Origin of the sequence: Pseudomonas sp. ABC1 (assembly GCF_013395055.1) — a bacterium.
GTDB lineage: Bacteria > Pseudomonadota > Gammaproteobacteria > Pseudomonadales > Pseudomonadaceae > Stutzerimonas.
This window is the reverse complement of sequence record NZ_CP058349.1, coordinates 229752-287422: the sequence shown is the minus strand read 5'-3', so window position 1 is coordinate 287422 and position 57671 is coordinate 229752. Positions and strand designations below refer to the sequence as shown.

Sequence of the window (57671 nt, the reverse complement as noted above, 5' to 3'; positions counted from 1 at the left end):
AGGCGCTGGTGGTGCCAGGCTCCGGCCTGGTCAAGGCCCAGGCCGAGCAGGAAGGGCTGGACCGTATTTTCATCGAGGCCGGTTTCGAATGGCGTGAGCCAGGCTGTTCCATGTGCCTGGCGATGAACCCGGACAAATTGGGCAATGGCGAGCATTGCGCCTCCACCTCGAACCGCAACTTCGAAGGGCGCCAGGGCGCCGGCGGCCGTACCCACCTGGTCAGCCCGGCGATGGCCGCCGCCGCCGCGGTGACCGGCCACTTCATCGACGTTCGCGAATTGACCCAGGCCTGAGGAGCACAGCATGAAAGCCTTTACCCAACACACCGGCCTGGTCTGCCCGCTGGATCGCGCCAATGTCGACACCGACCAGATCATCCCCAAGCAATTCCTCAAGTCGATCAAGCGCACCGGCTTCGGCCCCAACCTGTTCGATGAGTGGCGCTATCTGGACGTCGGCCAGCCGAACCAGGACAACTCGAAGCGACCGATCAACACCGACTTCGTGCTGAACTTCCCGCGCTACAAGGGCGCCAGCGTATTGCTGGCCCGCGAGAACTTCGGTTGTGGCTCCAGTCGCGAGCATGCGCCCTGGGCGCTGGACGAATACGGCTTCCGCACCGTGATCGCGCCGAGCTTCGCCGATATCTTCTTCAACAACAGCTTCAAGAACGGGCTGTTGCCGATCATCCTCAAGGATGAAGAAGTCGACGAGCTGTTCCAGCAGGCCGAGGCCGAGGCCGAGGAAGGCTACCAGTTGACCGTCGACCTGCAGGCGCAGACGGTCACCCGCCCGGACGGCAAGCAATACGCCTTCGAGGTGGATGAATTCCGCAAGCATTGCCTGCTCAACGGCCTGGACGATATCGGCCTGACCCTGCAGGCCAGCGAGCAGATCAAGGCATTCGAAGAAACCTATCGCAGCAACCAGCCCTGGCTGTTCGGCGCGATCCGCTAACGACAGCGACACGCTTCAAGCGGTAAGCCGCACGTAGCGGCGACACTCCTTGAAGCGTGCAGTTATTTCCGAAGGAAACTCCCATGTCCAAACAGATTCTGATTCTCTCCGGTGACGGTATCGGCCCGGAAATCGTTGCCGAAGCGGTCAAGGTATTGAAACTGGCCAACGACAAGTTCGCGCTGGATTTCGAGCTGAGCTTCGATGACCTCGGTGGTGCCGCCATCGACCGCTACGGCGTGCCGCTGGCCGACGAAACCCTGGACCGCGCCCGTGCCGCCGATGCCGTACTGCTGGGTGCGGTCGGCGGGCCGAAGTGGGACACCATCGACCCGGCCATCCGCCCCGAGCGCGGCCTGCTGAAGATCCGTTCGCAACTGGGCCTGTTCGGCAACCTGCGTCCGGCCATCCTCTACCCGCAACTGGCCAGTGCCTCCAGCCTCAAGCCGGAAGTGGTCGCCGGGCTGGACATCCTCATCGTGCGTGAGCTGACCGGCGGCATCTATTTCGGCCAGCCGCGCGAGAGCAAGCTGCTGGAGAACGGCGAGCGCATGGCTTACGACACGCTACCGTACAGCGAGAGCGAAATCCGCCGCATCGCCAAGGTCGGTTTCGACATGGCGCGCGTGCGCGACAAGAAACTGTGCTCGGTGGACAAGGCCAATGTGCTGGCCTCCAGCCAGTTGTGGCGTGCGGTGGTGGAAGAGGTCGGCAAGGATTACCCGGACGTCGAGCTGTCGCACATGTATGTCGACAACGCGGCCATGCAACTGGTGCGTGCGCCGAAGCAGTTCGACGTGATCGTCACCGACAACATGTTCGGCGACATCCTCTCCGATGAAGCCTCGATGCTCACCGGTTCCATCGGCATGCTGCCGTCCGCCTCGCTGGACAGCGATAACAAGGGCATGTACGAGCCTTGCCATGGTTCGGCTCCGGATATTGCGGGCAAAGGTATTGCCAACCCGCTGGCGACCATCCTCTCGGTGTCCATGATGCTGCGCTACAGCTTCGGCCAGGTTGCCGCGGCTGACGCCATCGAACGCGCCGTCAGCGATGTACTGGACCAGGGCCTGCGCACTGGCGACATCTGGTCCGAAGGCCAGACGCGCGTCGGGACTGCGCAGATGGGCGACGCGGTGGTCGAAGCGCTCGCGAAGTTGTAATCTCTTGGCCCGTCATTTCACTCGGCGGGTCACTTGCATATAGGTGTAGTTGCGATGAAACGTGTAGGTCTGATCGGTTGGCGCGGAATGGTCGGTTCCGTGCTCATGCAGCGGATGCTGGAAGAGCGGGACTTCGACCTGATCGAGCCCGTGTTTTTCACCACCTCCAACGTCGGCGGCCAGGGCCCGGACATTGGCAAGGAAACGGCTGCACTGAAGGATGCCTACAGCATCGAAGAGCTGAAAGGCCTGGACGTGATCCTGACCTGCCAGGGCGGTGACTACACCAACGAAGTCTTCCCCAAGCTGCGCGAGGCTGGCTGGAACGGTTACTGGATCGACGCCGCCTCCAGCCTGCGCATGCAGGACGACGCGGTGATCGTGCTGGATCCGGTGAACCGCAAGGTCATCGACCAGCAACTGGATGCCGGCACCCGCAATTACATCGGCGGCAACTGCACCGTCAGCCTGATGCTGATGGGGCTGGGCGGGCTGTTCGAAGCCGGGCTGGTGGAGTGGATGAGCGCCATGACCTACCAGGCCGCTTCGGGCGCCGGTGCGCAGAACATGCGTGAGCTGATCCGCCAGATGGGCACCATCCACCAGTCGGTCGCCGATGACCTGGCCAACCCGGCCAGCGCCATCCTCGAGATCGACCGCAAGGTCGCCCAGACCCAGCGCGACGAGTCGTTCCCGGTGGACAACTTCGGCGTGCCGCTGGCCGGTAGCCTGATCCCCTACATCGACAAGGAACTGCCCAACGGGCAGAGCCGTGAAGAGTGGAAGGCTCAGGCCGAGACCAACAAGATCCTCGGTCGCTTCAAGAGCCCGATCCCGGTCGACGGTATCTGCGTGCGAGTCGGTGCCATGCGCTGCCACAGCCAGGCGCTGACCATCAAGCTGAACAAGGATGTGCCGATTGCCGATATCGAAGGCCTGATCAGTCAGCACAATCCCTGGGTCAGGCTGGTGCCGAACCACCGCGACGACAGCATGCGCGAGCTGAGTCCGGCTGCCATCACCGGTACGCTCAACGTGCCAGTGGGCCGTCTGCGCAAGCTCAACATGGGCTCGCACTTCCTCGGTGCGTTCACCGTTGGCGACCAGTTGCTGTGGGGGGCCGCCGAGCCGCTGCGGCGCATGCTGCGCATCCTGCTCGAACGCTGACCTGCCGCACCGCAGGCGCTGTACGCGCTTGCGCGTGGCCACACTTTCCAAGCGCCCGCATCGTCGTGGCGCTTTTTCTATTTTTCGTTCCGAGGAAAAAGCATGTCCCAGCCTGTCGATATCGCCATCGTGGGAGCCTCCGGCCTGGTCGGTGAAGCGCTCGTCGAGCAATTGGACGAGTGCGCATTGCCCGTCGGAGAGTTGCACCTGCTTGGCAGTGCCGAAGCGCTTGGGCATTCGTTGACATTCCGTGGACGCAATCTGCGCGTGCGTGAGGTCGAGGATTTCGACTTCGCCAAGGTGGCGCTGGTCTTTTTCGTGCAAGGGAGCGAGGCGATTTTCCAGCGTGTGCAGGCGTCGGAGCGATTGCTGGTCGACCTGTCCGGGCAGCAGTCTCTACCCTTGCTGGTGCCTGGCTGGAGTGCGCCCGAGGCGCTGGCCCGCCAGGTCGCCACACCGGCGTCGAGTGTGGTGACGCTGCTGGGCGCCCTGGCGCCGATACGGCACCTGCTCGACCTGCAACGTATCGTGGCGTCCGTATGCCTGCCGGTATCGGCCCATGGCAATGCCGGTGTCAGGGAACTGGCCCGGCAGACCGCCGAGCTGCTGAACGCACGACCGCTGGAGCCGCGCCTGTTCGGACGCCAGGTTGCGTTCAACGTCTTCGCCAGTGATGAGCATGGATTCGAGCAGCGTATCCACGCCGAGTTGCTGGCGCTGCTGGGCCAGCCTGGGTTGCCGGTATCGGTTGCCTGTATCCAGACGCCAGTGTTCTTCGGCGAAGGCATCAGCCTGTCGCTGATCGGCTCCCGTCCGGTGGACATGGCTGCAATCGAAAACAGCCTTGCCGGGGCGGACGACATCGACTTGATCACCGAGGAAAACACGCCGGGCGTGGTCGAGGACGCCGTCGGGCAGGCGCGTATCAGTGTGGGCCGCTTGCGTGCGGTCGCCCACGACCCTTGTTCGATCGACCTGTGGCTGGTCGCTGATGGCCTGAAGAAAGGTACGGTTTCCAATGCCCTGGAATCGGCTGAGTTATTGATAAAACACTATCTGTAAAAGATACTTGCGGACTATTCGAAGAAGCGTTCCAACTGGTTCCGGCAGCGTCATGCGCGCTGCCGTGGCTCCGGCGGGAAAAACAAGGAGTCAAACGATGGCTAGGGTTCGCAATCTGGTGCTGGCAATTGCCGCGGCGACAGCATTGACCTCGCACACGGCGTTCGCCCTGGAACTGGGCAAGGTCGAGCTGAAGTCGGCCCTCAACCAGCCATTGACCGCCGAGATCGAGTTGCTCGATGTGCAGGGGCTGTCGGCGACGGAAGTCGTATCGAAACTGGCCTCCATCGAAGACTTCCGGAAAGCTGGCGTCGACCGCCAGGCCTTCCTGTCCGAACTGAGCTTCACGCCAGTGCTGCAAGCCGATGGCCGGAGCGTCATCCGGGTCTCGTCGAGCAAGCCCGTTCGCGAGCCTTATGTGAGCTTCCTGGTCGACGTGCAGTGGCCCAATGGGCGTGTGCTGCGTGAGTACACGCTGTTGCTGGACCCGCCGCTCTACAAACCCCAGGCGGCGGCTGCGCTTGCGCCGCAGTTGCCCCTCGCCAGTGCCCCGCTGACGGCCAAGCCGGCCAGCGAGCCAACGGCTGCAAAAGCCCCCGAGCCTGCGCCAGCGCCCAAGGCCAGCACCCAGGGCCAGTACCGCACGGTGGCGCGAGATACCCTCTGGGAAATCGCTGCCCGCAATCGCCGTGGCGGTAGCGTGCAACAGACCATGCTGGCTATCCAGGAACTCAACCCTGGGGCCTTCATCAACGGCAATATCAATCTGCTCAAGACCGGCGCGGTCTTGCGCCTGCCCAGTGCCGAGCAGGTCGCCAGCCTGCCGCAGCGGCAGGCGATTGCCCGTGTCGCCGAACAGAATGCCAGTTGGAAGCAAGGCCGCAGCGGTGCGCGGCAGTTGGATGCCACTGCTCGTAACAAGGCTGGCAATGCCCCGGCCCGCGTCGCCACCGGCGATAACCTGCGCCTGGTCGCATCCGATGCGGGCAAGGCGGGTGGGGCTGGCGAGTCGGGCGACGAGAGCCTTCAGGGCTTGCGCGACCGATTGGCCACGGCCCAGGAGCGGCTCGACTCCACACAACGCGAAAATACCGAGCTGGGCGAGCGCCTGGACGATTTGCAAGGGCAACTGGATAAACTCCAGCGCCTGATGCAACTGAAGGACGATCAACTGGCTGCACTGCAGGCGCAGTTGGAGTCGAGCGAAAGCGCTGGTGCGGCAGGCGAGGGACCGTTCGGGAAGCTTCTGTCCAATATCTGGTGGCTGATCGGTCTGGGTGGCAGTGCGTTGCTGCTTCTGGTGCTGGCCCTGTTGGCCTGGTCCAGGCGTAGCAAGCCCCGGGACGTGATTCGGCTCGAACCGGCCGATGTGGTCGACGTTACGCCCAGCAGGCCGCTGGACGCCGCTGTCGAAGACCCGCTGAAAGGCGCGGTGATGGCCTCCGATACGCTGGCCCAGGCGGATATCTACATCGCCTACGGTCGCTTCAATCAGGCTGCCGACCTGCTGCGCAACGCACTCAAGGACGAGCCACAACGTACGGACCTGCGCCTCAAGTTGATGGAGGTCCACGCCGAGCTGGAAGACCGTGACGGCTTCGCCCGTGAAGAGGCCGCATTGAGCGCCGATGCGGCGGCCAGTGCGGATGTGGAGCGGTTGAAGGCGCGTTATCCCTCCATGCAGTCCTTTGCCGGTGCCACTGCGGCGGCAACGGCCGCCTACGCTGCGGTCGAAGCGGCGGCGGACACCGAGCAGGATGACTTCGGCATCGATTCCCTCGACGATGCCTTCGATCTGAGCATGGATGAGCTGGAGTTCGACGCCGAGCAGCCCGCCGACACCCAGGCAGCGGATGAGGATGAGGATGAGGATGACCTTTCGCTCGACGAGCCGTCGGCCGATACAGGCTTCGATCTGGATGCCGAGTCGCATGACGAGCGCGCGCCGACTGACGTCGCGCCAGAGGCGGACTTCTCCACCGATACGCTGCCGACCGAGCCGGAGGAGCACGCCGAGCCAGACCTGAAGGCGTTTGACCTGAACGACTCGGATGCCGCCGATTTGCCGGAGGCGTTCGACCTGTCGCTGGAAAGCGATGCCGATGAGCCCGTGAACGAACTGGACCCGAGCAGCCTGAGCGCCAGCCTGGGCGAGGTGGACGCCGATCTGCAGGAGCTCATTGCCGATACCGCCAAACCGGCATCCGACGATCTGTCCGAGGAGTTCGACTTCCTGGCCGATACCGATGAAATCACCACCAAACTCGACCTGGCCCGTGCCTATATCGACATGGGCGATGCCGATGGCGCCCGGGATATCCTCGAAGAAGTGATCGGCGAGGGTAACCCGACCCAACAGCAGGAAGCGCGTGACATGCTCGGTGGCCTGTCCTGAACATGACGACAGTGCTTGAAGAGGGACAGGCGGCACCTACACGAATCGCACTGGGCATCGAGTACAAGGGCTCCCGTTACCGGGGCTTCCAGCGTCAGCGCGCTGGCGTGCCCTCGATCCAGGAATGCCTGGAAAAGGCATTGAGCAAGGTCGCCGGCGGGCAGCCGGTGACACTCAGCTGCGCGGGGCGCACCGATGCCCTGGTGCATGCCTGCGGGCAAGTGGTGCATTTCGATACGACGATCGAACGCAGCATGCATTCCTGGGTGATGGGCGCGAACATGAACCTGCCCGGGGATATCAGTGTGGCCTGGGCCAAGGCCATGCCGCGCCAGTTCGATGCGCGTTTCAGCGCCATGGCTCGCCGTTACCGTTATGTGATCTACAACGATCCGATCCGCCCGGCGCACATGGCCGAGGAAGTGACCTGGAACCATCGGCCGCTGGATATCGAACGGATGCGCGAAGCCTCCCGGTATTTCCTTGGGACGCACGATTTCAGCGCTTTCCGTGCCCGTCAGTGCCAGGCCAAATCACCGATCAAGACCGTTCACCACCTGGAAATCATCGAGCATGGCCGGCTGATCGTCCTCGATATCCGCGCCAATGCCTTCCTGCACCATATGGTGCGCAACTTCGCCGGGGTGCTGATGACCATCGGTGCGGGGGAGCGGCCCGTGGAGTGGGCCAGGGAAGTGCTGGAAGCCCGTGTGCGCCGCACCGGAGGGGTGACGGCTCATCCTTATGGGCTGTATCTGGTGGAGGTTGATTACCCCGAGGAATTCGAGCTGCCCCAGCGTTACCTGGGGCCGCATTTCCTTTCCGGGTTGCCGGATTGCCGGCTCTAGTGCATGCCGGTGCGCACGGCGCACCCTACGGTTTGAGCATGTAGGGTGCGCCATGCGCACCTGTACACGACCCCTATTGCATTAAGCGCAGCCAGGCTCGCTGGCTGCGGCTCTGGACGGATCAGGCTTCTGCGTTCTGCACGATATTGGCGCGACGTTGTTTCTTGCGCCAGGTACGCCAGACCGGCAGGGCGATCATGCCCACGATCAGTGTCCACACGCCCCAGGTGATCGGGCTGGCGAACAGGATGCCGAGGTCGCCGTTGGAGATCGACAGCGCACGACGCAGGTTCTGCTCCATCAATCCACCCAGAATGAAACCGAGCAGGATCGCCGACAGCGGGAAGTCCAGTTTGCGCAGGATATAACCGGCGATGCCGATGGCGATCATCAGGAACAGATCGAACGTGGTGGCGTGCACCGCGTAGACGCCGATCGAGGTGATGATGGCGATGGCTGGTACCAGTGCCCAGTAGGGTACGGCGAGGATCTTGGTGAAGATCTTGATCATCGGCACATTCATCACGATCAGCATGATGTTGGCGACGAACAGCGAGGCGATCAGCCCCCAGACGATGTCCGGTTGGTCGCGGAACAGCAGCGGGCCAGGGGTGATGTTGTATAGGGTCAGAGCGCCGAGCATCACCGCAGTGGTACCCGAGCCCGGAACGCCGAGGGTCAGCATCGGCACCATGGAACCGCAGGCCGAGGCGCTGTTGGCGGTTTCCGGAGCCGCTAGGCCGCGCAGGTCACCATTACCGAACTTGTTGTCCTTGTGTGCCAGACGTTTTTCGCTCATGTAGGCCACGGCGCTGGCCAGGGTCGCACCGGCACCCGGCAGAATGCCCAGGCCGAAGCCCAGCGCGCCGCTGCGCAGGTTGGTGGCCAGAACCGACAGACCTTCCTTGAGGCTGAACAACATGCGGCCTTTGGCCTCGATGGCCTTCTGACCATGGTGAGTGCGTTCGAGCAGCACGAGAATCTCGCTGACCGAGAACAGACCGAGTACCAGCACCACGAACTGAATGCCGTCAGCCAGGCCCAGGCTGCCGAAGGTGAAGCGATACACGCCACTGTTCGAGTCGATACCAACGCACGACAGAAATAGACCGATGCAGCAGGCGATGGCGGTCTTCATCGGCTTGTTACCGGCCATGCCGGCCAGGCAGACGATGGCGAATACCATCAACACGAAATATTCGGCGGGCCCGAAGGCCACGGCCCATTTCGCCAGCAGTGGGGCGAAGATGACCACGCCGCAGGTGGCGATCAGGCCACCGATGAAGGAGCTCCAGGCAGAGATCGACAGGGCAATGCCCGCTTTCCCCTGACGTGCCAGCGGGTAGCCGTCGAGGGTGGTCATCACGGCCGAGGCTTCGCCTGGGATGTTCAGCAGAATCGAGGAAATACGGCCACCGTACTCGCAGCCCAGGTACACGGCCGCCAGCAGGATCAGCGCGGTCTCCGGCGGCAGACCGAGGGCGAAGGCAATGGGGATCAGCAGCGCCACGCCGTTGATTGGGCCAAGCCCCGGCAGCAGGCCGACCACGGTGCCGATCAGGGTGCCGCACAGTGCGGTGAGCAGGTTGTAGGGGCTCAGGGCGACACCGAAGCCCTGGCTGAGGTAGCTGAATGTTTCCATGATCAATTCTCCAGCACGGCGAGGATGCCGAGCGGTAGCGGTACGTCGAGGGCTTTGTCGAACAGCAGATAGAGGCCGATGCCCAGCACCACCCCGGCGATGACGCTGATGGTCCAGGTGCCTTCGTACAAGCGCGACATGGCGATGCCGAACAGCACGCTGGCCGGGATGAAACCGAGGGTCTCGAACAGGGCGGCATAGACCGTCATGAACACCACGCAAGTGACCACCTTGCTCAGTACGTGGCGGTCCAGCGGCGGCTCGTCATGGCTGGTCGTGGCGTGGGCCGGTTTGAACATCAGGTAGAGCGCGCCGAGCCCCATCAGTACCAGTAGCAGCAGTGGATAGGCGCGTGGCCCCACCGGTTCGTAGGAGAAGGGCGCGTGGTAGCCCCAGGCGGCGGTGCCCAGGCCCAGGCAGCAGAGCAGCAGCACCAGGCCGAATATGCGTTGATACATGAGGCTGTCCTCGTGATGTCGTGCCTGCCGGGTTTTTCTGGCGCGAACGACGCCAGCCCATGAGCGCGAGGCTCCAGGCGGTGAGTGGTTTATGGGAGGTCGACACCCGCCGTTAACGGCAGGTGTCGTGGTGGTTTACTGGATCAGGCCGAATTCCTGGGCCAGTTGCTTGTACTGGGCGACCTGTTGCTTGACGTAGGCGTCCAGCTCGTCGCCAGTCATGGCGAAGGGGTAGAGCTCGCGCTGTTCGCGCAGCTTGGCGAAATCCTCGGAGGCCAGCAGTTGGTCGAACGCGTTCTTCCACCAGGCATAGGCTTCATCGCTGACCTTGGGCCCGACGAAGAAACCACGGATCACCGGCCAGACGACGTCATAACCTTGTTCACGGGCGGTCGGAATATTCGCCACCGCCGCCCCCGGCAGACGCTCTTCGGAGAACACCGCGAGGATGCGCATGTCGCCACTCTCGATATGCGGGACGGCATCGGAGATATCGCTGCTGGCGACCTGGATATGCCCGCCAAGCAGGGCGGTGGCCAGCTCGCCGCCGCCTTCCATCGCCACATAGCGCAGCTGGCGTGGATCGATGCCGGCAGCGCGGGCAATCAGCGCGGTCTGCATCCAGTCCTGGCTGCCGACGGTGCCGCCGGAACCGATCACCACCTTGCCCGGCTCGGCCTTGATCGCAGCGACCAGATCGTCGAGGGTCTTGTAGGGCGAGTCCTGGCGCACGGCCAGGGCGCCATAGCTGGTGCCGACACCGGCCAGCCACTTCACCGCGCTCTCGTCGAAACGGCCGAACTTGCCCTGGGCCAGGTTGAGCAGCGAGCCGCTGGAGAAGGCCGTGATGGTGCCGGCTTCGGCTGGGCGCTGTGCCACCACGGCATTGTAGGCGACGGCACCGACACCACCGGGCATGTAGGTGACGCGCATAGGGGACTTCAGCAGCTTGCTGTCCACCAGCGCGCTTTGCGCCAGCTTGCAGGTCAGGTCGAAACCGCCGCCGGGGGCGGCCGGCGCGATGCATTCGGGGCGCTTGGGTTCTGCGGCCAGCAACTGGCCGGTCAGGCCCAGGCAGGTGGCCGCGAGTGCGATGCGGGTCAAGGTTGATTTCATGGTGAGTGTCCTCGTCGAGCGTGTCTTGGATTACCAGATGGCCAGGCTGTAGCCAATGATGATGCGGTTTTCGTCCGCATCGCGGGCGAAGTCCGAACGGAAGCTGGCGTTGCGCAGTCGCACGAACAGGTCCTTGAGCGGGCCGCTCTGTACCACGTATTTGAGTTCGATATCGCGCTCCCATTCGCCACCGCGCTCGTCGCTACCGGCGATACGGGCATCGCTGCCACGGATATAGCGGGTCATGAAGCTGAGGCCGGGCAGGCCGAGGGTCTTGAACGAATAGTCGTAGCGCGCCTGCCATGAGCGCTCGTCGGCATTGGCGAAGTCGTTGATCTGTACGAAGTTGATCAGGAACGGGTCACTGCCATCGAGGTAGGCGAAGCCGGTATCGCCGCTCATGTCCTGGAAGCCGAGGCCGAACTTGTGACTGCCGAGACCGTAGGTGAGCATCGCGTTGATGACCCGGTTGTCGACCTTGCCGGCCCTGGCCGAGCCGCTGTCGCGGCTGTCGATCAGGCGCAGATCGCCGCTCAGAGTGCCGGCGCCGAGTTTGTGGCTGGTCAACAATCCAAGGAAGTGCTGGCGGTAGACGTTGTCCAGGTTTGCGAAGTAGTAGCGGCCGGTCAGCCCGGGGCTGAACTTGTAGTCGAGCCCGGCCAGGTCCATGTGATCGGCTTTTATATCGCTGGCATAGCGTCGGTTCTTGCTGTTGAGGGCGAGTTTTTCCGAGTGGCTCGAGGCGCGGTCGATAACCTTGTCCAGCCGTCCGCCGGTGAAGGTCAGGCCGTCCAGTTCGGACGAGGTCAGCAGGGCGCCTTCGAACACTTGCGGCAACAGGCGGCTTTCACTGGCCTTGACCACCGGCAGCACGGGGATGTGCGTGCCATAGCGCAGTTCGGTGGCGGAAACACGCACCTTGGCGGTCAGCCCCAGGCGGCTGTATTCGTCGGGCGTGCCGCCATCGTCCTGCACCGGCAACAGGTCAGTGCCACTGCGGCCCTTGCCCGAGTCCAGCTTGAGACCAAGCATGCCCAAGGCGTCGAGGCCAAAACCGAACGTGCCTTCGGTAAAGCCGGAACGGATATCGAGCAGCAGGCCCTGGCCCCATTCTTCGCGTTTGTTCTGCCCCTGACCCTCGCGAAAATCGCGGTTCAGGTAGAGGTTGGTGGCGGTCAGGCTGGCCTTGCTGTCTTCGATAAAGGCGGCCTGGGCGATGGGGGAGGCCAGGCAGGCGGCCAGGGCCAGGCAAAGCGGACGTGCAGGCACAGTGGCCCGACGAGAGGCTGGATACATCGTGTCGTCTCCATTCTTGTTCTTGTAATGCATTCGCTCAACGGCAAGTGCGTGGGGCGATGCTATGTCCGCAAGCTTTCAGCAGCCTTTCAGATTCGAAAGATTTGCCTTCACCTTTTGGGCAATTCACAGACCTTGTTACATGGCTACACTGGGCGACTGTTCTGAAGGTTTGCAGGAGGTGGTCATGCGGGTTCTGCTGGTGGAGGACCATCTGCAACTGGCGGAAAGCGTGGCCCAGGCACTGAAAGGCGCGGGCTGGACGGTCGATGTGTTGCACGACGGCGTTGCTGCCGACCTGGCGTTGGCCAGCGAGGACTATGCCCTTGCCATTCTCGATATCGGGCTGCCACGCCTGGATGGCTTCGCCTTGCTGGCGCGCTTGCGCGACCGGGGACAGACCTTGCCGGTACTGATGCTGACCGCCCGTGGCGAGGTGAAGGACCGTGTGCACGGCCTCAATCTAGGGGCCGACGACTACCTGGCCAAACCGTTCGAGCTTTCCGAACTGGAGGCAAGGGTCAAGGCCCTGTTACGCCGCAGCGTCCTTGGCGGTGAACAGCTCCAGCGCTGCGGTCCGCTGGTCTACGACCTGGGCGCGCGGCGTTTCAGCCTGGACAACCAGCCGCTGAGCCTGACCGCCCGCGAACAGGCGGTGCTGGAGGCGCTGATCGCCCGTGGCGGTCGGGTGATGAGCAAGGAGCAACTGGCGGCCCAGGTGTTCGGACTGGACGAAGAGGCCAGCAGCGACGCCATCGAGATCTATATCCACCGCCTGCGCAAGAAGCTGGAGGGTAGTGCCGTGCGCATCGTCACCTTCCGTGGGCTGGGTTATCTGCTGGAGGCGGTCGGGCCATGAGCCGTGTCGGGAGTCTGCGCGGGCGTCTGTTGCGGCGTCTGGCGCTGCTGTTCGCGCTGATCCTGCTGCTCAGTGGCCTGAGTGCCTACTGGAGCGCCCGGCATGCCGCCGACACTGCCTACGACCGTACCTTGCTGGCATCGGCCCGTACCGTGGCGGGCGGGTTGTACGCCCGGGGGCGTTTGCTCGAGGCCCATGTCCCTTATGTGGCACTGGACACGTTCGACTACGACAGCGCCGGGCGCATCTATTACCAGGTGCTGGGCCCGGAAGGCGAAGTCATCTCCGGCTATGACGACTTGCCCGCGCCACCGGCGGAGGCTCGGCGTACCGATGACTATCCGGCACTGGCACGCTTCTACGATGCGCAGTACCGCGGGCAGGGCGTGCGGGTGGTGAGCTTCCTGCAGCCCGTCAGCGAAGCGCAGTTCCGGGGAATCGCCGAGATTCGTGTGGCGGAGACCCAGGGTGCCCGTGAGCGCATGGCCCGTGACCTGCTGGTCGGCACGCTCTGGCGCCTGGTGCTGTTGGTACTGGTGGCGCTGGTATTGGTCTGGCTGGCGGTGAGCATGGCGCTGCGGCCACTGGAAACCCTGCGCAGGGAAGTCGCCCGGCGCGCCAGCGACGACCTGCGCCCCCTGCCGGATACCGACCTGACGCGTGAAGTGCTGCCGCTGGTGGAGGCTTTGAATCAGTTCAACGAGCGCCTGCGAGGCCTGTTCGTGCGCCAGTCGCAGTTCATTGCCGATGCCGCCCATGAACTGCGCACACCGCTGGCGGCGCTCAAGGCCCGGGTTGAGCTGGGGTTGCGTTCCGAGCGCCCTGAGGATTGGCGCGAGACGCTAGAACAGACTGCGCAGCACAGCGACAGGCTGACATTGCTGGCCAATCAGTTGCTGTCGCTGGCGAGGATCGAGAATGGCACCCGGGCCATTTCCGAGGGCGGTGCACAGCGCCTCGACCTTTCCCTGCTCGCGCGAGAACTGGGCATGGCCCTGGCGCCCCTGGCCCATGCGCGGGGTGTGGCCCTGGCGCTGGAGGCCGAGCAACCCGTGTGGGTCGACGGCGATCCGATGTTGCTCAACGAATTGCTCAGCAACCTGCTGGACAATGCCCTGGCGCATACGCCGAAGAGCGGCAACCTGGTACTGAGGGTGATGGCGCCGGCGATCCTGGAGGTCGAGGATGACGGACCGGGTATTCCACAGGACGAGTGTGAGCGCGTGTTCGAGCGTTTCTACCAGGGGCCTGCGCAAGTGGGCGGTGCCGGACTTGGCCTGGCCATCGTTGGCGATATCTGCCGTGCGCACCGGGCGGCGATCAGCCTGCACCAGGTGTCCCCGCATGGTTTACGGGTGCGCGTCGAGTTCCCGGTCGTATGATGTGTGTGTCGAGGGCCACGGGCGAATAAAACGCCTCATTCCCCGCAGCCTTTTGTTAAGATCGCCTGTCGTTTCAAGCAGGAAGCCTGCCTTGCCAGTCGTACGAAGCAAAATCTGCGGTATCACCCGTGTGGAGGATGCCCTGATCGCCGCCGAAGCCGGAGCCGATGCCATCGGACTGGTGTTCTATGCGGCCAGTCCGCGTGCCGTCGACGTGCAGCAGGCCCGGCGCATCGTTGCCGCACTGCCGCCATTCGTCACTACGGTTGGGCTGTTCGTCGATGCCAGCCGCTGCAAAGTCGATGAAATACTCGACGCAGTCGCCCTAGATCGGTTGCAGTTTCATGGCGATGAGTCGCCCGAGTACTGCGAAGGCTTCCGCCTCCCCTGGTACAAGGCACTGCGCGTGCGCAGCGCCGAAGGGGTACTGGAGGAGACGCAGCGTTACCGGCAGGCCAGCGCCATTCTGTTGGATGCCTATGTGCCTGGTATTCCGGGCGGGACCGGTGCGGTGTTCGACTGGGATATGATCCCCGACCACTTGCCCAGCCCACTGATCCTGGCCGGTGGCCTGGACGCCTCCAACGTACAGGAGGCCATCGCCCGGGTACGCCCTTATGCGGTGGATGTCAGTGGCGGTGTGGAGCGGGAGAAGGGCATCAAGGATGCGGACAAGGTACGGAACTTCGTGGCGCGTGTGCGCGCCTGCATGTGACGTATCCGTAAAACCTGCCGTCCAGTAGGCTGGCGCGGCATAAACCGCTGGAATTTCGCGATACGCCAGATTGCGTATCGCTCAGGAGAGCAAGGGCCGAGTGGCGCTTGCCATGAATAATGAATATCCCCGACGGGGCATGTCCGGGGATTACACGTTGTGGAGAACAAGAGCATGAGCAACTGGTTGGTCGACAAGCTGATTCCTTCGATAATGCGTTCCGAAAGCCAGAAGAGCACGGTTCCCGAAGGGTTGTGGCACAAATGTCCCTCATGCGATGCCGTCCTTTACAAGCCTGAGCTGGAAAAGACCCTGGATGTCTGCCCCAAATGCCAGCATCACATGCGTATCGGCGCTCGTACCCGCCTGGATATCTTCCTCGATGCAGAAGGCCGTGAGGAAATCGGTACCGACCTGGAGCCGGTCGACCGTCTGAAGTTCCGCGACAGCAAGAAGTACAAGGATCGCCTGTCCGCCGCACAGAAGCAGACCGGCGAAAAAGACGCCTTGATCGCTATCCGTGGCACCCTTTACAAAGTGCCGGTGGTGGCTTGTGCCTTCGAGTTTTCCTTCATGGGCGGCTCCATGGGCGCCATCGTCGGTGAGCGCTTCGTGCGTGCCGCCAACGTGGCACTGGAGCAGCGCAGCCCGCTGGTATGCTTCTCCGCTTCGGGCGGTGCGCGCATGCAGGAGGCGCTGATCTCGCTGATGCAGATGGCCAAGACTTCCGCGGTGCTGGCGCGCATGCGTGAAGAAGGTCTGCCGTTCATTTCCGTGTTGACCGATCCGGTCTATGGTGGTGTTTCCGCGAGCCTGGCGACCCTGGGCGATGTGATCGTTGCCGAGCCCAAGGCGCTGATCGGCTTCGCCGGCCCGCGCGTGATCGAGCAGACTGTCCGCGAGAAGCTGCCGGAAGGCTTCCAGCGCAGCGAGTTCCTGCTGGACCACGGCGCCATCGACCTGATCATCCCACGTGAAGAACTGCGCCCACGCCTGTCGCGTCTGCTGGCCCAACTGCAAGGTTTGCCGGCCATCTCGGCATGACCGAACGCAGCCTGGCCGACTGGCTGGCCTACCTCGAGGGCTTGCACCCCAATGCAATCGACCTCGGGCTCGAGCGAGTGCGTGAAGTCGCACGACGCATGGGGCTGTCGCGTCCGGCCAGGCAAGTGGTGACTGTCACCGGCACCAATGGCAAAGGTTCCACCTGCGCATTCATCGCCTCACTGGCGCGAGCCCAGGGGCTCAAGGTCGGTGTCTACAGTTCGCCGCATCTGTTGCGCTACAACGAGCGGGTGCAGGTGGATGGCCAGGAGGCCAGCGACCGCGAGCTGTGCGAGGCGTTTGCCGTGGTCGATCAGGCACGTGGCGCCACCTCCCTGACCTATTTCGAAGTCGGCACCCTGGCAGCGTTCTGGCTGTTCGAGCGTAGCCAGCTTGATCTGACCGTTCTCGAAGTCGGCCTGGGCGGACGCTTGGATGCGGTCAACCTGGTGGACAGCGATCTGGCCGTAGTGACCAACATCGGGCTGGACCACGCCGATTGGCTGGGCGACAGCCGTGAAAGCGTGGCGCGGGAAAAGGCCGGTATCTTCCGTGCTGGCAAGCCGGCGCTGTGTGGTGATATCGATCCTCCGCAACCCTTGCTGGAGCATGCCCGCCAACTGGGCAGTTCGTTGCTGTTGCGCAATCGTGATTATTCGCTGGCTGTCTCGTCGGATAGCTGGCAATGGCACGGTATCGACAGCCAGGGCCAACCCCTGTCGCTCGGCGCCTTGCCCCTGCTGAATCTGCCGATGGAAAACGCTGCACTGGCCTTGCAGGCCTATGCCTTGCTCGGCTTGCCCTGGCAGGCCGATGCGCTGGTTGGCGCACTGACAGCGACGCAGGTGATCGGGCGTTTCGATCAGCGAGCGATCGCACTCGAAAAGGGCTCTGCCACGTTGATCATGGACGTCGGGCACAATCCCCATGCGGCCGCTTACCTTGCCAAACGGCTGGCTCAGCGTCCGCGTACAGGTCATCGGTATGCTGTGTTTGGCCTGCTCGCCGACAAAGACCTGCAGGGCGTGATCGCGCCGTTGCTGTCGTCGTTCGACACTTGGGCGGTGGCGCCGCTGCCGACGCCACGTTCGCGGTCTGCCAGCCAGTTGCGCGATGCGTTGCAGGAACGGGGCGTAGACGTCAGTGTCCATGACAGTATTGCCCAGGCGCTGGATGCGACCCGCGAGGGCTTGCAGCCAGGTGACGAGATCGTGTTGTTCGGGTCCTTCTACTGCGTATCCGAGGCACTGGAGTGGTTGAACTGATCCATCCAAGAAGGAGAGGGTTATGGCATTGCTGGATAGAGGACTGATGCAACGCATCATTGGCGCTCTGGTGCTGGTGGCCCTGGCGGTGATTTTCGTGCCGATGCTGTTCAATCGCGAGGATGAGCTGCGGCACATACCGGTCGAAGCACCGCCGATGCCCGCCACGCCTGTCGCCCCCGAGATCGAGATGCAGGACGTCGAGGTGCCCGAGCCTGTCGTCGAAAGCTACGAGATCATCGAAGAGTCGCCGCAAGCTGCTCCTGTTCCGCCAGTAGTGGAAACGCCCGTGGCAACGCCAGAGCCGGTGGTCGTACCGAAGGAGCAACCGAAGGCTACACCGGCACCGAGCAAGCCCGTAGAGCCGCGTCTGGACGCCAGTAACCTGCCCGTCAGTTGGTCAGTGCAACTGGCCAGTCTGTCGAACCGTGCCAGTGCCGAGAACCTGCAGAAGACGTTGCGCTCGCAAGGCTACAACGCTTATATCCGTACCTCGGGTGGGATGAACCGCGTCTTCGTCGGGCCGCTGGTGGAGCGTGGCGAAGCCAATCGCCTGCGTGATCAGTTGCAGCGTCAGCACAAGCTGGATGGCTTCGTCGTGCGCTTCGAGCCGGAAAGTCGCTGAAAGCCGGTTGATTCAGGGCGGGTGCTGTTGCGACGACCAGATGGATTCCCGCCTGCGCGGGAATGACGAGAACTGGTTAGGTGGGAAGCCTTTACGTTGCGCTGGACCAGGGTTCCCCACTCATGACCCACAGTCGCTTCAGCGCTCGCCAAGCCCTGTGGTCAGCGGCAATTCGATATGGAACGTCGTGGCTTGCTCCGCTGAGTCGCAACGGATATGGCCGCCATGGGCTTCGATGATCGAGCGGGTGATCGCCAGGCCCAGTCCGGCATTGCCGGGGTTGCCTTCGCGGCGCGCAGGGTCGACACGGTAGAAGCGATCGAACAGCTTGTCCTGGTGTTCCATGCTGATCGGTACGCCAGGATTGGTCACGCTCAGGACGACATGACGGGCGGTCTGCCGGATTCCAACCTGGATCGCCAGGTTCTCCGGTGTATAGCGCAGCGCATTGCCCAGTAGATTCGACAGGGCACGCTCCAGCATCAGGCGGTCGCCGCGCACCGCCGCGCACCCTTCGCGGTGTAACTGTATGCCTCGTTCATCCGCCAGCAGTTGGTAGTACTCGAACAGTTTGTCGACCACCTCGGCCAGCTCGATGTGTTCCTGTACCGGAGTGATCAGACCGTTGTCCGCCTTGGCCAGGAACAGCATGTCGTCGATGATGCGCGACATGCGCGTCAGCTCCTCCAGGTTCGAATAGAGGTTCTCCCGGTAGTCATCGAGCCCCCTGCCCCTGGAGAGGACCACCTCGGTGTGAGTCATCAGGTTGCTCAGCGGCGTGCGCAGTTCGTGGGCGATGTCTGCGGAGAAGTTGGATAATCTTGAAAAGGCATCCTCCAGTCGGGCCAGCATGGCGTTGAAAGACTCCACCAGTTGTTTCAACTCTGCCGGCACAGCCTCCAAGGGAATACGTTCCTGCAGGGATTTCGCCGATATCGAGGCAGTGACCTCGGTGACCTGGCGCAGCGGCGCAAGCCCACGGCGCGCGACGATCCAGCCGAGGAGGGCGCTGAAGCCCGCGCATACGATCAGGCCGATCCAGAACCAGCGTTGCAGGATCTTGAAGAAGTGCGTGTGGTTGGTGATGTCCATGGCCAGCAGGACTTCGACCGGTGCACGCTGGCCGGGCAGCATGATCTCGGCGCGCATGCCCCGATACAGGTGCTCTCCGGCCTGCCATTCCTGCATCTTTCGCGCTGGGTGCTGTTGCAGGGCACGAGGTGCCTGGGTATCGCGCGGATTCTCGAAGAACAGTGTGCCGTTGGTATCCAGCACCAGAGTGGCCAGGTCCTGGTGGGATTGCAGCAGGGCCAGTAGCTGCGACTGCATTTGTCGTGGCGCCGTGGTGGCGTATGACAGTTTGAGAAGGTTCTCGACGGAGGCGAGTTTTTCCTCGAGTACCTGCTGGTCGAGCGCGCGGAAGTGGTGCTGGCTGAGTGCGTTGAAACTCAGGCCGGCCACGGCCAGCACGATGGTCACCGCCAGCATGAACATCAGGCTCATGCGCGTGGTCAGCGAAAGATGGGGCATGTCAGTCCCGGGTATCCAGCGTATAGCCCATGCCTCGGGCGGTGTGGATGAGCTTCGGTTCGAAGTCGTCATCGATCTTTGCCCGCAGCCGGCGGATGGCGACTTCGATGACGTTGGTGTCGCTGTCGAAATTCATGTCCCAGACCTGAGAGGCGATCAGGGATTTGGGCAGCACCTCGCCACGACGGCGCATCAGCAGTTCGAGCAGGGAGAACTCCTTGGCCGTCAGGTCGATGCGCTTGCCCGTGCGCGAGGCACGGCGTTTGAGCAGGTCCAGCTCGAGGTCGGCGATCTGCAAGGTAGTGGGCTGTGCACTCGTTGCAGTACTGCCGCGACGCAGCAAGGTGCGAACACGTGCCAGCAGTTCGGCGAAAGCGAAAGGCTTGACCAGGTAATCGTCTGCCCCCAGTTCCAGTCCCCTGACCCGATCCTCGATGCCGTCGCGAGCAGTCAGGAACAGCACCGGCATTTCCCGGCCAGCCCCCCTTAATGCTTGCAATACGGCCCAGCCGTCGATTCCCGGCATCATCACGTCGAGAATCAGCAGGTCGTAGGGTTCATCCAGCACTCGCCGCAGTGCTTCGCTACCGTCCATGACCCGCTCGACCGTGAAGCCGGCCTCGCTCAGACCCTGTTGCAGGTAGGCTCCGGTCTTGGGTTCGTCTTCGGCGACCAGCAGTTTCATGGTGTGGCTCGTTCGGCAGGAATATCAGACGCCAAGAGTACGAGAAGAGGGCTTGGCATACGAGCTTCGCGAGGGATTTCCCTCTATGCCAGGCAGAGAGCCATCCACGTTCTATCTCGCGCTGGATACCAGTTTCACTTGATGGCGTGCGACCGGGTCTTCCAGTAGCGCGTTCCTTTCTACGGGGCGGCAGCGGAAGCAGTTGCATTGATTGGCAGGTTTTCGGTAGGTGCGGCAGATAATGGGTACAGTCATGTTTGAATACTCATGTCGAGCGTGCCGGGAATGTTCAAGGCACGGCATTATGAATTCCGACGCAAAGCCGAGGCCTTGATGCCGGAAGGGAGTTGTCTCGACGGGAGGTGATGCCAGTGAGGACGTGAGATCTAGCAGGACAGTGACCTGACGGTCTGCATGTGCACAATTTGTGCGCTGGAGAAGGAAGGCAATGTTGGCTTCCTGGCGACTCTCGATCTCATGAGAGCCTGCCACCATGGAGCGTGGTGTGATCCATGTTTTACGACTGATGCTGCTTTCGCTTTGAGGCATGGGAACGTGATCGTTCATGCCTATCACCTTGCGAAGGAGGGCACCCTACTACGAATCATCAGATTTTGGTAGTTGATTTTCGAATTTTGTCAAATATCTTGTGTGAGTCGAGGGCTGGCGCACGCGCGCAGCCCTCTGTGTATGGCTAGAAGCTGACGTCGACCTTGGTCCACAAGGTCCGGCCTGGTTCGCTGATAGGCTCCGGGTTGTCGGTAACGAAGCCGAAACCGGCATTGCCGGCCAGGTTCAGGTGCTCCGTGTATTCGCGATCGAACAGGTTGTCGACACCGGCACTGAGTTTCACCTGGCGGCTGATGCGATAGGCCGTATTCAGCGAGAAAACGGTAAAGCCCGAGCTTTTCTCGAAGTCCTTGCCAACCACGTTGCCGCGACCTTCGGCAATGCGATTCTGTGCTGCCACGACGCGCCAGAGCGCGCCCGCGCTCCAGTCGGACTGCTCATAGGTCAGGCCGAAGCGGGCTTCGAGAGGCGGCATCTGTGGCAGGGCTTCGCCATCCGAACTGTTCTTGCCCCAGGCATACGCCAGGGTCATGTCGCTCTTCCAGTTGGAGTCGAGGCGATAACTCGCGCCCAGTTCCGCCCCCATGATGCGAGCGTCGATATTCTCGGCCGCGCTGGTGGTGCCCATCATGCCCGGGGTATAGGTGAAGAGGATGTAGTCGCGTATCTGCCCGACATAGCCCGACACCCAGGCCTCCAGGTCGTCACTGGCATACTGGATGCCAACGTCGAGTTGTGTGGTTTTTTCAGGGCGAATGGCGTCGAAGGCGTTGAGCGAGCCTGTGGGGCCACTTCCGGGAGAGAACAGCTCCCAGTAATCCGGCATGCGCTGGCTATGCCCCAGCCCAGCGTAGAGCGTGGCGGGCGTATCGCGCAGGTCGAACTCATAACGCAGAAAGCCGCTGGGCAAGGTCTCGTTGCGGCTGTCGCCAAGCGTAGGGTTTGCCGTTGGCATCATGCTGCCCAGCGTCTGGCGGTAATCCTTGGCCGACGCTATATCCAGACGAGCCCCGGCGATAAGGCGCTGCTGCTCGTCGGCACGCCAGGTCGCCTCGGTGAATACGCCGTAATTATGGAACAGTGCGTCCCTGACGCGCTGGAATTGCCCCGCGCTGGTGAACTGGCCACTCATCATGGCGTAGTTGGAGCGCCGGCCACGGTGTTCGCTGCGCATGGCGTCCATCCCCGCGATCACTTGCAGGCTTTCCCAATCGAATGTCGCGGCCACGCGGCCACCAACGGTACGCCGGTCGACATTGGATGCCATCGGGTAACGCATCATCATCATGGCATCGTTCGGATTTGGGTTGCGCAGGCTGTAGTTGTCCATGACGTGGTCGGCATAGTTGTAGTAGACCTGTGCTTCGACCTTGCTCAGAACATCCGTGATGTTCTCGCGAACTACTCGCAATCCCAGGCTTTCACGCAGCAACTTGGCTGCATCCATGCCGCGTCCGGCATAGCGCGACTCGCCATCGCCTTTCCCTGCGCTCAATTCGATCAGGGTGTCGCTGTCGGGTGTCCAGCCCAGAGCGACATCGCCACTCCACTTTTCCCAGCGCGAAGGCATACGGTCGCCATCGCCGTTCTTGTAGTCGTCGGCTTCGGCATGGGTGGCGATGGCTCGGAGGTAACCGTCCTCAGAGCCTAGCGAGCCGTCGAACACCTGGTCGAAGCGGCCATTCGAACCGACCAGAACGCTGGCATCGACCCGTCCGCCCAGTTCGGTGAAGCGCTCTGGATCGCGCTCGAACAGTACCGTGCCGGCAGAGGAGCCGGCCCCCCAGATGACGGTCTGGGGGCCCTTGATCACGGTCAGTCGGTCAAATGTGGAAGGGACGATATAGGAGGTCGGCGCATCCATCCGCGAGGGGCAGGCGCCGATCATCAGTGTGCCATTGCTGAGGATGTTCAAGCGCGAGCCGAACATTCCACGCAGTACCGGGTCGCCGTTGCTACCGCCATTACGTATCGAGGAAAAGCCCGGGATGGTTTTCAGGTAGTCCGTACCATCGGTTGCCGGCACTGGCTGCCGGGGTTCCTTGGGGTTGGTGACTACCGTCAGGGGCGAGTCCTGTTGCACCGCTGTTATCACCGTGCTGCCGAGCTCCGTAGATGTTCTCGGGTGTTCATGGGCGAATGCCTGGGTGGCGGCCAGTAGCCCGAACGAAAGAGCGAATGCTTGTTGCCAGTGCGTGGAGACGGTAGTCCGAGCGAAGAGCATCACGCCACGTGAATGTGGCAATAGAGTGGATTTCATGGTCATTCCATAAGTCGAGAGTTGAGTTCGTGCAGCGCGACTTTCAGGCAATGACTGGCGGGGCCCGAGGCCTGGCCTTGGGGAAGTGGATGAATAGCGCAGGCGTGCTATATGGCGCGCGGGCTAACCGCAGGCGGTTGGCAGGTGAATGGTTGACGTCTATCCGGCAGGCGGAGAGCGCAGGGTTGCTCAAAAGCAGCGTGCAGTACCCGCAAGCCTCCAGAGCGTTGCCCAGGCTGTGATGGTCCGAGCCATGGTGGGCATGGTTCCCATGCTGATGCCCGCTGGCCTCATGATGCTCGGCATGTCCCATCTGCTGCATTTGCGACAACAGTGGACCGGCATAGATCAGCAGCATGGCGAACAGGCCTAGCCAGGCCAGGCCTTTACACCGTGCGATAACCATCGATTCGCTCACCTTGGCCGGCTCAATCTGAGCGTACGGTCACGGCAAACGGATGCTTGTGCATCGATAAAGCGATGTGTGCGGTACTCATGGGCGACGCCTCGTGATCAAAACAGATTCTGTGCCAAAGCCGCTTTTCAAAAGGGCAGGGGCATACGCGTACGTTCAGATCAGGGAGGGGGAGGCGCGTGGACTGGAGGGCGGCCATCGATGGCGAGGGCTCGTTCTATCCAGCGAACGAGGGTGGTCCTGTTTTAGCGTGCGCAACCAGATCGCGCCCAGGACAACGGCGATGGCAAGGGTGATGACCGAGCAGAATGGACATGCGGAGGTGCTGGTGAGACCGCTATCGATAGCGTGCCCTGCAGATTGGCCTTCGCCAAGGCTACTGCCACTGTCCAAGCTCATGCAGTACAGGCCATCCAGGCCGCTCAGTTGCAGAGCGGCGGTTTGCCCATGATGAATACCACACAGCAAAAGACTGAAGAGCACGCAGCTATAAAGCGCCCAGGCTGTCAGTGTTTTATTTTGGTGGGATATCTGCATGGGGGGACTCTAGCATCCATACCAGAGGCAGGGCAGTTGCCCAATGGTCGCAGCAATGTTCAGCGAATCTCGAGCGGCGAATAGCTGCGTTTATAGCGAACGACCGTATTGCCTTCCTTGTTCCGCGCCAGCTGCACTGGCAGGACTCTTGGCAATGCCTGGACCAGGCCGGCTATATCACTGGTGTTGTAGATGCCGCCGAGGCGCAGATCGCCTACATACTTGTCACCCAGGACGACGGGGCTGTCCAGGTAGCGGTTGATCATGGGGAGAGCCTGATCCAGTGTCAGGTCATCGATGATCAGTTTGCCTTCTTGCCAGGCGATGACCTGGCGGGTATCGACAGTTCGTGTCTCGGGGCGCCGTGTCGAGGCTGAATAGCTGGCCTGCATGCCTGGCACCAGACGAACTGCCCGGGCTTTGGAGCGGCTGTCGCTGTTAACAATGACCGATCCTTCCGTCAGGGTGACAACAACCTGCTCGCTATATTTCCAGACGTTGAATTGAGTGCCGGTGACAGTCACATCACCATTGCCAGCACTGACGACAAAGGGATGTGTGGCATCGTGGCTGACCTTGAAGAACGCCTCGCCTTCAGAGAGGACAACACTGCGATGATCGATGTAGTTCAGGTAGGTCAGACGGGTATTCGTGTTCATGATGACCGTCGAGCCGTCACCCAGGGTCACTTCGCTGCTGGCAGTCGTGGTCGAGTAGCGTTGAAAATCGTTCGGTACCCAACCCTGTTTCCAGCCGACCAATGCTGCGATGGGCAATGCCAGCAAGACAAAGGCAGCAGCCTTGGCGTAATGACGAAAAGCACCCTGGCGCCTCTGCCGTATCGGCCTTGCGCAAGTGTTCCCGGTTGTGCCGACAGGTGAAACCGCAATGGCTTCGCTGGTCGTCCAGATATCCTGCATCGCTTCGAACTCCAGGCGATGGGCCGGATCGCTCTCCAGCCACTGCTCGAAGCGCGCCCGCTCTTTCGGAGTGAAATCGGCCTCATGCACGCGTATGCACCAATGAGCGGCCTCATGGGTGATGCGTTCGCTGATCTCGTCGGATGAGCTATTGCTATGCATGAACGAAGTTACTCATTAGGCCCGAATGGTAGAAACTTGGACGATTCTGCACGGATACACATGTTTTTTATAATGAGTTGCAGGTTACAGCGCTCATTGGATTATTCAAGAAAGTTGCCGAGTACAAGCCAGGTCAAACGATTTGCAAGACGAAATGGGCAAGCACCGGAGCTTTCGAAACGGGCCTAGTATAGAACCCGCTTGGTTTTACGCTCAAGGTGCGAGGCGACTGATGGCTACACCCTCTATTCATGTGGGTATCCAGTGGGATGATTTAAACCATGAGCCGCTAATTTCACACGCGCGTCTCTCGTCCCTGTGGGGTTCCCTGGCGCGAGAGCAATCCCATGAATACCCGGAAGATATCTACAACATTACTGGTTGCTGCCTGCTTGCTGGCAGGCTGTAGCCACAAGGAGGCAGTGGAGCGCTCCAATACCCTGATCCGCTGGACATCCTTCGGGGTTCCTCATATCACGGCGAGTGATGAGAAAGGCCTGGGGCTTGGTGTCGGGTATGCGTATGCCAGGGACAATCTCTGCCTGATGGCCGATGAAGTGGTGACGGCTCGGGGAGAGCGTTCGAAGTATTTTGGCCAGCAGGGCGTATCTTCCGCACGGCATGCGAACATGGAGTCGGATTTCTTCTTTCGCTGGCTGAATGACGAGCGCTCCGTCGCCGCCTACTGGGAGGCCCAGCCCGAAGAAATACGCCAGTTACTGTCTGGCTACGCCGAGGGCTTCAATCGTTACCTGGCCAAGGCCGGGAGCGAGTCGTCCTGCCATGCAGAGCCATGGCTCAGTCCGCTGGACGAGAAGGATCTGGTCCGGTTGATTCGCAGACTGATGGTCGAAGGGGGCGCAGGACAATTTCTCAGCGCCATCGTCGCCGCCGAACCGCCGCGTAAAACCGCCACTGACAAAGTTGCACACCGAGCGCCCAAGCTCGATCGCTTCGCCCTGGAGCGTGGCAGCAATGCCATTGCCGTAGGTGGGGAGCGCAGTGGAAATGGCAAGGGACGCCTGCTGGCAAACCCGCACTTCCCCTGGCAGGGGGCCCTGCGCTTCTACCAGATGCACCTGCAAATACCCGGAAAGCTCGATGTAATGGGGGCATCGCTGCCTGGGTTGCCCGTCGTCAATATCGGTTTCAACCGGCATGTGGCCTGGACGCATACCGTCGATACCTCCAGCCATTTCACCCTGTTCCGGCTCGAACTGGACCCGCAGCGCGAGGGGCACTATCTGCTGGACGGGCAGAGTCAGCCATTCGAGCGCCGTACCGTGCAGATAGACGTGAAAGGCGAGAATGGCGATCTGGAACGGCATGAACGAATCATCTACAGCTCGCATTTCGGGCCACTGCTGAATTGGCCAGGTGTCGCGGAATGGGACGAAAAGCATGCTTATGCATTGAAGGATGCCAACCTGGACAACCCTCGGGCGCCCGCCCAGTGGTATGCCATCAACCAGACGGATGGTGTTGCGTCACTGCGCCGTTCCATAGAAGAGATGCAGGGTATTCCTTGGGTGAATACCCTGGCGGCAGACGAGCAGGGCAATGCCCTGTTCATGAATGCCTCGGTGGTTCCCAATGTCCCCGAGCAATTGCTGCATTCATGCGCCGACACGCGGCTTCTGCAGACGGGCTTGCCCGGCCTGGACGGCAGTCGTCGTGAATGTGATTGGCAGCGTGCTGCGGGCGCGGCACAGGCGGGGATACTGCCGGCCAGCTCGCAGCCGGTGCTGGAGCGCCGGGACTTCGTACAGAACTCCAACGACAGCGCCTGGATGACCAACCCCGCCGCCCCGTTGACGGGTTTTTCGCCTCTGGTCAGCCGTACCGGTCTGCCACTCAAGCCAAGGACACGTTTCGCTCTGGAGGCGCTGCAACGACTGAAGGGCGGCACCATCGATGAAGCATTCCTGCAGCACCTGGTGATCGATAACCGTGTCTATATGGCCGATGTTCTGCTGGACGATGTGCTCGCGTCCTGTCGTGGCAAGGCGGATCTGGCCAAGGCCTGCGGTGAGTTGGCACGTTGGAACCGACGCGCCGATGGCAGTGCGGGTTCTGGCTGGGCGTATTTCCAGGCGTTCATGGAGCGATTCGCTCGACTGGAGAACCCTTGGGAACAGCCTTTTGATGCCGAGGACCCGATCAATACACCGCGCGGGATCGATCTGGCACGAGAAGAGATCACCTCACAGCTCGAGGCGATCCTGTTCGAACTGAGCCATCAGCCTGTAGCCGCCAAACGGCAGATCGCAAGCACTGTGGATGGCGAGCCCATAGCGATTCCCGGAGGACCGGGAGAGCTGGGCATCTACAACGCCATCCAGACGGACGAGACGGGTGAGGTGGTGGGTGGAACCAGCTACATCCAACTGGTCAGCTTCACCGAGCAAGGCCCTGTTGCCAGAGGGCTGCTGGCATTCTCCCAGGCGACTGAAGCCGGCTCGGCACATCGCCACGATCAGACTCGCCCGTTCGTCTCGGGCCTCTGGAAGCCACTGCCATTTACTGAACAACAAATATCATCAGAATTAAAGCTGGAAAGTATCGAGTTGCCTCAATGAGGCGTATACAGGGGACTCATACATTCGTCGCTTTCATTCGAAAGGGGCTTCTTATCTAAGATGAGAATAATTATACTCGCCGCGTTTTGAGACGACAGGCTCCCATGGCCTGTGATCATCAATGCCAGGGTGAGGGCGCAGCGGCGTGGCTATGGAACAATACTACGAACGGTTGATAGGCTATCTGGTACTCAAACTGAGGGATCAGGAACAGGCTAAAGACATTGCGCATGAGGCCTATGCGAAGGTGCTGGAAAACACGAAGGGCAAGGTCGTGCTTGAGTACCCCCAGGCCTACCTGTTCCGTACCGCCCTCAACCTCGTCACCGATCTCTATCGCGAGAACGCCAAGCGCCCGACGAAATCACTCGATGACGACAGTATTGCGGTGGAGCAGTCCACCTTCCGCACGCCCGCCAAGCACCTGTACGAGCAGGAGCGCGCCATGATGGTCGAGCGGGCGCTGGGAGAGCTGCAGGACAACTGCCGTCGCGCTTTCCTGCTGCGCAAGCTGGAAGGGCTGAACCATGACCAGATCGCCCTGCAGATGAACATTTCCAAGGCCATGGTGGAGAAGCACATCGTCAATGCCATGAAGCATTGCCGTATCCGGGTCCGGGAGATGGAGTACTCCAGGGCGGATGACGATGCTCCGTTGCGCCGCTTCAGCCGGCGCAGTTCCTGAGGTTCACACCGTTCGGGAAAACCGCTGCTGGGTCTCGCCTTCCAGGTAGGCATCGAATGCCATCGCCACGTTGCGCATCATCAGATGCCCTTGTGGCAGCAGTACGACCGCATCGTCGCGAATCTCCACCAGCCCGTCACGGCAGGCTTCCGTCAGCTTTGCCAATGCGCTGGCAAAATAGTCCCTGAAATCGATGCCGTGGCGTCGCTCCATTTCGGCGAAGCTGACATAACCGTGGCACATCAGCGAGACGATGACGTCCCGACGCAGGCGATCGTCCGCATTCAGCCGGTAGCCCCGCTGGATCGGCAGAAGCCCTTCATCGATGCGTGCATAGTACTGGGACAGTTCCTTCACATTCTGGCTGTAGCCATCACCGACCTTGCCGATCGAGGACACGCCAAGGCCGATCAGGTCGCAGTCGGCATGGGTCGAGTAACCCTGGAAGTTGCGTTGCAGCGTACCGTTGGCGCGGGCCAGGGCCAGTTCGTCATCAGGCAGGGCGAAGTGGTCCATGCCGATGTAGACATAACCGGCCGCCGTCAGCCGCTTGATGGTCAGTTCCAGCAACTCCAGCTTGCGCTCGGGTGGAGGCATGTCTTCCGGACGGATCAGCCGCTGGGCGCGAACCAGATGGGGTAGGTGGGCATAGCTGTAGGCCGCGATGCGGTCCGGGCGCAGGGCGATGATCTTGTCGAGCGTGATGCTGAAACTGGCCTCGGTCTGCAAGGGAAGGCCATAAATCAGGTCGACGCTGACGGATTTGAAGCGAGCATCACGTGCGGCGTGCACCAGCTCGACAGTCTGCTCCTCACTCTGAATGCGATTGACTGCCTGCTGCACTTTCTCATCGAAATCCTGCACGCCAAAGCTCAGCCGATTGAAACCCAGGGCCCGTAGCCGGTGTATCTGCTCCGGGGTCACGGTGCGTGGGTCGACTTCGAGGGAAAACTCGTGCGTATCGCTGTCGTCCAGGTTGAAGGCATTGCGCAGGGATTGCATCAGCTCGGTCAGTTGCGCATCGCTGAAGTACGTCGGTGTACCGCCACCCAGGTGAAGCTGGGTCAGCTTGCGGCTCGGGTCGAAAAGCGCTGCCTGCATTTCTATCTCGCGTTTGAGATAGGTCAGGTACTGGGCGGCGCGCTCGGTCTTGTGAGTGATGATCTTGTTGCAGGCGCAGTAGTAGCAAAGGCTTCTGCAGAAGGGGATATGGATATAGACCGACAAGGGCTTCGCCGTTTGTGCCTGGTTGCTTTCGCGGGCACAGGTCCGGTAGTCGTCCAGAGCGAAGGCCTGGTGAAACTGCGGCGCAGTCGGGTAGGACGTATAGCGAGGACCCGGACGGTCGTATTTCTTGACCAGTGCGCGGTTGAAACTCAGCGTTTGGCCCATGTGCGGCACACCTTGCAGATCGATTCGATAGAAAATTCCCCGCCCGAGGCAAGTCGGGCGGGCTGATTATCGGCTATCGCGGCATGTGCACCGACTGTTCCAGATCAAGAAACCGCGCAGATGAGCCGGTTCGCTCATCGCGAAAGGGTGCGTTCTGCACGGAGGGTCGGTATCTCAAAGCTTGAATTGGCCCACCAGGCGATTGAGTTCGGCGGCCAGTTGCACCAGCTCTTCGCTGATCTGCGAGGTCTGCGTCGCACCGCTGGAGGTGCTGTCGGCAATGTGGCTGATCGTGTTGATGTTGCGGTTGATCTCTTCGGCCACCGCGCTCTGCTCCTCGGCGGCCGTGGCGATCTGGGTGTTCATGTCATTGATCGTCGCCACTTCGGTCGCGATCACGCTCAGGCTCTGGGCCGCCTTGCCCACGCACTCAGAGCCGCTCTGCGCACGCTTCTGGGCTGAATCCATGGCCTGCACGGCATTGCGCGATCCGGTCTGCAACTGTTCGATCATCGCCTGTATTTCTTCGGTGGATTTCTGCGTGCGCGAGGCGAGGGTGCGTACTTCATCTGCGACCACGGCAAAGCCGCGTCCTTGTTCACCGGCTCGGGCTGCCTCGATCGCCGCGTTCAGGGCGAGGAGGTTGGTCTGCTCGGCGATTTCCTTGATGACGCCCAGGATCATACCGATATTGGCGCTATCGCTTTCGACCTGGTGGATGACGCCCGCCGCTTTCTCGATCTCCTGGATCAGTGCCTCGATGCCTTCCAGCGCCTGTGTCGCGACATTCACCCCGGAGCGGGACTCCACATCCGCGTCAGCGGAAGCGGTAGCCGTCTGCGAAGCGTTGCGCGCCACTTCCTGGACGGTCGCACTCATCTCGTTCATGGCCGAGGCAACCATGTCCGTCTCGCTACGCTGCTCCATGACCGCAGTGAGGGTTTCTTCCGCCACGGAGGAAACCCGGGTGGAAACCTCCCCCAGTTGCCGGGTAACACCGGCCACCGCCACCAGGCTGCCACGGAATTTCTCGATCATCCGATTGAAGGCCAGACCCATGGCGCCAACCTCGTCCTGCACGTCGGTCTGGACGCTGCGTCCGAGGTCTTCATTGGCCGTCATGTACTCCATGGTGTGGCGCATGGCCGTGATCCGGCTGATGACGACGCGGCGCACGGTGTAGCCCATGACCAGCACACCCGCCAGTAAAAGCAGTAATTGGATGCCAGCGGAAATCAGGATATTGCGGTTGACCTCTTCGTCGAGCTCTTTCAGGTCATAACTGATACGGACGGCGCCGACCACGGCATTCTCCGCCACGGCATGGCAAGTCAGGCAGTTGGTGCCCCGGTAGTCCTTCTCGGCATGGATCGGATTGATCACGGTCAGCACACGGCTGCCCCCATTGTCGTCGACCTGTACGATCGACTCGCCGGCCAGGGCTCGCTTGTCCAGCTCGTCGGCGGGTGCCTGGTGCTCATGGCCCGGGCCGAAGTATTTGGTGATCTCGTCGCCACGGATGATGCGCGCCTCGGTGACGCCTGGTCGGGCGAGGATCTTCGTGCGCAGCACATCGCGCTGGGCCATGGTGCCGGTCAGCATCATGGTGTTGATGCTGTCGAAATAGGAGTCGGCCGCATCCTTGGTCTGCTGCTCGACGACATTACGCACCAGTTTCTTTTCCGTACTGGCCGCAAAGAAGAGTGAAGCGGACATCACCAGTGCGAACACCAGTACAAGTGCAAGATTGATCTTGGTTTGCACGGACATCTGCCGCGAGTTTGGTGCCTTGTTCATTCTTCTCCCCCAGCAACCACCAAATGACCAGAATGGCAGACCTGTATTGCCGTTCCATGTGCACGACACCCATGGCCAGATGCCATGGCGAATCTTTTACAGGATATCGGCCAAAAAGCTACTTTTCATAAGGATATTTAGAAAAAGCCAGTGGACTGCCGGCATGCGAAAGTGCAGGCTACTGCGCGGCTGGCGGGGCCTCGGAGGCGGACGAACCTTACCTTTCCAACTATGGTCGTAGCTTCCAGCAGAGCCCCCTCGGTTTGCCTGTGTTATCTCCCGCGCCACTCGTCCATCGAGCGTCAGTGGACTAATTTCCAAGGAACCCCATGATCAAGAAATGTCTCTTCCCGGCAGCCGGATACGGCACCCGCTTTCTGCCTGCCACCAAGGCCATGCCCAAGGAAATGCTGCCGGTCGTCAATAAGCCGCTTATCCAGTATGGCGTCGAAGAAGCCCTGGCCGCCGGCCTGAACCAGATCGCCATGGTGACCGGGCGCGGCAAGCGAGCGCTGGAGGATCACTTCGATATCAGCTACGAGCTCGAACAGCAGATCCGCAACACAGACAAGGAAAAGTACCTGGTGGGGATCCGCCGGTTGATCGAGGAGTGCAGTTTTTCCTATACCCGCCAGATCGAGATGAAAGGACTGGGTCATGCGATTCTCAGCGGCAGGCCACTGATCGGCGACGAGCCGTTCGCCGTGGTACTGGCCGATGACCTCTGTATCAACCTCGATGGCGACCCTGTCCTCGCGCAGATGACCAAGCTGTACAACCAGTTTCGTTGCTCGATCGTGGCCATCCAGGAAGTGCCGACTGAAGAGATCAGCCGCTATGGTGTGATTGCGGGTGAAATGATTCGGGACGATATTTTCCGGGTCAACCACATGGTCGAGAAGCCCAAGCCGGAAGATGCCCCCTCTAACCTGGCGATCATCGGGCGCTATATCCTGACCCCGGACATCTTCGACCTGATCGAGCAGACCGAACCAGGGAAGGGGGGCGAGATCCAGATCACCGATGCCCTGATGAAGCAGGCCCAGAGTGGGTGCGTGCTGGCCTATAAATTCAAGGGACAGCGTTTCGACTGCGGCAGCGCCGAGGGTTATATCCAGGCGACCAACTTCTGCTACGAGCATTTCTACCAGAAGGGCAAGGCCTATTGAGGCCCAGGCTACGAGCTGACAGAACAGGAGACAGGCGTTCATGAGCTACGACTTCGATCTATTCGTCATCGGCGCCGGTTCCGGTGGCGTACGTGCCGCGCGTTTTGCCGCGGGGTTCGGCGCACGGGTGGCGGTTGCCGAAAGCCGCTACCTGGGCGGCACCTGTGTCAACGTCGGCTGCGTGCCGAAGAAACTGCTGGTCTACGCGGCGCACTACGCCGAAGAGATCGAACAGGCTTCCGGGTACGGCTGGAATATCGAGGGCGCCGGTTTCGACTGGCAGACCCTGATCGCCAACAAGGACCGTGAAATCCAGCGCCTCAACGGCATCTACCGCAAGCTGCTGCTGGACAGCGGCGTTACCTTGCTGGAGGCGCATGCGCGCATCGTCGATGCGCACACGGTGGAAGTCGACGGGGTGCGCTACAGCGCAGCGCATATCCTTATCGCCACTGGTGGCTGGCCGAGCCTGCCGGACATTCCGGGCAAGGAGCATGCGATCAGCTCCAACGAGGCCTTCGCCCTGGACAAGCTGCCGCAAAGGGTTCTGGTGGTCGGTGGTGGTTATATCGCGGTCGAGTTCGCCTCGATCTTCCATGGCTGCGGCGCGCGAACACGCCTGCTGTACCGCGGCGAGCAATTCCTTCGCGGCTTTGACCAGGCGTTGCGCAACCACCTGCAGGAAGAGCTGACGCGCAAGGGCGTCGAGCTGAGCTTCAATAGCGATATCGTTCGTATCGATAAACAAGCCGATGGCAGCCTGCTGGCGACCCTCAAGAACGGCGGCACGCTGGAGGCGGACTGCATTTTCTATGCGACCGGGCGCAAGCCGATGCTGGAAGGGCTGGGGCTGGCGGACTGCCAGGTCGAGCTGGACGAGCGCGGCTATATCGCGGTGGATGAGGATTACCGTACATCGGTGCCCTCGATCCTGGCGATCGGCGATGTCATCGGGCGCGTGCAACTGACGCCCGTCGCCCTGGCGGAAGGCATGGCGGTGGCGCGGCGGCTATTCAAACCGGAGGAATACCGCAAGGTCGACTATGACGGTATTCCGACCGCCATCTTCAGCCTGCCCAATATGGCGACTGTCGGCCTGACCGAAGAACAGGCGCGCAAGCAGGGGCATGAGGTACAGGTTTTCCAGAGCCGTTTCCGGGCGATGAAGCTGAGCCTGACCGACGACCAGGAGCGTACGCTGATGAAACTGGTGGTCGATAGCAAGACCGACCGGGTGCTCGGCTGCCATATGGCGGGTGCGGAGGCGGGGGAGATCATCCAGGGATTGGCGGTGGCCTTGAAAGCCGGCGTGACCAAACGGATGCTGGATGAAACCCTGGGGATCCATCCGACTGCGGCGGAAGAGTTCGTCACCCTGCGCACGCCACTCGCCGAGTGATCCAGGCAACCATCGCCCCGGCGCAGGCCGAGGCGATGGTGTCTTACATCAGTCTTCGGTTTTCCAGTTCTTGCGGCTCATGTAGTCGCGTGTCTCCTTGACCACCACGCCCGACAGCAGCAACAGGCCGATCAGGTTGGGCAGGGCCATCAGGCCGTTGGCGATATCGGAGAAGGTCCACACCACTTCCAGGGAAGTGACCGCACCGATGAACACCACCACCGAGAAGATCAGTCGGTAAGGCATCACCGCCACACGGCCCCAGAGCCGCTCCATGCAACGCTCGCCGTAGTAGGACCAACCGAGGATGGTGGTGTAGGCATAGACCAGTACACCGATGGTCACCGTATAGACGCCCCAGCCGCCACCAAGCCCTTGCTCCAGAGCCCATGCCGTCATGGGTGCGCCTTTGAGGCCTTCCTGGGTCCAGGCACCTGTGACGATGATGGCGAAGGCCGTCAGCGTGACCATGACCAGCGTATCGAGGAAGGTCTGCGTCATGGAGACCATGGCCTGGCGCACAGGTTTGTCCGTTTTGGCTGCTGCCGCCGCGATGGCGCCGGTTCCAAGGCCCGACTCGTTGGAGAAAATGCCTCGTGCGACGCCCATCTGCACGGCCAGGATGATGCTCGATCCGAGGAAGCCGCCAGCCGCCGCACTACCGCTGAATGCATCAGTGAAAACCAGGGTGATGGCGTCTGGCAGTCGATCCGCGAAAACAACCAGCACTGCAATATTGCTGATGATATAGAGCACGATCATCAGCGGCACGACACCTGCGGCGAAACGCCCGATGCTCTTGATACCTCCGACGATCACGACTGCCGTACAGATCGATATGAACAGGCCGCTGACCGTAGGGGAAATGTTCCAGGTCTCATACAACTGGTGCGCGGCCGTATTGGCTTGCACCATGTTGCCGATCCCAAAAGACGCCAGTACGCCGAATATGGCAAAGGCAATGCCCAGTGACTTGCCGAAGGTACCGCCTACACCATGGGTCAGGTAGTACATCGGACCGCCACTTTGCTCGCCCTTGGCGTCGGTGACCCTGTATTTCACCCCAAGTAGTGCTTCAGAGTACTTGGTGGCCATGCCGACCAGCCCGGTCATCCACATCCAGAACAATGCCCCCGGGCCACCGATTCCAATCGCCGTGGCAACCCCTGCGATATTGCCGACACCGACCGTAGCGGCGAGAGCGGTCGCGAGTGCCTGGTAGTGGGAGACGTCTCCGGGAACGTCACCTTTCTCCGAGCGCTTGACGAACGCCAGCCAGAATGCATGCCCGAGCACGCGGAACTGCAGCCCACGCAGACGAATCGTCAGGTAGAGGCCGGTCAGGAGGAGGAGGGGAATGAGGAGGAAAGGCCCCCAGATAAACGAGTTTATCGCCGAAAGTATCGCGAGCAGTTGTTCCATTGATGAGTCCTTGTGAGTTCCGGTCTTGGATAGGAAACGTCGATTCACTGGCAGCATGCATGCCAACCGTGGCGACTGCGGTGCAATGACGCCAAGACACCGTCAACTATCCTTTAAGTCCTTTGAAATCAGTCTATTACGTGGATGTTTAAACGTTTTTTGGCACGATCTGCGGCCCGAAGACTCGCCAATTCGTCGAAATGGAGTGAATTGACCTGCCATTGTGCGGTTTGACGGCCAAGTCTATCGCCACTTTGGAAAAAACAGATAGAAAAACAAGCACTTCGTAGAGGGAAAACCACAGATGTTTAGCCACCAGACAGAACGAGTCGAGTAGTACGCACCATATTTGTGCAGCCGGTGTCACCGTCTGTAACCCGGCGCGGTAAAGCGAGGGACGGCGGTGTTCAAGCAGAGTGACTGCTGGTTGGGGATAGGCTTGCAAATACAATATTTAACAAGTGGGCGATGTCAGATGTTCATAAGAAGCTCACGGGCCTCGAAACTGCTCACTCAGGGACTCTAGAACATAAATCGATTGTTCATCGATTTATGTTCATCGAACCAGTTCTTAGCCTCGCTGCCCCAACCGCTGACGGTTCCAATTCAGGGGATGAGGGATGCTCTTCAGTCACGTTCATGCCTCCGTATTTACTCCGACAATTCCGGTGGAGCAGTTAGCCCTTTATGGAGACAGCGCCATGACCTCGGGGCGCTTACCTCAACGAGAGACGATGATTCAGAGAGCCGGTTTGCGAGTCCATCCGTGCGTGGCGTAATCGAGGGTCACGATGGCTGCAGCCTCAGACGCCACTTTGTGAAAGGTGTTGTCCTTGGTAGTGTCGCCGTAATCGCTGATTCCGCGGACAACCAAGATGGGCACGTTCTGCTTTTCGCAGGCGTCGAATACGCCATAGGCCTCCATCTCAGCTACCAGTGCTTTTTCGTGAATGCTTTGGAAGCCTTCGAAAACTTCTGGATCACGAATGAGCAATTCGCCTGAGGCGATTGTTGCCGGCGACACCATGAGCTTCGCTGCAACTTCCCCAGCCTGGGACTCTACCGGGATCGCGAAGCCCAGCTTCTCGGCGCGCTCTTGCAGGCGGTCAGGCAACGACGCGGTTGCAAAATAAGCATTGAGATCTTGCTGGGTGGAAAGTCCTGGACGTTGCATTTCTGGCCGAAGCGCAATCTGGCCCCCAGCGTGTGCTGCCCCACCTTCGTAGTACACGACGCGTTCGGATAGAATGACTTCGCCGAGGCTGAGCTTTTTACGACGTCCGCCCGCGATCCCCATCATCAGCACTTTCTTGGGGTTCAGCTCTGACAACAGAAGGGTAGTGACGGCGCTTGCGTTGACGTTGCCAGCGTTGCCAAGAGAGGCAACGACACATGAGAGAGGGCCGTCCGCTCGCTGGATGGTTACGGGCCAGAAATGAATGCCATTTTTGGAGTAGCGTGCAGGTACATCCTCGCCAATACCGAACACTTTTTTCGCGGCGGCGAGCTCAATGGCGATAGCCGTGATGACTAGGAGATCTGGAGAGTGTGCCGCCTCCTTGGCCTCGATTTCTGCCTGGAAAAGTCCAACCGAAAGGTCTGCCAGCTTGTCCAGGCTGTACAGAGGCTCCTGTAGGGACATGCTGTCCAGACGTCCTTTCACCTGCTCGCCGGTGAAGAAGAACATCGCGGAAGGATCCTTGAAGAAATTGGCGCGAAGGCCGAGCGCCCCCTCGCCATCTTCGCTGAAACCCCCAAGCTGCAGGTCAAACGGCAGAACTGGAAGCTTACGTTTGCGAAGTTTGCGAGCTCGGTCGGATACGCCCTTGCCACCGCCTAGGGCAATCATTGCCGTGGCCACCTCAACTTGCTCATCACCAATGTTCCCGCCGGTGACCAGGTCGTCTTCGATGTAGACGATTTGTGCATAGTCCTCGGCGGCAAGACGGCGGATCAATGTCCGTTGTTCAAGGGTCATTTTTTCCTGCATGGCCAGCTGCGAGGTGACGATCTTCAACTGATGAGCTGGGGCGTACTCAGCCAACAGCTTCTCAGCCTCGTAGGCCACCGTCCAATCGAAGGTCAATGCATCGCCGCTTTCATTGACTGGCTGACCTGCTAGGTAGACAACGAGTCCGCCCTGAGCCGCCAAGACGCTCTTGGTTAACGCGCGAGTGAAGTCGTGCGCGAGATCGATCGAGGCCTTCTCTGTCTTCTTGGAGATGCTGCCCGCAATCAGAATGAATTCATTTTCAAGCTTTGCCATCGTGACAATTCCGGTAGCTGAGGTGTTGAGTGTTGGCTGATTTCTCTAGGGGTCAATACTGGAACAGCGCCTTGATCTCATTCTTGTTCTTGAGGGCGAGCTGGATGACTTCGGGCCTCTGGTCAGCCTGATCGTCATTCAGGTTGAGCTGGAACAGGAGGTACAGGAGGAGGGCTTGCCGGCATTTGACGTGCATCTCACCGTTCTCCATCAGGAAGTCGGCCTCGATCAAATTGCGCTGGGCGGGTGTGAGGCCTGGGTGAGGGATGAGAACCACGTCCACTATCGCGTGCCAGGCGTAGTCCTCATCAGCCCGGTCGCGATCTTGACCACCATATTTGCAGTGCTTGATACGGGTCAGAGAAAAGTCCCGGAAGTCCTTACGTTTGTAGCAGTAGGCCCGGACGTGCCAGCGGTTCCCGTCATGCACCAACGCGTGGGGAGACAGCCGCCGCTCCCCACCTATAGGGTCGTTCATGGACTGGTAGAAGACCTCGACATATTCCTTCTCGCGAATCGCGCGGAGGATTTCCCCAACGATGTCCGCGTTCAGGCGACGACCCAGCTTGGGTACAGCAGCGACAGGGGATTGCCAGTTCAGGAAGCTGCCATAGGGAACCTCTGACTGCACGGCGACGCGAAGCAGATCTTCCAGGTACCGCTCAACTGCGCTGGAGGGGAAGACAGCCTTAAACGAATCGGTCGCCCGGTAGACCCTGGCCCGGGTGTCGTATTCAAGGTTGCTTTCGGCGAGTTTTGCGTACTCGGTGATATCCAGGGACGCCTGGGGTACAGAGATCCCGAAGAAGTCAGTGAGGCTGCTTCGGTTGATCTGACCATCCCACCGCAGTCGATAGTCGATGAATTCCAACCGACGTTCCTGGCCCCAACGTGCACCTTGCCGTCCCTTGCTGGTGGGTTGGTCGTCTGTGGGTTTGGACTCGTTTGTCATGATCAAACCTCGATAGCGTATAAAAACTAGACTGAATATAAAAACTATGCGTATAGTAATACTACGCTAGCGGGCTGCAGTTCGCAATTTCCCGGACGGATTCTTTAGATGGTTCGGAGAGGGTTGAAGTGCAGCGAGCCGTAAAGGCGATTCGGGCCTGGTGCTCGAGCCGCCGCGCCATCTCATCCGTCGGCATGTGGTGTAGCTGCTGGTAGGGATGCTTTGCGACTAACACAACACTTTTAGGAGGGGATGGCCCATGCCACTCACCAACACTCAGATCAGGTATTACGACAGTAACGTGCTGCGCCTACCGAAGGACAAACGGGAGACCTACAACGCCCAGGTCGACCGACTGATTGCAGCGCTGAAGGACAGCCTGAAGAAGCAGGACAAAATCACCATCAAGAAGGTGGTAAAGGCCGGCTCTTTTGCCAAGCACACCATCTTGCGCCCCAATGCTCAGAACCCAGCCGACGTGGACGTGGTTTTCTACATCAGCGGCCAGAAGGTGGATGAAGAGACCTTCGCGACCCTTAGCCAGAAAATCTACGACGCGCTGGTCAAACTGTACCCGAACAAGTCTGTCGAAGACTTCGAAATCCAGCGCAAGGCAGCCAAGGTCACCTTCGTAGGTACCGGGCTGGAGGTCGACATCGTTCCGGTCATCGAGAACCCGAACAAGGAAGGCTACGGCTGGCAGTTCGACCGTATCGATGGCTCGAAGACTGAAACCTGCGCGCCGTGCCAAGTGAAGTTCGTGAAGGATCGCAAAGATGAAGATCCGGACTTCCGTACCTTGGTGCGGATGGCCAAGCGGTGGCGTACCTGGAAAGAGGTGCCTCTCAAGTCCTTCCACATCGAGCTCATCATGGCTCATGTGCTTGAAGTGAACGGAAAGGAAGGATCGCTAGAGAAGCGTTTCCGTGACTTCCTCCTCTACATCGCTGAGTCGGGGCTCAAGGAAGTCATCAAGTTCCCCGAGAACGGCAATGTGCCCGAATTCTCCGATACGGTCGTGATCATTGATCCGGTCTGTGACACCAACAACGTCGCCAGCCGCATCACCGCGGACGAGTGCAAAGAGATCGTCCAGCTCGCAGAAGAGTCCTGGGAAACCGCTCATTTCGCATCGGTGGAAGACGACTTCGAGATCTGGAAAGAACTGTTCGGCAAGGGCTTTAAAGTCGAGGATGCAGCATGACCTACAGCGCCACGCAAACGACAACGTACACCACCACTGACATTGAAGCAGTCGTGCGCCGGATCACTGCCGACCTCTTGATGATCGCCTCCAGTAGCGAAGCAGTGACTGAAGTCAAGGCCAAGGAATGGGCCTATGACATCGAGCTGCTGGCCAAAAACGGGTATCTGAAGTTCGCAGATCTTACCCTGCTGAGCAATGGGGTCGAACAGAAGGCGACACGGTACTACGTGAACGAGTCCGGCTCCCTGGCCAACCAGCGTCCTGGTGATGCGCGCTGGCCCAAAGTGTCGAACCCGCACCTGCGGATCGTTCTGTCCTACAACGACAGTTATACCCAGCAAGCTCGGGACAAAATGGCTGGCAAGTTGAAAATCAACTGGACGACCTCTTACGACGACATCAGCCACTCCCAGCTCACTCAGAGCGGTGGTCGCGAATACTCCAGCAACGGCTACGGCATGGAACGGAAGGACTACACCCGATGAGCAACAACAGCGTATTTGACTCTGCAATTGAATTGCCGGAAGCCCAGCTGACTGAGCGCGAGAAGGTGTTGCTCGGCTTCAGCGGCCGCTACGAGCGCGTGCAAAACCAACTCCAACTGCTGTTGAACCAGGGCCAGTTGTCCGAGTGGAGCAAGGTGCACCATAAAAGCGTGCTACCGATCTGCAATCTAGTTGCCGACCAGTATCCTCTTGTGATCTTCCACGGGGACGTCGGCACCGGGAAAACGGCGACAGCGGAGTGCATCGCTAACCGCATCGTCCGTGATTCTCGCGCTGAAGATTCGGTGTTGTTCAAGCTGAGCAACCGCGTTCGTGGCTCCGGTAAGGTCGGCGAGATGGGCACGCTGCTGACCCAGGCATTCGCAGAAGTTGTCGAAGCTGCTGGCAAAAAGCGCCGGGCGATTCTCATCATTGATGAGGGCGATTCGATCGCAGCTTCTCGCTCGCAGAGCCAAAGCCACCACGAAGATAAGGTGGCTGTGAACACTTTGATTCAGGGCGTGGATGAGCTCCGTAAGTACGGTGGCCGCATCGTGGTGATCCTGTGCACCAACCGTCTTTCCGTCCTGGACGCAGCACTTCGTCGCCGTGCAGCCATCGTTGAAGAGTTCACCCGTCCCGATGTTGCTGAGCGGAAAGAGCTGTTCAGCATGGATCTGGCAGGTATGGGGCTCACGGACAAGCAACTGACAGATTTGGCCTCTGTTACTGGTGAGCGCAATGGGCAGCCAGCATGGACTTACTCCGATATTCGGACTCGCTTGTACCCTACGGCGATGGCCAAAGCCTTCCCTGATCGTCCGCTGAGCTTCAAGGATCTGACCGACTCGATTCTGGCGATGAAGCCATCCCCGGTCATGGAAGACAAGTAAGCGGCAGATCGTTTGATTGGGTCGGAGGAGGGGCTCTGCTAACACTCTTCACCGACTGACGGAGTGATCTTTCCAAGGGCTTGGTGTCTGGTAGTGGTAGTCGCGGTTGCCATCCAGACAACAGCTCAAACGGAGTAGTTATGAAAGCCGAAAAAGAAATTTACGTCTCTGTCGACATTGAGGCATCGGGCCCGATCCCTGGCAAGTACAGCATGCTGTCGATCGGCGCGTGCCTGGCGGCGAATCCGGCGGAGCAGTTCTCTTGCTTGCTGAAGCCTATATCTCAAGAGTTTGTGCCTGCAGCCCTTGAGGTCACAGGTTTGTCACTGGAGAAGCTTCGTGAAGAGGGCCTGGAGCCTAGCGAGGCGATGGCGCAGTTCAAGGCATGGGTGGAGTCAGTAGCTCATGCCGACCAAACAGTGGTGTTCGTAGGGTTCAACGCTTCCTTCGACTGGAGCTTCGTGAATTACTACTTCCATCTGTTTTTGGGAGAAAATCCCTTCGGCATCGCAGCACTCGACATCAAGTCGATGTACTTCGGTGCTGCCGACTGCACTTGGAAGTCGACGCGATCCAGCGAGATTGAGAAGGTTGTTAACCCGAAAAGTTCGGGCAACCACGACGCCCTTGACGACGCCGTTTATCAGGCAGAGTTGTTCAACTTGATTCGTGAAAAGCTGATGATTGGAAGAGTCTAACAAATCTCTCGGTGAGGAACTCCCGAGATCAGGGATGCTGAGAGGTTGCCGAGCGCGCAGGCTCAAGCCTTATGCGAGACGGCGCTTGGGTTTCACCGCGACACCATCCCCAGCGTCATCACAGGCCTGCATCTGGCCAAACCCTTGGTCTACGACCGTCATTCACAATGGAGCATAGTTCGACAAAGGTCTTAGCTAATAGCTCTATCCCAGGGCTTGGCGCTCCACACCCGGCGCGTTAGTCTCCAGATTTTGCGTTGAGGCTGTAGATGCGAACGAAGAGAAGGATCACCCGGGCGTATTGTGTAGAACTGGGAGAGGAATTAACCATTGGCGGTGCACGCCAGGCCTACTTCAATCAAAACCAACCACGCAGCCGTTTTCTGTTCCAGTGCTCATCACCGGAATGCAGGATGCTCAAGGTGGTGCCTAAGATCACAGCCGTCAATTACGACATCCACCCAACCGACACAGCGCGCGTCAAATCTCCCCACTACAAAGACAACGAGCACTATGCCCATCATGCAGAGTGCGAGTGGGTGCTGCCCGATGAGGACGAGAGTAGCGATGCACCGCTGCCAGGAGAAACAGAGTTACAGACACGCACCCGCCTAGCTAAACGCCAACTCACCTCGGTCATCGATATATTTGTTCCCCCGACGCAGCCAGAACAACCGGTAGTCCGTCCACCTCAAGCCGTCCCAGGTAACGAGGACGAGGCAGGGCCCAATCGTCAACGTGGCGACGGTGACGCAGAAGGTACCCGAACCGACCGGAAGCACCGGAGCGGTGATCTTCGAGAGCTGGTGGATTATTACCACGACACACGCGAGGCCCTCAAAGATCTGTTTCCTGAAGTAACCATCAACGTGACAGGGCGAGGCGAGATACCGCTGCGTTCGTACTTCAAGAAGGTGGCTTGGGCCAAACCTGATACCGCAGGATACGTCTACAGCGGTGGCGGGAGGATCGAACGAAGAGAAGGGTCTGGCTTCGTATTCAGGTTCTTCGACAAGGTCGCGGATAAGGAAGCCTTTCTCCAGGTCTCCGATGAGGTCATGACTCAGCACCGATCGAGGCGCTATGTGAATGAACTTCTCGATCAGGCCCGAGTGGTAAGGTACTTCACGTTTTACTTCCTCGGCACTTTCGCCTATCACGAGGCCAGCGACACCATGATTGCAGAGGTCACCGACCTTCGCTGCCTGGCGATTGACCTTGGGCCTTTGAAAAGCTGAGCCCCAGTCGAGATGGACGCATATAACAACTTGCATGGGCACGATCCGCTCGGCATAAGCTGAGGATAGAGAGTGGCTTTTGCCTGGCTGCAGGGATATATCGTGTGAAACAGTCAAGGAACACACGTGATGAGTCAGCTGGTGTGTACCGATTGCCTCACCGAGGCCTATCTGCGGGATCAGGCCTCAGACAATGATATCGGCGAATGCGATTACTGTGACCGAGAGCTTCCTGTCATGGACATGGAAGAGTTGGTAGAGCTGTGCGATACGGCAATCCAAGCCTCGTTCCGACCTATCCAGCAGCCGGGCTCAGTAATTCATCACGGTTATCCTCCAGTCGGCGAAAGTCTGTACGACGTGCTGGAGCGCATGCTGGGTGCCAATCAGACGCTTCTTGATGCTGAGGACGACCCCTATTTTGTCGAAGAGACTGAAGCCTCGTCCGAATTAACGATGGGCTGGCGCAAAATGGAACACAGCCTGCAGTTTGAATCGCGACTGGCAAATCCCATGCCCGGTAATAGCAAAGCGGCGCCACATTGAGATACCGCACTCTCAGTGCATATCCACGGAGAGCCGCCTGAGGCATTCATGTTGGCGGGGCGTGCGGTACCCAAATTTTTTCGGCCGCACTATGTCGGCACCCACGCACGCAATTCGCCCGCTGTTGGACGCAGTGCTCAGGCTACCTGACGGAGACTTGAAGCAACTCGTCGATGAATCGAGTAGCTCACACAGGTTTTTCATGGCATATAGCCAGCACATCCAGGGAGGGAAAGTGTCGGCCAGGCTGGCAACCCTCTGAATCAGGTGAGGGTATCGCTTTGTTCCTTTCAGCTTTGAAAATCGAAAATTTCCGTCAGTTCGGCCATGGTGGTCATGCGCTGAATATCCACTTCAACGAGGGTGTCACCGCTCTCGTTGGTGAAAACGACGCGGGTAAAACTGCCGTCATCGATGCGATCCGCTACGTCCTGCAAACCCGAGATGCTGAGTACCTTCGACTACAGATCGAGGACTTCCACATCGCCAGAGACGGTAGCCAAGCAGAGACCATCACCCTTACATGCACTCTGGAGGGGCTGAGCACCGCTGAGCTTGGTGCTTTCGCTGAGTACGTGACCTTCAAAGACGGTGTTAAAAGACTTTACGTCCACTGGTCTGCGCGCCGTGTCGTGGCATCTGCCCCAACTCGTAAATGGGCCGATATCTCAGTTCGCTCTGGGGAGCACGGGGAAGGCCCGTAACTGTGCGGAGATACCTACTGTCCTTCCGTGTGTTTTCAGCGCAGGCTCTTCAGCGCGCGGATCACCTGGATCATGTTCGCGGTCATTGATACTGACATAGGCATGCTGAGAACCCTGGTTGATATCTGTGGTGTAGAGCTTCAGAAGCTCTCCGCGACGGATACCGGTTTCCAGCAGCAATTCGATCATTAGCCAATTGCGCAACTGCAATCGTTCCGGAAACGGATTCTCCGCAGCGCCTGGGCGAATCAGTGTGCGAATGATCTCGAGTTGGGTATCTGTCAGACTGCGGTAACGAGCGTGGTCGGGACGAACATTGATGATATGGCTCTCAAAGCGTCGTTCAATGACTTCGGCAACATCTGCAAATACCACATCGATGTTAGCCTGGGTGGTTGAGCTCTGACGGGCGCGCGGGATGTATCGGGTGACACACCAGGACAGGTACTGCTTCAACAGCCGCAGGTACTGGTCACGGGTGCGTGGATCGATCTGCGGAAAAGATGCCGTTTTAGCTATTCCAATTCGGGCGACAAGATTATCCGCCTGACGGCCGCTTTGGAGCCAGATGGCGTAACCGTCCAGTAACGCCAGAATCGCTTCAAAGTGGCAGGCCAAGATGGCTTCATCGATATCTAGGTTTCGACCTTCGGCATAGCTATAAAAAGCCTGAATCGCGCGTAGATGCGCCGCAGCCGTGTTGTAAGCGCGGTGTCTGAGTTTGAGTTGGACGTAGATGAATGGAATGAGTTTGGGCAACGGCGCTGCGTTACCAGCTTGCACGAGTAGCGGTACACGCTGACCTGAAGAGAAACGGCACTGGATCAGCTTCATCGGCAGCCACCTCATTCAACGGTTCACCATGAACACGAAGGACATGGCCTGTTGAGAGAGTGGACGCCAGAAGCGTCTTTGTCTAATCAGTGCCTTAATCTGCTCATGAACATATCTGACATAGCACCTGATTTAACATAATATTTATTATGCGAACTTATGTATGAAGGATATGGCACATACCTGAACCCTCCGTCCACAACACGCTAACGTCTGAACAGATGCCCATGGGATGCGCTGTAGAGTGTCGATGGCTGAATATCTTCAGCGCACAGCACACGGCCGACGAGGATCAGCGCTGTCCGTTCGAGTTCCTGCGAGCGAACCTGCCTGGCAATGTCTTCCAGTGTCCCGCTCAACACTTGCTGGTCCGGCCAACTGGCGCGATAGACGACTGCCACTGGGCAATCAGCGCCATAGTGCGGCAGCAACTCGGCGACGATCCGCTCTATATGCCTGACGCCCAGGTGGATCGCCAGGGTCGCCCGGTGCCTGGCCAACTCGCCGAGGGATTCGCCATCCGGCATCGGTGAGCGTGCGCCGTAGCGTGTCAGGATCAATGTCTGGGAAATACCTGGCAGGGTCAGTTCGGCTTCCAGTAACGCCGCACAGGCTGAGGTGGCGGTCACGCCCGGAATGATCTCGAAGGGAATCCCCAGTGCTCGCAAATGATGGATCTGCTCGCCAATGGCGCCGTACAGGGATGGATCGCCAGAGTGCACGCGCGCGACATCCCTTCCCTGCCCATGGGCTTCTTGCAGCAGGTCGATGATCGCTTCCAGCGTCAGTTCTGCGGTGTTCACCACCCGTTCGGCACTGTTGCCTCGCAGCACGGCCTCTGGCACCAGTGAACCGGCATAGAGAATCACCGGGCATTGGCGGATCAGCCGCTGGCCCTTGACCGTGATCAGCTCAGGGTCGCCGGGACCTGCGCCGATAAAATAGACCGTCATGCTTCCTCCTGGGAAATGGCCAGCGCCAGCGTCGCATTGGCACTGCGGCGCTTGCGCATCAAGAGTCTTGCCGGGTGTCGGCCGAGCCGTCCGGCCAGGACCAGCGCCGCCGCTTCGGCAACGCCATCGAGGGCAAACTCCCGGCGTGCGACCGGCGAAACCTCGCTCAACCCGGCAGCCTGGGCTTGCAGACACTCGTCGTTGATGAACACCACATCCAAACCCAACCCTTGTGCCAACTGGGCCAGGCCAGGCTCGTCACGCTTGCGCTCGCTGGACGCCAGGCCGTCGAGACGTTTGCCAGCCAAGCCCTGCTCCAGCAATGCGGCATTCAGTAACGTCGACAGCTCGTCGGCAGTACAGCCGCGTCGGCAGCCGAAGCCGGCTACGATACGTTCAACTCCCATGCATTCCTCGGCCATAAAACGGGCGCGGCAGGACACCACGCACCTGCCAGCAAGTCAACCATCACAGGCTTGCCCTCGCCCTCCCGCCTACGTACCCTTCCGCCGCGGCTATCCGCCCGGGCCGTGGGTGATAGTGCGTTATTTGCCGGTGCGCGTGGCGCACCCTCATACAGCAGTGGAGGCAGCGTGAAGCAGATACTGATCATCGGCATCGGAGCCGGTGACCCGGACCACCTGACGGTGCAGGCGATCAAGGCCATGAACCGTGCCGATGCCTTCTTCCTGATGGACAAAGGCACCGCCAAGGGTTCTCTGATCGATCATCGTCGCTACCTGTGCGAACAGGTCATCGAAGGCCGTGACTACCGCTTTATCGAAGCGGATTGCCCTGAGCGCGTGCGCGACGTGCCTGACTACCGGGGCGCGGTCGAAGACCTCAACCGCGACAAGCGCGGAGTCTTCGAGTGGATGATCGGCGAACAGCTGCAAGACGGTGAATGCGGCGCATTTCTGGTCTGGGGCGATCCGGCGCTGTACGACAGTACGATCCGCATCATCGAAGCCATCGCCGCAGAGGGACGGCATGCCATCGACTACCAGGTGATTCCGGGTATCAGCAGCCTGCAAGCCCTCGCCGCGCGGCATCGGGTCTGCTTCAACGGCATCGGGCGGGCCTTCCAGGTGACCCCGGCCCGGCGCCTGGCCGAACAGGGCTGGCCAGAGGGCATGGACAGTGTCCTGGTGATGCTGGATGCCCAGGACACTTATCGCCACTTCACCGGCCAGAACCTGACAATCTACTGGGGTGCCTACGTCGGCAGCGCCGATGAAACGCTGATCGCCGGCCCGCTGGATGAGGTGGCGGAGCGTATCCGCGAGACCCGTGCCGAACTGCGCGAACGCCATGGCTGGATCATGGACAGCTATCTGTTACGCAAGCGTCCATAATCCGAGCGTCAGGGTGCCGGTGCGCATGGCGCACCCTACGTGTTCGGGTAGCTGCGCGGGGTATAGACCCAGGCGCCGCCATCGGTGCGGGCAAAACGCCGGGTCTGGCTGGAGCCGATGATCACCAGGGTGCGCATGTCCACCTGCTCGATCCGCAGCTCGCCCAGGGTGGTCAGTGTCAGGCGTTCAGCCGGGCGGCCCACGTCACGGGCGAGTACCACCTCGGTTGAGTCCTCCCGATGCTCGCGCAGCAGCTCCAGCGCCCTCCCCAACTGCCAGGGGCGTGCACGCGAAATCGGGTTGTAGAAGGCCATGGCCAGGTCTGCCTCTGCCGCATGTCGCAGACGCTTTGCGATGATGGCCCAGGGTTTGAGGTTGTCCGACAGCGAAATCAGGCAGAAGTCATGCCCCAGCGGGGCGCCTGCCAGCGCCGCGGCGGCCATGGCGGCGCTGATTCCCGGCAGGATGCGCAGCTCGACGCCCTGCCAGCGAGGATCATCCGAGGCTTCCAGTGCCTCCAGCACCGCCGCCGCCATGGCGAAGACACCGGGGTCGCCGGACGACACCATCACCACGCGCCGGCCGCTGGCCGCCAGCTCGAAGGCATGGGCAGCGCGTTGCAACTCTTCGCGGTTATCGCTGGCATGCAGGCATTGCCCTGCGCGGAATGGTCCGGCCATCTTCACGTAGGTTTCATAACCAAGCACGTCCTCGGCTTCGTCCAGCGCCTGCCGGACATCCGGTGCCAACAGCCCTGCGGCTCCCGGGCCGAGACCGACCACGTGCAGGCGGCCTCTGGGCTGGCCATGGACCGTGGCCAGTGCAGGAGCTGCAACCAAGTGCAGGCTCAGCTGCTCACTCTGCCAGGCGGGCATGGGTAAGGAGGCCGTAGAGTCGAGGAAGCGCAACGGCACGCCCAGCGACTTCGCCAGCTCTTCCAGTGCTGGATGACTGCCCGCAATCCCTTCCCACAGCAGCGCCGCCAGGGACTGAGGGGCCAGGCCAGCATCCTGCAGCGCCTGCTGGACATCGGCCTGGTTGAGCGACGCTGTACGGCACAGCAGCAAAGTCACCTGCGGATAAATCGCCAAGCCCTCCTCCACACCAGGCAACTGCGGCGCGACACGCAACAGGCGTTCGCCATCCTTGGCCAATGGCAAGCGCTTGCCGTCGAGCCAGGGCGCTTCGCCTTCGACACGCAGGCGCGCTCCGGCGAGCAAATCGCTGACCAGCTGCTTGCCTTGCTGCAGATCGGCCAGCACATAACCCCGCGGCGGGTTCAGCAGGCAGGTGCCGAAGCGCAGCTCGCCACTGGTGGTGATCGCTGGTGTGACGCCCAGGTGCGCGGCCAGCGCCTTGGCCATCTCATTGACACCCGCCAGGCCTCCGAGCAACGGCACCACTGCGCTACCGTCCTCGGCCAGGGCCAGTACCGGCGGCTCTTCGCCCTTCTCTTCCAGCACCGACGCCAGGCTGCGGACAACGATACCCGCCGCGCACAGGGCGATGATCGGTGTACCGGCCCGGTACAGCTCGCGCAATGTCTCGCCAAAATTGTCGTAGCCGTACTCGGCCTCGTCGACACGGCCGCGCAAGCCGAACAGCCGTGCCTCGGGATAGCGCGCCTGGATACGCCGCGCGGTGGGCACGGCGCTGGCGCCCAGGACAATCAGGGCGGGAGCGATAGTCGATGGCATGCTCAGGCGCTCCACTTCAGGCCAGGGACGACGATCATCGAAAAATACGGCGACGACATTGGGTCCACCTCGTCCAGTGGCAGGATGCGCTGCGCCGCCATGGTTGCCCGCTCGACATAGTGCGCACGCTCCGCCAGTCCCAGGCGGCGCAGCACCCGGCGTACCTTGTCGAAGTTACGCCCAAGCTTCATCACCACCGCCGCCTCGGCCAGTGCCAGGCGCTGCTCCAGCTCCTCCTCGGGCAGCACCCCGGAGAGTACCGAGAGGCTCTGGTTGCGATAGACCAGCGGCGTCCCGAGCACCGAGGCGCAGCCAAGCATGGAGCAGACACCGGGCACCACTTCCGCCTCGTAACGTCCGGCCAGTCGGTCGTGCAGGTACATATAGGAGCCGAAGAAGAACGGGTCGCCTTCGCAGATCACCGCCACGTCGCGCCCTGCGTCCAGGTGTCCGGCGATATGCACGGCGCAACCGTCGTAGAAGTCGCTGATGATCCCTTCGTAGGTCTGCGGAGGATCGAGCTTTTCGGTGGTCACCGGGTAGACCAGCGGCAGGCGTACCTGCTCGGGCTGCAGGTGCGCCTCGATGATGCCGAAGGCGTTGCCACCCTGCCCCTTCTCCGCCTTGGCGCGGGCGACGAAATGGCCGATCACCGGCGCCGTGCGCAGGAGGCGCAGTGCCTTGAGCGTAATCAGTTCAGGGTCGCCCGGCCCGACGCCGATACCCAGCAGCCGCCCTTTGCCCGTCATCATTCGCGCTCCGTGGCCAGTGCGTTGACGGCGGCGGCGGCCATGGCACTGCCGCCACGGCGGCCGAGCACGGTGACGAAAGGCACGCCTCGGCTGTCCAGCGCCAACAGCGCCTTGGATTCGGCGGCGCCGACGAAGCCCACCGGCATGCCGATGACCAGGGCCGGGCGCGGCGCACCGGCATCGAGCATTTCCAGCAGGTAGAACAGCGCCGTCGGCGCGTTGCCGATCACCACCACGCTACCCTCGAGGTGTGGACGCCAGTGCTCCAGGGCCACCGCCGAGCGGGTATTGCCATGGCGTTCGGCCAGTTGCGGCACATCGGCCTGGTTCAGGGTGCAGATCACTTCGTTGTGCGCCGGTAGCCGGGCACGGGTAATGCCTTCGGCCACCATTCGAGCATCGCAGAGGATCGAGGCCCCCTCCGCCAGGGCGGCGCGGCCGATGGCCCCCGCACCGGGGGAAAAGCGCAGGTCGTGCACCACGTCGACCATGCCGCAGGCATGGATGACCCGGACCGCGAGTTTTTCCAGATCTACGGGGATGCCGGACAGGTCGGCTTCGGCGCGAATGGTGGCGAACGACTGGCGGTAAATGGCCTGGCCGTCGCGAATATAGTCAATCATGCAGGGAGTCCTGATCGTCGGATGCGGCCAGCCATGCGGCAGCCTCGTCTATGCCTATCGAAGTGGCCAGCAACTGGCCGAAACCGGCCGCATCCTGCGTCCGCCGGTAGAGTGAGTAATGCCCTGGCGTTTGCGCCAGTAAGGTATAGGGGGCGACATGGGCCGCCGCACAACTGCGTGGGCAGCCGCTCAGATGAATGCCCGAGGTGCCTCCAGTGGTGGGCAGCAGGCCAGCCAGACGTAGCGCATCGGACTTGGTGTCGGCCAACCCCCTACCACATCCCGCCGAGCCGCTACAGGCCGTCAGCCGCAGCAAAGGGTCCGAGTCCTCGGTCAGCAGGCCGATAGCGTGCAGGCGTGCCTGGACCAATTCGACGCGCTCCAGCTTCACGCCCGGCAGCAACACGCCCTGCCAGGGGGTGAGGTGCAGCCAGCCGGTTCCCTCGTCTTCGGCGATCTCGGCCAATGCACGCCATTGCGTCGCGTGCAGGCGCCCCAGTGGTGCGCCAGCCAGGCACATGGCCAGCCCGGCCTGACGTTGCGGATAACTGCCCGGACGTGGCGCGACGGGCCGAATCGAGCGCCTGGCCGACGATCCCAGGGAAAATGCCGGAGGTTGATCCAGCGCCGCGAGAAACGCGGCCACAGGCAGGCGCGCCAGCAGGTGCCGCATACGGCTTTCGCCGGGCTGGGCCAGTCGCAGAAAAGCCTCCAACAGGCACGCCACCAGTTCCGTTGCCGACGCCACACTGACCTCCAGCACGGGCGCCTGCCACGGGCAACCGGCCAGCCCCAGCGCGAGACGCTCGCCACCGGGCAAGGCTGCGAGCCAGATATCGTGCGGGTGGTCGATGGCGGCCAGCGCTTCGCCGCCATCGAGTTGCAGGGCGAACTTCGGCGAAAGGGCATGGAATGCCGGTGTGTCCTGCAACAGCGTCAGCAGGCGTTCGGCCTGGGGCCGCACATCGAGGATGGCCTGCGGATCGAGCCCGGCGGCAGGGCTGACCAGCAGGTTGCGCACATCGTCGGCACCGGCCTGGCGTGGCCCGAGGCCAGCCTCCAGCAGGCGGCGGATCAGTTCAGGTTCATGCTCGGGGCGTATGCTGCGCAGTTGCAGGTTGCTGCGATTGGTCAGCTCCAGCACGCCTTCCCCGCAGGCTTCTGCCGCTGCCGCAACCTGGCGGGCCTGCTCGCTCGACATCCGCCCGCAGGCCAGCTTGATCCGGCAGATACCGCCATCCAGCGCTGGCACGATACGTTCCAGCCCAGGGCAGGCGGAGCGACGAGGATTGGAAGCGGAAGGAGAAAAACTCAACGGGCACTCGCAATGGGCAATCGCGGTGACCGGACCGAGGCGTCGAAGGACGTCCATTGGCATCGGTACACCCCGCCCGATGTCGGCACACGCGCATGATTTCGTCGGCAGGTTTCCTGGCTGGCAGGTCAAGGCCGCACCACGCCTTCCCGGTTGCCCAGTGGCTCATGTGGTTCGACTCGCTGCTTACAGTTGCGGGGGCAGCCACGGTTCTATCCGTGTTCCCTGGGGAGCGCATCGCACTCCCGGCCCTGGGGCACCGGCGAAAAGCGGTATTATGACGGCTTTACCCGAGGCCGCAACACGGGTAATCCAGCAGATGAACGGAGCACGCATGGGCAGGTGGCTGACGGTAGTGGGAATTGGCGAGGACGGCTACGCCGGCCTGGGCAAGGCGGCTCGCCATGCCCTGTTGCAGGCGAAAAGGATCGTCGGCGCGCCACGCCAGCTCGAACTGCTGCCCGCCTGCATCCAGGCCCCGCGCGAGCCCTGGCCGACGCCCTTCGACCTGCAACCCTTGCTGCGCCGCCGGGGCGAGCCGGTATGCCTGCTGGCCAGTGGCGACCCGATGCTGTACGGCATCGGTGCCACCCTCTCCCGCCAGTTGCCGCAAGAGGAAATGCATATCCTGCCCGCGCCGTCCTCAGTGTCCCTGGCCGCCGCCCGGCTGGGCTGGCCGTTGCAGGAAACCCCGATCCTGTCGCTGGTCGCCCGGCCACTGGCGGCCCTCAATCTGTACCTGCATCCAGGTCGCCGGCTGCTGATCCTCAGCCAGGATGGCCACAGCCCGGCCCAGGTCGCCCGCTTGCTGTGCGAGCGCGGTTTCGGCCAGAGCCGACTGAGCGTACTGGAGCATCTGGGCGGTAGCCTGGAGCGGCGCCTGGATGGCCTGGCGCAGGACTGGCCGTTCGCCGAAATCGCGGCACTCAACCTGATCGCCCTGGAGTGCCGCTGTGAAGACGACACGCCACGCTTGCCAGTCAGCGGCGGCCTGCCCGACGAGGCCTTCCGCCACGACGGGCAACTGACCAAGCGCGATATCCGTGCCGTCACCCTGGCCCGCCTGGCGCCCTGCCCCGGCGAACTGCTCTGGGACATCGGTGCCGGCAGTGGCTCCATCGGTATCGAATGGATGCGCAGTCACCCGAGTTGCCGTGCCATTGCGGTAGAGGCCGACGAGGGGCGTCAGGCCTTTATTCGTCATAATCGCGATGCCCTGGGCGTGCCGGGTCTCCACCTGGTTGCCGGGGAGGCACCGGCGGCGCTGGAGGGACTGGAGACACCTGATGCCATCTTCATCGGCGGCGGCCTGACCGCACCGGGCACTCTGGAACAGTGCTGGCAGGCACTCAAGCCTGGCGGACGCTTGGTGGCCAATGCCGTGACTCTGCAAAGCGAGGCACTACTGATCGACTGGCGCCAGCGCCACGGCGGCGAGTTGCTGCGCATGGAGATTGCCCAGGCGCGTCCGCTGGGCAATTTCGACACCTGGCGCCAGGCGTTGCCCATCACCCTGTTGCACCTGTTCAAGCCATGAACATCCTGCTGCTCGGTGGTGTCGGTGATGCCCTGCGCCTGGCTCGACGCTTGCCTGCCACGGCGATCTACAGCCTCGCTGGCCTGGGCAAGGTGCCAGGAGACCTGGCTTGCCGGGTACGGGTTGGCGGTTTCGGCGGTGCCGAGGGGCTGGCGCGCTTTCTTCACGATAAGGCCATCGAGCTGCTGCTCGACGTCACCCACCCCTATGCCGCCCGCATCAGTCATAACGCTGCCCTCGCCGCACGCCAGTGCGGCATTCCGTGCTGGGCGTTGCGGCGCCCTGGCTGGCGGCCTGGGCCAGGCGACGATTGGCGGGATGTCACGAATTGGTCGTCGCTTTGCTCGGCCCTGGCACCGTTCCATCGGCCGTTCTTCACCCTGGGCCGCGAACCGCTGGAGTATCTGCAGACGATTCCCGCTGGACAGTTCTGGACCATCCGCCAGTTGACGCCGCAGGCGCCGCATCCTCGTGCCCATATCATCGCCAGCCGTGGCCCGTTCGAACTGGAGCAGGAGCGCGAGCTGTTCAAGGCCCGGCGCTTCGATGTACTGGTGAGCAAGAACAGCGGCGGCCAGGCCACCGAGGCCAAGCTGCAGGTTGCCCGGGAGCTGGGGATACCGGTGTTGATGCTGCAACGCCCAGACCTGCCGGACGTCGCACGGGTATTCGAGGAGATGGAAGCGCTCTACCAAAGCCTGCCGATCAGCATCCGTGGTTCATGAGCCTTCTGGCATCACCAGTGCCACGCGCCCCCGGTTCGGGCAGGTTTCCATGTAGTGGTTTGCTTCGAGGAAGTCTTCGAAGGCGAACACCCGGTCGATCACCGGGGTGAGCAGCCCCTCGGCGGTCAACTGATTGATATGGTGCAAGGCGCGCTGCACCGCCTCGCTGTTGGGCTCGATGCCCAGTTCCGGATGCCCGGTGAAATCCAGTATGCAGTGGCGGTAGAACTGCAAGTGCTTCTTGAACGCCTCGCAGGCGGGAAATGCCGTGTCGTTGCCGCCGTTGACGCCATACAGGATCAACTTGCCGCGCGGCGCGGCAATATCGCCCAGCAGCTTCATCTGCGGGCCGGCGCATTGGTCGAGAATGATCTCCACACCCTTGCCGCCGGTGTGGCGCTCGACTTCCAGCACCAGGTCCTGCTCCTCGGTCACCACCACCTTCTCAGCCCCCAGGCTGCGCAGGAACTCGCGGTCATCCGGGGAGCGGGTGGAGGCGATGACCCTGGCGCCCAGCACCTTGGCGAGTTGCACGGTCTGTGGCGCGATACAGTGGCTGGCTTCGGTGATCAGGACATGCTGCCCCGGCTGTAAGTGCGCCAGTTCGACCAGAGCGAGATAGCCGAACAGCAGCGCCGTGTAGTGCACGCTGGCGGCCTCGGGGCTGAGGGACTGCGGATAGCGCGTCAAGGCGTGCACGGGCATCACCATCAGGTCGCCCCAGGTCGGGTAGCGATTCGGCGTGCTGGCAGGAAATCCCGCCACCGGCGCACCCACCTCGAAGCCTTCGACGCCCTCGCCCACACGCTCCACGACACCGGCCAGCTCGAAACCCATGCCGGCGGGAAGACGAGCCTCTTCAGACGCCAGATTCTGTCGCCAGAGCACGTCCTTCCAGCTCAGGCCGACGGCCTGAACACGCACCAGCACCTCGCCAGGGCCGGGTACGGGCGTCGGGACTTCCTCGTACTGCAGCACCTCGGCGTCGCCGAATCTGTGAAAACGCATCATGCGGGACATCGCTTACCTCGAGCTCCGATCGCGAATGGTGCGGACTCTATCCGCTGTTCATGGCCGGCGCCACCCGGCAGTGTCGATAGTCGTCATGCCTGGCAGTGATAGGCCACCTTCCAATCCTGTGCTCAGTGCCCGTACTATTCCCGGCCCCGGCTGGACCTGCACATGCCCGCAGGGTGCGCGGTGCGCACCAAAGGGCGCATGGCAGCCACGCGCTCATTTGCCAGTCGGTGCTGACAAGGCTGCTTTCCTCGAACGGTGACCGGATGAATCGCAACGACCTGCGCCGCCTGGACCTGAACCTGCTGATCGTCTTCGAGACCCTGATGCACGAACGCAGTGTGACCCGTTCGGCGGAGAAACTGTTCCTCGGCCAGCCGGCCATCAGCGCGGCGTTGGCACGGCTGCGCGGCCTGTTCGACGATCCGCTGTTCGTGCGCAACGGCCGCAGCATGGAACCGACGCCCCGCGCTCAGGAAATATTCGCCCTGCTCTCGCCCGCGCTGGATTCGATCTCCACGGCGGTCAGTCGTGCCGCCGACTTCGATCCGGCCACCAGCAACGCGGTGTTCCGTGTCGGCATGTCCGACGATGTGGAGTTCGCCCTGCTGCCTGCCCTGCTTCGCCGCCTGCGCGCCGAGGCTCCGGGTGTGGTCCTGGTGGTGCGCCGGACCAATTACCTGCTGATGCCCGGCCTGCTGGCCTCCGGGGAAATTTCCGTCGGGATTTCCTACACAGAAGAACTGCCCGCCAACGCCAAGCGCAAGCTGCTGCGGCGCAGCAAGGCCCGTCTGCTGCGCGCCGACGCCGTCCCTGGCGCGTTGAGCCTGGACGACTTCTGCACGCGCCCGCACGCCATCGTCTCCTATGCCGGTGACCTGACCGACTGTATCGAAGGTGAACTGCAACGTATGGGTCGCAGCCGCCAGGTCGTGCTGGCGGTGCCCCAGTTCAACGGTCTGGCCAGCCTGCTCGCGGGGACCGATATCGTCGCCAATGTGCCTGACTACACGGCCGCGGCCCTGACAGCCGCCGGCGGCCTGCGCGCCGAGGCGCTGCCCCTGGAAACCCCCTGGTGCGAATTGCACATGGCCTGGCGCGGCGCTCAGGACAACGACCCGGCGGAACGCTGGCTGCGCTCGCGCATCCAGATGTTCTGCGGCGACCCGGACACCCTTTGATCTGTAGGGTGCGCCGTGCGCACCAAGAATAGGGATACCCGTTTGTTGCTCAGGTGAACACATGGCGCACCCTACCTCGCGGGACCACTTTCACCCTCGTTCCAAATCGATATAAGCCTGCAAATAATCATTCCGAATGATAGTTATCTTCGCGGCATTCGATTCGTCGACCTTCCATGCACGCCGCAGACTCCGCCCATCCACAAATCCGACTGGCGGAGTCGTCTATGCAACAGCCCCTGAAAAATACCCGGATGTTCCCCCTGGCACTGGCCGCCGCACTGGTGCTCAGCGCCTGCGGCCAGGCCGAGAATAATCAGGCACAGATGCCCGCGCCGAAGGTCAGCGTGGCAACGGTCATCGAACAACCCATCAGCGAGTGGGACGAGTTCACCGGGCGCCTGGAGGCGCCGCAATCGGTCGAGGTACGCCCACGCGTCTCTGGCTATATCGACCGCGTTGCCTTCGCCGAAGGCAGCCTGGTGAAGAAAGGCGACCTGCTGTTCCAGATCGACCCGCGCCCCTTCCAGGCTGAAGTCCGACGCTTCGAAGCCCAGTTGCAACAAGCCCGCGCCAGCCTTTCCCGTGCCAGTAGCGAAGCCCGCCGTGGCGAGCGCCTGCGGCAGAACAACGCCATCTCCGCCGAACTGGCCGAAGCCCGCAGCAGTGCCGCGGCCGAAGCCCAGGCCCAGGTCGCGGCGATCCAGGCCGAACTGGAAAATGCACGCCTGAACCTTGGCTTCACCCGTATCACCTCTCCCATCGACGGCCGCGCCAGCCGTGCGGAAATCACCGAAGGCAACCTGGTCAGCGCCGGCGAAAGCCTGCTCACGTCCGTGGTCAGCACCGACAAGGTCTACGCCTACTTCGACGCGGACGAACGGGCCTTCCTCAAGTATCAGGAACTGGCGCAGCAGGGCGGCACCGATGCCCGCGGCCCTGGGCCGGTCTATCTGGGGTTGTCGAACGAGGAAGGTCACCCGCATCTGGGGCAACTGGACTTTCTCGATAACCAGGTCAATCCGCGCACCGGCACCATTCGTGGCCGCGCCGTCTTCGACAATGCCGACAATCGCTTCACACCCGGCCTCTACGCCCGGCTCAAGCTGGTCGGCAGCCGCCCTTATACGGCGACCCTGATCAAGGACGAAGCAGTCGGCACCGACCTGGGCAA

General features: G+C 61.3%; 51 protein-coding genes, 1 pseudogene and 1 riboswitch (2 of these 53 cut by a window edge). Of the genes and pseudogenes, 29 read left to right on the top strand and 23 right to left on the bottom strand.

Annotation, left to right across the window (positions count from 1 at the left end; translation table 11 throughout):
• The 7 genes from leuC to truA form a co-directional block, all read left to right on the top strand.
• Positions 1-293 carry the end of a 3-isopropylmalate dehydratase large subunit gene (leuC, locus tag HW090_RS01080; RefSeq protein ID WP_179111734.1) on the top strand. 1135 nt of this gene lie to the left of the window's left edge, so only the last 293 of its 1428 coding nucleotides appear in the window; the start codon falls outside the window, past its left edge; its stop codon occupies positions 291-293.
• Between the two features lie 10 nt (positions 294-303).
• On the top strand, positions 304-957 hold the full coding sequence (gene leuD, locus HW090_RS01075) for a 3-isopropylmalate dehydratase small subunit (protein ID WP_179111733.1): 654 nt from the start codon (positions 304-306) through the stop codon (positions 955-957).
• Positions 958-1040: 83 nt separating this feature from the next.
• Positions 1041-2123, top strand: a complete 1083-nt coding sequence (gene leuB, locus HW090_RS01070) for a 3-isopropylmalate dehydrogenase (protein ID WP_179111732.1) — start codon at positions 1041-1043, stop codon at positions 2121-2123.
• A 54-nt stretch (positions 2124-2177) separates the two neighbouring features.
• Positions 2178-3290, top strand: a complete 1113-nt coding sequence (gene asd, locus HW090_RS01065) for an aspartate-semialdehyde dehydrogenase (RefSeq protein ID WP_179111731.1) — start codon at positions 2178-2180, stop codon at positions 3288-3290.
• Positions 3291-3392: 102 nt separating this feature from the next.
• Positions 3393-4352: an aspartate-semialdehyde dehydrogenase gene (locus tag HW090_RS01060; protein ID WP_179111730.1), complete on the top strand. Its 960-nt coding sequence runs from the start codon at positions 3393-3395 to the stop codon at positions 4350-4352.
• 97 nt (positions 4353-4449) lie between these two features.
• Complete coding sequence (locus HW090_RS01055) at positions 4450-6747, top strand: FimV family protein (RefSeq protein WP_179111729.1); 2298 nt, start codon at positions 4450-4452, stop codon at positions 6745-6747.
• 2 nt (positions 6748-6749) lie between these two features.
• Positions 6750-7595 carry a tRNA pseudouridine(38-40) synthase TruA gene (truA, locus tag HW090_RS01050; protein WP_179111728.1) on the top strand — a complete coding sequence of 282 codons (846 nt, stop codon included), beginning with the start codon at positions 6750-6752 and terminating at the stop codon, positions 7593-7595.
• Positions 7596-7716: 121 nt separating this feature from the next.
• Here the strand turns inward: truA and HW090_RS01045 are convergent, their stop codons facing one another.
• The 4 genes from HW090_RS01045 to HW090_RS01030 form a co-directional block, all read right to left on the bottom strand.
• Entirely contained in the window at positions 7717-9237 is a 1521-nt protein-coding gene (locus HW090_RS01045) for a tripartite tricarboxylate transporter permease (protein WP_179111727.1), read from the bottom strand.
• 2 nt (positions 9238-9239) lie between these two features.
• Positions 9240-9695 carry a tripartite tricarboxylate transporter TctB family protein gene (locus HW090_RS01040; RefSeq protein WP_179111726.1) on the bottom strand — a complete coding sequence of 152 codons (456 nt, stop codon included), beginning with the start codon at positions 9693-9695 and terminating at the stop codon, positions 9240-9242.
• 135 nt (positions 9696-9830) lie between these two features.
• Entirely contained in the window at positions 9831-10811 is a 981-nt protein-coding gene (locus tag HW090_RS01035; RefSeq protein ID WP_179111725.1) for a tripartite tricarboxylate transporter substrate binding protein, read from the bottom strand.
• A gap of 30 nt (positions 10812-10841) precedes the next feature.
• The gene (locus HW090_RS01030) at positions 10842-12107 is read right to left on the bottom strand and encodes an OprD family porin (protein ID WP_179111724.1); all 1266 of its coding nucleotides are present in this window, start codon (positions 12105-12107) and stop codon (positions 10842-10844) included.
• Between the two features lie 187 nt (positions 12108-12294).
• On the opposite strand from HW090_RS01030, the gene HW090_RS01025 reads away from it, so the two are divergent.
• From HW090_RS01025 to HW090_RS01000, 6 genes are all read left to right on the top strand, one after another.
• Positions 12295-12966 (top strand): response regulator, encoded by a 672-nt coding sequence (locus tag HW090_RS01025; RefSeq protein ID WP_179111723.1) that lies wholly within the window; start codon positions 12295-12297, stop codon positions 12964-12966.
• Complete coding sequence (locus HW090_RS01020; RefSeq protein WP_179111722.1) at positions 12963-14348, top strand: sensor histidine kinase; 1386 nt, start codon at positions 12963-12965, stop codon at positions 14346-14348. Before HW090_RS01025 ends, HW090_RS01020 begins: the two co-directional genes overlap by 4 nt.
• Before the next feature lie 91 nt (positions 14349-14439).
• A complete protein-coding gene (locus HW090_RS01015; RefSeq protein ID WP_179111721.1) occupies positions 14440-15063 on the top strand; it encodes a phosphoribosylanthranilate isomerase in 624 nt (207 codons plus the stop codon).
• Between the two features lie 174 nt (positions 15064-15237).
• Positions 15238-16107 (top strand): acetyl-CoA carboxylase, carboxyltransferase subunit beta, encoded by an 870-nt coding sequence (gene accD, locus HW090_RS01010; RefSeq protein WP_179111720.1) that lies wholly within the window; start codon positions 15238-15240, stop codon positions 16105-16107.
• Positions 16104-17372 (top strand): bifunctional tetrahydrofolate synthase/dihydrofolate synthase, encoded by a 1269-nt coding sequence (gene folC, locus HW090_RS01005; protein WP_179111719.1) that lies wholly within the window; start codon positions 16104-16106, stop codon positions 17370-17372. The genes accD and folC overlap by 4 nt, the downstream gene beginning before the upstream one ends.
• Before the next feature lie 22 nt (positions 17373-17394).
• On the top strand, positions 17395-17997 hold the full coding sequence (locus HW090_RS01000; protein ID WP_179111718.1) for an SPOR domain-containing protein: 603 nt from the start codon (positions 17395-17397) through the stop codon (positions 17995-17997).
• Between the two features lie 138 nt (positions 17998-18135).
• Here the strand turns inward: HW090_RS01000 and HW090_RS00995 are convergent, their stop codons facing one another.
• From HW090_RS00995 to HW090_RS00970, 6 genes are all read right to left on the bottom strand, one after another.
• Positions 18136-19527 (bottom strand): heavy metal sensor histidine kinase, encoded by a 1392-nt coding sequence (locus HW090_RS00995; RefSeq protein ID WP_179111717.1) that lies wholly within the window; start codon positions 19525-19527, stop codon positions 18136-18138.
• A 1-nt stretch (position 19528) separates the two neighbouring features.
• Positions 19529-20212, bottom strand: coding sequence for a heavy metal response regulator transcription factor (locus tag HW090_RS00990; RefSeq protein WP_179111716.1), 684 nt, complete (start codon positions 20210-20212; stop codon positions 19529-19531).
• Between the two features lie 694 nt (positions 20213-20906).
• A complete protein-coding gene (locus HW090_RS00985; RefSeq protein ID WP_373416356.1) occupies positions 20907-23048 on the bottom strand; it encodes a TonB-dependent copper receptor in 2142 nt (713 codons plus the stop codon).
• A gap of 37 nt (positions 23049-23085) precedes the next feature.
• Positions 23086-23364: a DUF2946 family protein gene (locus tag HW090_RS18045; protein ID WP_373416374.1), complete on the bottom strand. Its 279-nt coding sequence runs from the start codon at positions 23362-23364 to the stop codon at positions 23086-23088.
• 249 nt (positions 23365-23613) lie between these two features.
• Positions 23614-23994 carry a DUF2946 family protein gene (locus HW090_RS00975; RefSeq protein WP_179111713.1) on the bottom strand — a complete coding sequence of 127 codons (381 nt, stop codon included), beginning with the start codon at positions 23992-23994 and terminating at the stop codon, positions 23614-23616.
• A 59-nt stretch (positions 23995-24053) separates the two neighbouring features.
• Complete coding sequence (locus HW090_RS00970; RefSeq protein ID WP_179111712.1) at positions 24054-25076, bottom strand: FecR family protein; 1023 nt, start codon at positions 25074-25076, stop codon at positions 24054-24056.
• Between the two features lie 347 nt (positions 25077-25423).
• On the opposite strand from HW090_RS00970, the gene HW090_RS00965 reads away from it, so the two are divergent.
• Together HW090_RS00965 and HW090_RS00960 are read left to right on the top strand one after the other, a co-directional pair.
• Positions 25424-27655 (top strand): acylase, encoded by a 2232-nt coding sequence (locus HW090_RS00965; protein WP_179111711.1) that lies wholly within the window; start codon positions 25424-25426, stop codon positions 27653-27655.
• Positions 27656-27806: 151 nt separating this feature from the next.
• A complete protein-coding gene (locus HW090_RS00960; protein WP_179114781.1) occupies positions 27807-28340 on the top strand; it encodes a sigma-70 family RNA polymerase sigma factor in 534 nt (177 codons plus the stop codon).
• Positions 28341-28343: 3 nt separating this feature from the next.
• Here HW090_RS00960 and hemN read toward each other — a convergent pair whose 3' ends face one another.
• Together hemN and HW090_RS18040 are read right to left on the bottom strand one after the other, a co-directional pair.
• Positions 28344-29732, bottom strand: coding sequence for an oxygen-independent coproporphyrinogen III oxidase (gene hemN, locus HW090_RS00955; RefSeq protein ID WP_179111710.1), 1389 nt, complete (start codon positions 29730-29732; stop codon positions 28344-28346).
• A 174-nt stretch (positions 29733-29906) separates the two neighbouring features.
• Entirely contained in the window at positions 29907-30611 is a 705-nt protein-coding gene (locus HW090_RS18040) for a methyl-accepting chemotaxis protein (protein WP_373416373.1), read from the bottom strand.
• Between the two features lie 1247 nt (positions 30612-31858).
• On the opposite strand from HW090_RS18040, the gene galU reads away from it, so the two are divergent.
• Entirely contained in the window at positions 31859-32698 is an 840-nt protein-coding gene (gene galU, locus HW090_RS00945; protein WP_179111708.1) for a UTP--glucose-1-phosphate uridylyltransferase GalU, read from the top strand.
• A 40-nt stretch (positions 32699-32738) separates the two neighbouring features.
• Positions 32739-34097 (top strand): glutathione-disulfide reductase, encoded by a 1359-nt coding sequence (gorA, locus tag HW090_RS00940; protein WP_179111707.1) that lies wholly within the window; start codon positions 32739-32741, stop codon positions 34095-34097.
• A gap of 48 nt (positions 34098-34145) precedes the next feature.
• Here the strand turns inward: gorA and HW090_RS00935 are convergent, their stop codons facing one another.
• The 3 genes from HW090_RS00935 to HW090_RS00925 all read right to left on the bottom strand — a co-directional run bounded on the left by HW090_RS00935 (position 34146) and on the right by HW090_RS00925 (position 38656).
• Positions 34146-35519, bottom strand: coding sequence for a sodium:alanine symporter family protein (locus tag HW090_RS00935; RefSeq protein WP_179111706.1), 1374 nt, complete (start codon positions 35517-35519; stop codon positions 34146-34148).
• A 739-nt stretch (positions 35520-36258) separates the two neighbouring features.
• Complete coding sequence (locus tag HW090_RS00930; protein WP_179111705.1) at positions 36259-37785, bottom strand: 5'-methylthioadenosine/S-adenosylhomocysteine nucleosidase; 1527 nt, start codon at positions 37783-37785, stop codon at positions 36259-36261.
• A gap of 52 nt (positions 37786-37837) precedes the next feature.
• Entirely contained in the window at positions 37838-38656 is an 819-nt protein-coding gene (locus tag HW090_RS00925) for a WYL domain-containing protein (protein ID WP_256930709.1), read from the bottom strand.
• Positions 38657-38996: 340 nt separating this feature from the next.
• Between HW090_RS00925 and HW090_RS00920 the strand changes: the two genes are divergently transcribed.
• From HW090_RS00920 to HW090_RS00890, 7 genes are all read left to right on the top strand, one after another.
• Positions 38997-39941, top strand: a complete 945-nt coding sequence (locus HW090_RS00920; protein WP_179111703.1) for a CBASS oligonucleotide cyclase — start codon at positions 38997-38999, stop codon at positions 39939-39941.
• On the top strand, positions 39938-40429 hold the full coding sequence (locus HW090_RS00915) for a hypothetical protein (RefSeq protein WP_179111702.1): 492 nt from the start codon (positions 39938-39940) through the stop codon (positions 40427-40429). Before HW090_RS00920 ends, HW090_RS00915 begins: the two co-directional genes overlap by 4 nt.
• A complete protein-coding gene (locus HW090_RS00910; protein WP_179111701.1) occupies positions 40426-41322 on the top strand; it encodes an ATP-binding protein in 897 nt (298 codons plus the stop codon). The genes HW090_RS00915 and HW090_RS00910 overlap by 4 nt, the downstream gene beginning before the upstream one ends.
• A 140-nt stretch (positions 41323-41462) precedes the next feature.
• Positions 41463-42020 carry a 3'-5' exonuclease gene (locus tag HW090_RS00905; RefSeq protein WP_179111700.1) on the top strand — a complete coding sequence of 186 codons (558 nt, stop codon included), beginning with the start codon at positions 41463-41465 and terminating at the stop codon, positions 42018-42020.
• A gap of 413 nt (positions 42021-42433) precedes the next feature.
• Positions 42434-43258 carry an ATPase gene (locus HW090_RS00900; RefSeq protein WP_179111699.1) on the top strand — a complete coding sequence of 275 codons (825 nt, stop codon included), beginning with the start codon at positions 42434-42436 and terminating at the stop codon, positions 43256-43258.
• A 129-nt stretch (positions 43259-43387) separates the two neighbouring features.
• Positions 43388-43804 (top strand): hypothetical protein, encoded by a 417-nt coding sequence (locus HW090_RS00895; RefSeq protein WP_256930708.1) that lies wholly within the window; start codon positions 43388-43390, stop codon positions 43802-43804.
• 173 nt (positions 43805-43977) lie between these two features.
• Positions 43978-44508 carry an ATP-dependent endonuclease gene (locus HW090_RS00890; RefSeq protein ID WP_256930707.1) on the top strand — a complete coding sequence of 177 codons (531 nt, stop codon included), beginning with the start codon at positions 43978-43980 and terminating at the stop codon, positions 44506-44508.
• Here HW090_RS00890 and HW090_RS00885 read toward each other — a convergent pair.
• The 3 genes and pseudogenes from HW090_RS00885 to HW090_RS00875 form a co-directional block, all read right to left on the bottom strand.
• Positions 44506-45342 (bottom strand): annotated as a pseudogene (locus tag HW090_RS00885) (site-specific integrase); the annotation flags it as partial. The gene HW090_RS00890 and the pseudogene HW090_RS00885 sit on opposite strands and share 3 nt — an antisense overlap.
• A 206-nt stretch (positions 45343-45548) precedes the next feature.
• Entirely contained in the window at positions 45549-46295 is a 747-nt protein-coding gene (gene cobM / locus HW090_RS00880; protein WP_179111698.1) for a precorrin-4 C(11)-methyltransferase, read from the bottom strand.
• Positions 46292-46702, bottom strand: coding sequence for a cobalamin biosynthesis protein (locus tag HW090_RS00875; RefSeq protein ID WP_179111697.1), 411 nt, complete (start codon positions 46700-46702; stop codon positions 46292-46294). Before HW090_RS00875 ends, cobM begins: the two co-directional genes overlap by 4 nt.
• A gap of 186 nt (positions 46703-46888) precedes the next feature.
• On the opposite strand from HW090_RS00875, the gene cobF reads away from it, so the two are divergent.
• Positions 46889-47650, top strand: coding sequence for a precorrin-6A synthase (deacetylating) (cobF, locus tag HW090_RS00870; protein ID WP_179111696.1), 762 nt, complete (start codon positions 46889-46891; stop codon positions 47648-47650).
• 35 nt (positions 47651-47685) lie between these two features.
• Here cobF and cobJ read toward each other — a convergent pair whose 3' ends face one another.
• Genes cobJ through cobG form a run of 4 tightly spaced genes read right to left on the bottom strand, consistent with a single transcriptional unit; the run spans position 47686 to position 51974 of the window.
• Positions 47686-49347, bottom strand: coding sequence for a precorrin-3B C(17)-methyltransferase (gene cobJ, locus HW090_RS00865; protein ID WP_179111695.1), 1662 nt, complete (start codon positions 49345-49347; stop codon positions 47686-47688).
• Positions 49348-49349: 2 nt separating this feature from the next.
• The gene (locus tag HW090_RS00860; protein ID WP_179111694.1) at positions 49350-50099 is read right to left on the bottom strand and encodes a precorrin-2 C(20)-methyltransferase; all 750 of its coding nucleotides are present in this window, start codon (positions 50097-50099) and stop codon (positions 49350-49352) included.
• Positions 50096-50722, bottom strand: coding sequence for a precorrin-8X methylmutase (locus HW090_RS00855; RefSeq protein ID WP_179111693.1), 627 nt, complete (start codon positions 50720-50722; stop codon positions 50096-50098). The genes HW090_RS00860 and HW090_RS00855 overlap by 4 nt, the downstream gene beginning before the upstream one ends.
• Entirely contained in the window at positions 50715-51974 is a 1260-nt protein-coding gene (gene cobG, locus HW090_RS00850; RefSeq protein ID WP_306299182.1) for a precorrin-3B synthase, read from the bottom strand. The genes HW090_RS00855 and cobG overlap by 8 nt, the downstream gene beginning before the upstream one ends.
• Positions 51975-52125: 151 nt before the next feature.
• A riboswitch (cobalamin riboswitch) is annotated at positions 52126-52316 on the bottom strand.
• Between the two features lie 55 nt (positions 52317-52371).
• Between cobG and cbiE the strand changes: the two genes are divergently transcribed.
• Complete coding sequence (gene cbiE / locus HW090_RS00845) at positions 52372-53574, top strand: precorrin-6y C5,15-methyltransferase (decarboxylating) subunit CbiE (protein WP_179111691.1); 1203 nt, start codon at positions 52372-52374, stop codon at positions 53572-53574.
• On the top strand, positions 53571-54299 hold the full coding sequence (locus HW090_RS00840) for a cobalt-precorrin-6A reductase (RefSeq protein WP_179111690.1): 729 nt from the start codon (positions 53571-53573) through the stop codon (positions 54297-54299). Before cbiE ends, HW090_RS00840 begins: the two co-directional genes overlap by 4 nt.
• On the opposite strand, the gene HW090_RS00835 is transcribed toward HW090_RS00840, so the two are convergent.
• Entirely contained in the window at positions 54294-55319 is a 1026-nt protein-coding gene (locus HW090_RS00835; protein WP_179111689.1) for a zinc-dependent alcohol dehydrogenase family protein, read from the bottom strand. The genes HW090_RS00840 and HW090_RS00835 overlap by 6 nt on opposite strands.
• A 263-nt stretch (positions 55320-55582) precedes the next feature.
• Between HW090_RS00835 and HW090_RS00830 the strand changes: the two genes are divergently transcribed.
• Positions 55583-56497 carry a LysR substrate-binding domain-containing protein gene (locus tag HW090_RS00830; protein ID WP_256930705.1) on the top strand — a complete coding sequence of 305 codons (915 nt, stop codon included), beginning with the start codon at positions 55583-55585 and terminating at the stop codon, positions 56495-56497.
• Positions 56498-56724: 227 nt separating this feature from the next.
• Positions 56725-57671, top strand: the 5' portion of a protein-coding gene (gene mexE / locus HW090_RS00825; RefSeq protein WP_179111688.1) for a multidrug efflux RND transporter periplasmic adaptor subunit MexE. Its footprint extends 289 nt past the window's final position; only the first 947 of its 1236 coding nucleotides appear in the window; the start codon lies at positions 56725-56727; its stop codon lies beyond the right edge, outside the window.

Bases quoted from the DNA above. Each gene is read 5' to 3' on its own strand.
- HW090_RS00835 (WP_179111689.1), bottom strand. From the start codon at position 55,319: ATGTCCCGCATGATGCGTTTTCACAGATTCGGCGACGCCGAGGTGCTG.
- HW090_RS00830 (WP_256930705.1), top strand. From the start codon at position 55,583: ATGAATCGCAACGACCTGCGCCGCCTGGACCTGAACCTGCTGATCGTC.
- HW090_RS00985 (WP_373416356.1), bottom strand. From the start codon at position 23,048: ATGACCATGAAATCCACTCTATTGCCACATTCACGTGGCGTGATGCTC.
- asd (WP_179111731.1), top strand. From the start codon at position 2,178: ATGAAACGTGTAGGTCTGATCGGTTGGCGCGGAATGGTCGGTTCCGTG.
- HW090_RS00840 (WP_179111690.1), top strand. From the start codon at position 53,571: ATGAACATCCTGCTGCTCGGTGGTGTCGGTGATGCCCTGCGCCTGGCT.
- HW090_RS00930 (WP_179111705.1), bottom strand. From the start codon at position 37,785: ATGGCAAAGCTTGAAAATGAATTCATTCTGATTGCGGGCAGCATCTCC.
- HW090_RS00915 (WP_179111702.1), top strand. From the start codon at position 39,938: ATGACCTACAGCGCCACGCAAACGACAACGTACACCACCACTGACATT.
- HW090_RS00875 (WP_179111697.1), bottom strand. From the start codon at position 46,702: ATGGGAGTTGAACGTATCGTAGCCGGCTTCGGCTGCCGACGCGGCTGT.
- galU (WP_179111708.1), top strand. From the start codon at position 31,859: ATGATCAAGAAATGTCTCTTCCCGGCAGCCGGATACGGCACCCGCTTT.
- HW090_RS00895 (WP_256930708.1), top strand. From the start codon at position 43,388: ATGAGTCAGCTGGTGTGTACCGATTGCCTCACCGAGGCCTATCTGCGG.
- HW090_RS00890 (WP_256930707.1), top strand. From the start codon at position 43,978: ATGAATCGAGTAGCTCACACAGGTTTTTCATGGCATATAGCCAGCACA.
- cbiE (WP_179111691.1), top strand. From the start codon at position 52,372: ATGGGCAGGTGGCTGACGGTAGTGGGAATTGGCGAGGACGGCTACGCC.
- HW090_RS00975 (WP_179111713.1), bottom strand. From the start codon at position 23,994: ATGCAGATATCCCACCAAAATAAAACACTGACAGCCTGGGCGCTTTAT.
- HW090_RS00995 (WP_179111717.1), bottom strand. From the start codon at position 19,527: ATGCCCCATCTTTCGCTGACCACGCGCATGAGCCTGATGTTCATGCTG.
- HW090_RS01025 (WP_179111723.1), top strand. From the start codon at position 12,295: ATGCGGGTTCTGCTGGTGGAGGACCATCTGCAACTGGCGGAAAGCGTG.
- HW090_RS01060 (WP_179111730.1), top strand. From the start codon at position 3,393: ATGTCCCAGCCTGTCGATATCGCCATCGTGGGAGCCTCCGGCCTGGTC.
- HW090_RS01030 (WP_179111724.1), bottom strand. From the start codon at position 12,107: ATGTATCCAGCCTCTCGTCGGGCCACTGTGCCTGCACGTCCGCTTTGC.
- HW090_RS00990 (WP_179111716.1), bottom strand. From the start codon at position 20,212: ATGAAACTGCTGGTCGCCGAAGACGAACCCAAGACCGGAGCCTACCTG.
- HW090_RS01055 (WP_179111729.1), top strand. From the start codon at position 4,450: ATGGCTAGGGTTCGCAATCTGGTGCTGGCAATTGCCGCGGCGACAGCA.
- HW090_RS01045 (WP_179111727.1), bottom strand. From the start codon at position 9,237: ATGGAAACATTCAGCTACCTCAGCCAGGGCTTCGGTGTCGCCCTGAGC.
- leuD (WP_179111733.1), top strand. From the start codon at position 304: ATGAAAGCCTTTACCCAACACACCGGCCTGGTCTGCCCGCTGGATCGC.
- HW090_RS00970 (WP_179111712.1), bottom strand. From the start codon at position 25,076: ATGCATAGCAATAGCTCATCCGACGAGATCAGCGAACGCATCACCCAT.
- cobM (WP_179111698.1), bottom strand. From the start codon at position 46,295: ATGACGGTCTATTTTATCGGCGCAGGTCCCGGCGACCCTGAGCTGATC.
- HW090_RS18040 (WP_373416373.1), bottom strand. From the start codon at position 30,611: ATGAGTGCGACCGTCCAGGAAGTGGCGCGCAACGCTTCGCAGACGGCT.
- HW090_RS01040 (WP_179111726.1), bottom strand. From the start codon at position 9,695: ATGTATCAACGCATATTCGGCCTGGTGCTGCTGCTCTGCTGCCTGGGC.
- HW090_RS01020 (WP_179111722.1), top strand. From the start codon at position 12,963: ATGAGCCGTGTCGGGAGTCTGCGCGGGCGTCTGTTGCGGCGTCTGGCG.
- folC (WP_179111719.1), top strand. From the start codon at position 16,104: ATGACCGAACGCAGCCTGGCCGACTGGCTGGCCTACCTCGAGGGCTTG.
- HW090_RS00860 (WP_179111694.1), bottom strand. From the start codon at position 50,099: ATGATGACGGGCAAAGGGCGGCTGCTGGGTATCGGCGTCGGGCCGGGC.
- truA (WP_179111728.1), top strand. From the start codon at position 6,750: ATGACGACAGTGCTTGAAGAGGGACAGGCGGCACCTACACGAATCGCA.
- HW090_RS00900 (WP_179111699.1), top strand. From the start codon at position 42,434: ATGCTCAAGGTGGTGCCTAAGATCACAGCCGTCAATTACGACATCCAC.
- HW090_RS00965 (WP_179111711.1), top strand. From the start codon at position 25,424: ATGAATACCCGGAAGATATCTACAACATTACTGGTTGCTGCCTGCTTG.
- HW090_RS18045 (WP_373416374.1), bottom strand. From the start codon at position 23,364: ATGCAGCAGATGGGACATGCCGAGCATCATGAGGCCAGCGGGCATCAG.
- HW090_RS00920 (WP_179111703.1), top strand. From the start codon at position 38,997: ATGCCACTCACCAACACTCAGATCAGGTATTACGACAGTAACGTGCTG.
- HW090_RS01035 (WP_179111725.1), bottom strand. From the start codon at position 10,811: ATGAAATCAACCTTGACCCGCATCGCACTCGCGGCCACCTGCCTGGGC.
- HW090_RS00935 (WP_179111706.1), bottom strand. From the start codon at position 35,519: ATGGAACAACTGCTCGCGATACTTTCGGCGATAAACTCGTTTATCTGG.
- HW090_RS00960 (WP_179114781.1), top strand. From the start codon at position 27,807: ATGGAACAATACTACGAACGGTTGATAGGCTATCTGGTACTCAAACTG.
- HW090_RS00855 (WP_179111693.1), bottom strand. From the start codon at position 50,722: ATGATTGACTATATTCGCGACGGCCAGGCCATTTACCGCCAGTCGTTC.
- hemN (WP_179111710.1), bottom strand. From the start codon at position 29,732: ATGGGCCAAACGCTGAGTTTCAACCGCGCACTGGTCAAGAAATACGAC.
- HW090_RS00910 (WP_179111701.1), top strand. From the start codon at position 40,426: ATGAGCAACAACAGCGTATTTGACTCTGCAATTGAATTGCCGGAAGCC.
- gorA (WP_179111707.1), top strand. From the start codon at position 32,739: ATGAGCTACGACTTCGATCTATTCGTCATCGGCGCCGGTTCCGGTGGC.
- HW090_RS01000 (WP_179111718.1), top strand. From the start codon at position 17,395: ATGGCATTGCTGGATAGAGGACTGATGCAACGCATCATTGGCGCTCTG.
- accD (WP_179111720.1), top strand. From the start codon at position 15,238: ATGAGCAACTGGTTGGTCGACAAGCTGATTCCTTCGATAATGCGTTCC.
- HW090_RS00905 (WP_179111700.1), top strand. From the start codon at position 41,463: ATGAAAGCCGAAAAAGAAATTTACGTCTCTGTCGACATTGAGGCATCG.
- leuB (WP_179111732.1), top strand. From the start codon at position 1,041: ATGTCCAAACAGATTCTGATTCTCTCCGGTGACGGTATCGGCCCGGAA.
- cobJ (WP_179111695.1), bottom strand. From the start codon at position 49,347: ATGCCATCGACTATCGCTCCCGCCCTGATTGTCCTGGGCGCCAGCGCC.